This is a genomic window from Streptomyces sp. NPDC087420 (assembly GCF_044744165.1).
Classification (GTDB): Bacteria; Actinomycetota; Actinomycetes; order Streptomycetales; family Streptomycetaceae; genus Streptomyces.
Genome location: NZ_JBIUXU010000006.1, coordinates 55072 through 110996, shown reverse-complemented (window position 1 = coordinate 110996; position 55925 = coordinate 55072). Strand labels below are relative to the sequence as shown.

Genomic DNA, 55925 nt, shown 5'->3' with positions numbered 1-55925 from the left:
AGCCGCATGGTGGTCGATTTGCCCGCCCCGTTGGGGCCGAGGAAGCCGGTGACGCGGCCGGGCCGCACCTGGAAGGTGAGCCGGTCCACCGCGCGGGCCGTGCCGTACTCCTTGGTGAGTTCGTGGACATCGATGCTGGTCATGGCTCCACTCTGGCCGCCACGCGCGCGCCGGTCCTCCCCCGTGGGTGGAGAGCGTCTCCCCCGGACGGGGGAACTCCCGGTGCCGGTGCGCTGGCACGATGACCGCATGGTCCGATTCCTGCGTCCGCTGTCGCGGCCGGTGACGTACACCCGCTGGCTGCACCTGTTCGTACCGACAGGATTCTGGGCCGTCTGGCTGTTCGTCTTTCCCGAACATCCGGCCGTGCCCCTGCTGTTCCTCATCCCGATCGGGCTGGTTCCGGCGGTGCGGCTGGCCGAGGGGCTCCAGGCGCAGTGGCTGCTGCTTCCGCACGACGGGAGCGTGCCCCCCGGATCCGTCTCCCTCGCCTCGTCCGCCACGTGGGGCGAGCGGTGGCGGACGGTGTTGTGGCTGGAGGTCCGCGCGCTCCTGTCGGGGGCGATCACGATCACGACGGTCTGGGGCCCGGCCCTCACGATCGAGTTGATCCACGCCGGCGCGCAGGGCTCCTGGATGGGCCTGCCCTTCCTGTCGGCCGTCACGCCCCGGTGGTGGTTCGCGCTGCTCGCGCCGCTGCCCGCCGTCGGGCTGTTCGTGGGGGTCGTGAGACTCGGGAATCTGGGCGCGGCCGCCGCCCTCCGGCTGCTCGGCCCGTCCCCCGCCCAGCAGTTGGCCGCCCTGGAGGAACGTACGGAACGACTCCTGGAACGCACCCGTATCGCGCGCGAGTTGCACGACTCGATCGGGCACGCGCTCACCGTCGCCGTGGTCCAGGCGGGCGCGGCCAGGGCGGCGGGGGACCCGGAGTTCACCGACCGCGCGCTGGGGGTGATCGAGGAGACCGGCCGGGCCGCGCTGGAGGATCTGGAGCGGGTGCTGCTCGTCCTGCGGGAATCGGGCCGGCCGGCCTCGCAGCGGCCCACGCTGGTCGAGGCGGACCGGCTGCTGGAGTCGGCGCGGGCGTCGGGGGCGGTGGTGGAGGTCACGATGTCGGGGCCGCTGGAGCGGTTGCCCGGGCCGGTCTCCCGGGAGGGGTACCGCATCCTCCAGGAGGCGCTCACCAATGTGCTGCGGCACTCGGGCCCGGTGCCGGTGCGGATCCTGATCGATGTGAGGGACGACACGCTCGGTATCGAGGTCGCGAACCCTCTCGCCGAGGACGCCTCCGCGTCCTCCCCGGGCAACGGGCTGCGCGGGATACGGGAGAGGGCGGCGCTGCTGGGCGGGGAGGCCAGGACCGGGGCGTACGACGGGGAGTGGCAGGTGAGCGCCCGGCTTCCGCTGAGCGGTCCGGGGGCGGGGCCGGGGGCGGGGGCGGGGGCGGCCTGAGCGGATCGGGAAGGCGGGCTGCATGAAGCGCAGTTGGAGGCCGATAACCTGACCGGATGCCCATCACTGTCCTGTTGGTCGACGACGAGCCGCTGGTACGCGCGGGCCTGCGCGCCGTTCTGGAGGCGCAGCCCGACATCACCGTGGTGGGAGAGGCGGCCGACGGCGCTGCCGTCGTCCCGCTCGTACGGCAACTGCGGCCCGATGTGGTCGCGATGGACGTACGGATGCCGCTGCTCGACGGGATCGAGGCGACGCGGGCGGTGCTGCGTACGGTGCAGGACCCGCCCAAGATCCTCGTCGTCACGACCTTCGAGCAGGACGAGTACGTGTACCAGGCGCTCCGGGCGGGCGCCGACGGCTTCCTTCTGAAGCGGGCCCGTCCTGCGGAGATCGTGCACGCCGTCCGCCTGATCGCCGAGGGCGACTCACTGCTCTTCCCCGCCTCCGTACGGGCGCTCGCCGCCGAGTACGGCACCGCGACCGCACGCGGCACCCTGGAGAGGGCGCGGCTCACCGACCGGGAGGCGGAGGTGCTGCGGCAGATGGCGCGGGGGCTGACGAACGCGGAGATCGCCGCGGGGCTGGTGGTGGGGACGGAGACGGTGAAGTCCCATGTGAGCGCGGTGCTGGCGAAGCTGGGGGCGCGGGACAGGACGCAGGCGGTCATCGCGGCGTACGAGTCGGGGTTTGTCGCGCCGGGATGACGCCTCCCCCGGCCGACCGGTCCTCGTCGGCCGGTCGGCCTCCGCTTCCTCCGGTCTCGGCTTCCCCCCGGTCTCCGCTTCCCCCGGTCAGCCTTCGGTGCGGCGCAGCCGGATCACCGGTATGTCCCGTTCCGTCTTCTTCTGGTAGCCCTCGTAGGGCGGGAAGATCTCCACCAGGCCGGGCCACACCCGGGCCTTCTCCTCGGGTGTCAGCGTCTGCGCGTGCGCGCTGAAGCGCTCGGCGCCCACCCGCAGGCGTACCTCGGAGTCCGCCTGGAGGTTCAGGTACCAGAGTGGGTGCTCGGCCGCCCCGCCCTTGGACGCCACGATCAGGTAGTCGTCGCCGTCCTGTCCGTAGATGAGCACGGTCCGGCGCCACTGTCCGCTGCGACGGCCCCGGTAGTCGAGCAGGAGGCACGGGGCGCCCTGCAAGGTGGTTCCCCGGGCGCCGTCGGACTCCTCGTACTCCGCTGCCTGCTTCGCCACCCAGCCCGTGGGACTGATCACGATCTCGTCGTCCGCCGCCATGCCGACTCCTGGGGTCCGGGTCTGCCGCTCCGGATCCGCTGCTCCGGATCCGATGATGTGAACGCGTCCCACAGTAGAGCGCGCCACCCGGCGGGAGGCCGCCGCCCCTCGCCGTGCAAGCGACCAGCGAGTAGCATCCGGCAGACGACGCGCGAGCTGGGAGGACTTACCGTGGGGCGGCTGACCGGCGGAGACCCTTCGCTTCTGCGGCGGATCAACTCCGCGGTGGTACTGCATTCCCTGCGGGGTGCCGGATCCCTCACCCTCACCGACCTGACCCGGATCACCGGTCTGTCGCGGCCGACGGTCGAGGGGGTCGTGGAGGGCCTCATGGAGGCCGGTCTGGTGGTCGAGTCCGCTCCCGAGGAGGGCGAGACCCGTAAGCAGGGCCGGCCCGCCCGCAAGTTCCGCTTCCGCGCGGAGGCCGGGCACCTGCTGGGCATCGAGATCGGGCCGCACCGCGTGGCCGCGATCCTGTCCGGGCTGGACGGCCGGATCATCGGGGCCGGGTCGCGGGAGGTCTCGGAGACCGCCGACGCCGACGAACGCCTGGAGCGCGTGCGGCTGGTGGTGGCCGACGTGCTGCGACGCGCGGGGGTGGCGCGCAACTCACTGCGGGCGGTGGGCGTCGGCAGTCCCGGCATCGTGGAGGCCGACGGGACCGTACGGCTCGGAACGGCGCTGCCCGGGTGGACGGGGCTGGCCCTCGGGGAGCGGCTGGGCCGCTCGTTCCGCTGTCCCGTGCTGGTGGAGAACGACGCCAACGCGGCTGCCGTCGCCGAGCAGTGGAAGGGCGCGGCGACCGACTCCGACGACATCGTCTTTGTCCTGGCGGGGCTGAGTCCGGGGGCGGGTTCGCTGATCGGCGGGCGGCTGCACCGCGGTTTCGGCGGGGCGGCCGGGGAGATCGGCGCGCTGCACCTGCTGGGCCGTGACGTGACGCCGGAGAAGCTCCTGTCGACCACGGACGAGCCGCTGCACCCGCTCGACGAGCACGCGGTGGCGAAGGTGTTCGCCCTCGCCAAGGACGGCGACGTGGGGGCGCAGGAGGCCGTGGAGCGCTTCACGCGGCGGCTGGTGCACGACGTGGCGGCGCTGGTGCTGGCGCTCGATCCCGAGCTGGTGGTGATCGGCGGGTGGGCGGCCGGTCTCGACGGCGTACTGGACCCGCTGCGCGACGAACTGTCCCGCTTCTGTCTGCGGCCCCCGCGCGTGGCGCTCTCCCTGCTCGGCGAGGCGGCCGTGGCGACGGGGGCGCTGCGGCTGGCGCTCGACCATGTGGAGGAGCAGCTGTTCGCGGTGGAGGGAACGGTGACGGCCCGCCGCTGAGCGACGGGCCGTCGTGACGTGCTGTACGCGTGTGGCGTACGTGTCCCGTACGGACGTGCCGTACGACTCCGAAGGTGTACGCGTGCCGTACGCGTGTGCCGTGCCGCGTCCGTCAGGACGCGCGGCGCTCCTCCGGGTGCTCGCTGATCTCCAGGTCGCCGGAGTCCCCGAAGGTCAGCCGGCAGGTGTCCGCGCGGTACGTGGCCACCGAGACGGCCGCCGGGCGGCCCTCCACGATGTAACGCGTGGTGACGACCAGCACGGGCGCGCCGGGCAGCCGGTCCAGCTCCTTGGCGTCGTCGGCACGCGCCGAACCCAACTCCACCGCGCGGTCCTGGGAGTCGAGCGCCAGGCGCTGGAGCTCCCGCAGTACGGCCCGGGCACGGACGGGTCCCGACGCGCCGGCGATGGCCGACAGTTCGGGCACCGACGACGCCGGTACGTAGAGCAGTTCGGCCGCGACCGACTGGCCGTGCGTCACCCGGACGCGCCGGACGACGTGCACCTCGTCGTCCGTGGAACTCTCCAGCAGCCGGGCCACCGGCGCCGGCGCGGCGGCGACCGCGCAGTCCATGAGCTGCCAGGCGTCCTTCGTGGCGCCCGGCCATTCGTGCTGGGTCGTGGACACGTCCACGCCCACCCTCGGGGGTGCGACGGTCGTCCCGACGCCCCGGCGGCGCTGGAGCCTGCCTTCCAGCTCCAGCTGTTCGAGCGCCTGCCTCAGCGTCGCGCGCGCGACCCCGAACCGAGCGGCGAGATCACGCTCGTTGGGCAGGATCTCCCCCACCGCGAAGTCCGAGTCGAGCGCTTCGCCGAGCACAGTCTTCAGGTGCCAGTACTTAGGCTCCGGCACTGTTTCCAGCTGCGTGGTCCCCACCCTGATCCTCCGCAATCGCCGTGTCCCCGGCGGTTTTCCGTGCCCTTATTTATTAAAGGTTCCTGCACTAACTATTGACCATAGGACGACTCAATCGGTTGGTCAAGACCAATCCTGCGCCGTAACTCAGCGAAACCGAAATCTACCGCAGGGTGTTCACACGACGTTCGTGCGCTGGTGAGGCGCCCGCAGCACTCGGCCCCGCGTCCGTGACGGACGCGGGGCCGGTCGTCGCTTTGCCATCCGGAGGGGCAACCCGAACGCTCTCCAGGCTTATTCCTCGATCACCCCGGAGAGTTTGTCGGGGTTCCGCACGATGTAGACGCACGTGATCACGCCGTCGGCCACCTCCAACTGAAGGACGAGGTCCAGCTTTCCGCCGGTGCGGGCCAACAGCGCGGGCGCTCCGTTGACCTCCGCGATGCGGAATTCGTAGAGCCCGGCGTCCCCCGACACGGCGGACAGGAATCGGCCAACCTTGTCGGCGCCCGCCACGATCCGCAGCGGTGCCTTCGCCTTCCCGCCGCTGTCGCCGACCAGCCTGACGTCCGGGGCGAGCAGCCTGAGCAGGGCCTCCAGATCGCCCCCGCCGGCCGCCGCGAGGAACTGCTCGGTGAGGGCCCGGCGTTCCGCCTGGTCGACGTCGAACCGGGGCCTGCGCTCGTCCACATGGCGCCGCGCGCGCCCCGCGAGCTGGCGGACGGCCGCCTCGCCCCGGTCGAGGACGGCGGCGATCTCGGCGTACGGGAAGCCGAAGGCCTCCCTGAGGACGAACACCGCGCGCTCCAGCGGCGAGAGGGATTCGAGGACGACCAGCACGGCGAACGACACCGATTCGGCCAGCATCGCGCGCTCGGCGGAATCGGGGACGGCCGATCCGAGATCGGTGGTGACCGGCTCCGGCAACCAGGGGCCCACATAGGCCTCGCGGCGTACGTGCGCCTGTCGCAGCCGGTCGATCGCGAGGCGGGTGGTGATCCGTACGAGATAGGCGCGCGGCTCGCGGACCTCGGGGCGGTCCTCGGCGGTCCAGCGCAGCCAGGCGTCCTGCACGACGTCCTCGGCGTCGGCGATCCGGCCCAGCATGCGGTAGGCCACCCCCGTCAACAGGGAGCGGTGGGCTTCGAATTGGTCGGTGCTCGTCATGTCGGTTGCCACATTTCCCATCCCAGCCGACCGCCCGACACCTGTCCAGGCGGCTCTCCCGGGGAGGGGCGCGGGCGCGGGCCGGACTCGTACAAGGACGGGGACGGGGGGACGGGGACGGGGAGACGGAGACGGGCCGCCGGGTGCCTCACACCTTGCGTACGGTGACTCCCGCCTCGGCCAGAGCCTCGGTCTCGTCCTCGGGAGCGGCCCGGTCGGTCACCACCACGTGCAGCGCGGCGGCCGGGGTCACGAAGGCGAGTGCGGTACGGGAGAACTTGGCCGCCTCGGCCACCGCGACCACCCGGCGGGACGAGGCGATCGCCGCGCGCTTGACCGCCGCGTCGTCCAGGTCGTACGCGGTCAGGCCGTCGGCGGCGGTCAGGCCGCAGCAGCCGAGGACGGCGGTGTCGAAGCGCAGGGTGGCCAGGGACGCCAGGGTCAGCGGGCCGGTCAGCGCCAGTTCGCCGGGGCGCGGCCGGCCGCCGGGCAGCAGCAGGGTCAGCCGGGGCGCGTCCGCGAGCGCGTTGGCCGCGTGCAGGGACAGCGGCATGACGGTCAGCCTGCGGCCGTGCAGGGCGCGGGCCACTTCCAGGCAGGTGGTGCCGCTGTCGACGACCACCGACTCACCGTCCGCGATCAGCCCGGCGACCTCGGCGGCGATGCGCGCCTTGGCCTCCTGCCCGTCCTGCGCCCGCAGCACGAACGGAGGCTCCTCCCCGCGCAGCAGCAGGCTCCTCGCGCCGCCCCGGTAGCGCTCCAGAACGCCTTGCTCCGCCAGGACCTCCAGGTCGCGGCGGATGGTCATCTCCGAGGCGCCGGTGAGACCGGCCAGCTCGGCGACGCTCGACCGGCCGGTCTCCCGTACGGCATCGGTGATCTTTCTGAGTCGCTCCACACTCGTCACCCTTGAATCAAACACCGATCATGTTCGAAGAGCAAGTTTACGAACATGTGGGATGTTCTGTATGTTCGCCGCATGGAGAGATCACTGCGGGCCGGCCGGCTGGCCACTTTTGCGTACTTCGTCCTCGCCGGCTTCATCATGGGCATGTGGATCGTCCACATCCCGGCGATCGAGCACCGCACCGGTATCAGCCACGCCGTGCTCGGCTGGCTCCTGCTGCTGCTCGGCGCGGGCGCCTTCGGGGGCATGCAGCTCGCCGGGCCGCTGACCGACCGCTTCGGTGCCCGCACGGTCGTGCCCGCCAGTGCGGCGCTCTGCGCGGCCTCGCTGGTCCTGCCGGGCCTGGCCACCGATGTCTGGACCCTCGGCGGGGCCCTCCTCGTGCTCGGCGTCGGCAACGGGTGCCTGGACGTGAGCATGAACGCCCACGCCGTACAGGTCGAGCGCGGCTACGGACGGCCCATCATGTCCGCCTTCCACGCCTGGTTCTCCATCGGCGGCGTGCTCGCCGCGCTCATCGGCGCGTTCACGCTCGGACGGGGGTGGAGCGCGGCCGCCACCCTGGGGGGTACGGCGCTGTTCTGCCTCGCGGCCGCGGGGGTGGCCGCGAGGGCGCTGCTGCGCCCGGACCCTTCGGCCGCTGTTGAGGCATCCGCTCTTGACGCGTCCGCCGCCGAGGCCTCGAACGGCCCTGCCCGCAAGGCCGGGCGCGCGACCCCCTCGCGCATCTGGATCCTGGCGGTGCTCGCCTTCATGCTCATGCTCTGCGAGGGCGTGGCCAACGACTGGAGCGTGCTCCATGTGAAGGACGTCCTCGGAGCGCCCGCCTCCACCGCCGCACTCGCGTACGGCGCCTTCGCCACGGCCATGACCGCCGGGCGCCTGCTCACCGACCGGGTGGCCGCGCGCGTGGGCGCGGTCGCCGTCCTGCGGTACGGCTCGGCGGTCGGCGCGACCGGCCTGACGCTGGCCGCGCTCGCGCCCAACGTCCCCGTGGCGCTGCTCGGTTGGACCGTCGTCGGCGCCGGCCTGTCCGGCTGCGTCCCACAGCTCTTCAGCGCGGCGGGCCACGCCGATCCGGACGCGGCCGGGGCCAACGTCTCGCGTGTGGCGGGCCTCGGCTACCTGGGGATGCTCGCCGGGCCCGCCGTGATCGGCCCGCTGACCCACGCGATCCCGCTGAACCTCACCTTCTTCCTCCCCGCGGCCTTCTGTGTGGTCGCCGGCTTCACCGCCCAGATCCTGAAGCCCGGGCCCGCGCCGGAGGCCGAGCCCTCACCCGGGACACAACCCGCCGCGGACCGTGCGGAGAAGAAGACCCCCAGCTCCCAGCCCACGGCCGGCTGATCCCGGCCCGCACGGCCCGCACGGGCCGCCCGGCACTCGGCGACCACGGACGACAACACCGGGCGGTTGTTCATCCGGGGTTCGCGCGGCGGCTGCCACCAGGCGTTAGGCATGGCACGGCAATCGGCACCCGTCTGCCCAGGAGGCGCATCGATGTCGTACCACCCGAACTTGCCCGAGTCCGCGGCCTCGCCCGGCCGACGCGGCGTGCTGCGCGGCACACTCGCCGCGTCGGCCGCGCTGGCCCTGCCCACCGCCGGGCTGGTGGCGGGCGCGGCGCCCGCGCAGGCGCGGTCCGGGCGGCCCCGCGCCGCCTGGGGCGTACAGATGGGCGATGTCACGTCGTCGTCCGGACTGGCGTGGGTCCGGTCCGACCGGCCGGCCCGGATGATCGTGGAGACCTCCGCCACCGAGTCGTTCCGGCGGGCCCGCACCTGGCACGGCCCGCTGCTCGGCCCGGGCTCCGACTTCACCGGTACGGTCGCGCTGCGCGGCCTCCCGGCCGGTGAGCAGGTGCACTACCGGGTGACACTCGCCGACCCGGACGACTACCGCCGTACCGGCGAACCGGTGTACGGGACGTTCCGTACCGCGCCCGCGAAACGCCGGCAGGGCGTGCGCTTCCTCTGGTCGGGCGACATCGCCGGGCAGGGCTGGGGCATCAACCCGGACATCGGCGGCTACCGCGCGTACGACGAGATGCGGCGGCTCGACCCCGACTTCTTCCTGTGCAGCGGCGACACGATCTACGCCGACGGCCCGCTCGAACCACGGGTGACGCTGCCGGACGGCCGGATCTGGCGGAACGTCACCACGGAGGAGAAGTCGAAGGTCGCGCAGACCCTCGACGAGTACCGGGGCAACTTCCGCTACAACCTGCTGGACGACAACGTGCGGCGCTTCAATTCCCAGGTGCCGACGATCGTCCAGTGGGACGACCACGAGGTGCGCAACAACTGGTACCCCGGTCAGATCCTGGACGACGTCCGCTACACGGAGAAGAACGTGGATCTGCTGGCGGCCCGTTCGGCGCGCGCGTTCCGTGAGTACTTCCCGGTGTCGACCCTCCACGAACGCGGGGCCGACCGCCGTGTCCACCGGGTGATCAGCCACGGCCCGCTGCTGGACGTGTTCGTCCTGGACATGCGCTCGTTCCGCAACGCCAACTCCCCCGACCGGCAGGCCGACGACACCACCGGCATCCTCGGCGCGGAGCAGCTGGAGTGGCTCAAGCGGGAGTTGTCGCGCTCGCGTGCGGAGTGGAAGGTGATCGCCGCCGACATGCCGCTCGGACTGGTCGTCCCGGACGGCGCCGCCAACTTCGAGGCCGTCGCCCAGGGTGATCCGGGCGCTCCGCTCGGCCGTGAGCTCCAGATCGCGGAGCTGCTGCGGTACATCAAGCACCGGCGGATCACGGGCACGCTGTGGCTCACGGCGGACGTCCACTACACGTCCGCGCAGCACTATGCGCCGGAGCGCGCGGCCTTCAAGGACTTCGCGCCCTTCTGGGAGTTCGTCTCGGGGCCGCTGGCCGCGGGCGGATTCCAGGCCAACGCGCTGGACGGTACGTTCGGGCCCGACCGGGTCTTCGTGCGGGCGCCCGACCGGGCGAACGTGTCGCCGATGGAGTCCCCGCAGTACTTCGGCGAGGTCGACATCGACGGCGGCAGCGGCGAACTGACGGTCCGTCTGCGGGCGGAGGGCGGCACGGTCCTGTTCAGCAAGGTGCTCCAGCCGGGGAAGGTCGGGCAGGACCGGTAGGCGGTGCGGCCCCGGGCGGTCTGCGGGGGGCCGATTGTCAGTGGTGGGTCCTAACGTCGTTTCCATGACGCGATCCACGCAGGCGCTCGCCTACTCCCGTCCGTCCGCCCTGGCCACGGCCCCGGGCGGACGGCTGCTCGGCCTGGAGACCTCGGGCGGGGTGACGCCGCTCGGCGCCGAGGCGCATCCGAGTTTCTTCTCCGGGCTCCTCACCTCGCCCCGGGCGGCCGCGCGGGGGCTGCTGGCGGTGGCGGACGTGGCGGGGGCGCGCTACCACCAGCGTCTCGCCGGCTTGTCACTCGACCCGGTGGTGACGGGGAACGGGGACCGGCTGCGCTTTGAGTCGTTCTCCGGCTGCTGCGGGGTGTACGCCCGCCTGGACGTCCTGCGGGAGGGTCTCGACGGGGCGGACACCGGACACGGCACCACCAATGTGGATGTGAACAATCCGCTGCGGGAGGCCCTGTCGCGGATGACCGGCGACGATCCGCTCCATTTGCGGGTGGGGCCCGACGCGTTGACCGTCACCACGCTCGAAGGTCCGGTGGTGGAGAAGAAGGTGCCGCTGCCGGACCGCTGGCTGCGCGGCTTCGCCGAGGCCCAGGTGATCTCGGCGGGTTTCGACCTGCGGGCCGAGCTGCCGGCGGCGGAGGCGGTGCGTTTCCTGCGGACCCTGCCGCGCGGTTCCGGCACGGCCTCGCGCGGCGCGATGTGGGTGGTCCCGACGGGGAAGACGCTGCGGCCGACGACCCGGCCCGTGCGGGGCGCCGTGTGCCTGCCGGGGCCCGAGCGGCTGGTGGCCCTGCAACGGGTGCTGCGGGACGCGACGGCGCTGCGTGTCTACGGCCCCGCCGCCGACGGGGCGGCCGTGTCGAGCGCGTGGGAGGTGGTGCTGCCGGGGATGCGGCTGACGCTCACGCTGTCGCCGGACGCGGCGCGCGGGTTCTCCGGTGAGGGCGGGGTGCTGGAGGCGCTCGCCACCGAAGAGGCTGCCGGGGACGCCGAGTTGGTCTCCGTCCTGCTGGCGTGGGAGCCGCGGATCGACCCGGCGGAGCTGGCCGTGGAGGCGGGGCTGCCGGTCGGGCGGGTACGGGCGGCGCTGGTGCGCCTGGGCACGGCGGGGCGCGTCGGCTACGACGTCGCGGACGCGGCGTACTTCCACCGCGAGCTGCCGTACGACGCGTCCCGCGCCGAGCGGCACAACCCCCGGCTGGTCGCGGCCCGCGCCCTGCTCGACGCGGGCGCGGTGGTGCTGGCGGGCGATCTGGCGCGGGTGGCCTCCGGTGAACGGCAGTACCAGGTAAGGGAGTCGGGCGGGGCGCTGAGCTGCACCTGCCGCTGGTGGGCCGACCACCGGGGAGCACGCGGGCCGTGCAAGCACGCGCTGGCCGTGCGCATGGCGCGGCGCGACACGGTCCTGGCCACCCTGACCGGAGGCGGCCCCCGATGAGCGAGCTGCTGGAGGCCGTACGGGCCGGCCGGGTCGAGGACGTTCCCGGGCTGCTGAAGCCGCTGACGGCGCGCGAGCGCGCGGCGGAGCTGCGGGAGCTGAAGGTGCTGCGCGCCGAGGCGCGGGACCACCCGTGGACGGGCCGGCAGGAGCGGCGGCGTCTGCGCGACGCGCTGCTGGTGGCCGGGGCGGGGTGTCAGCGGGGAGCGGCGTCGGCGGTCACCTGGATGGGCGCGGCCGATCTGCGCGTGGCGGAGGCGCTGCCGGCCGGTCCGCTGGTCGAGGTCCTGTCGCACCAGGAGCCCGCCTGGCTCGCCGATGTCGCGCACCGGCTGGCGGGGCGGCCATCGACCGCGCAGGAGGACTATCCGCTGGTCGCCGCCCTGGTGCGGCTCGCGGGCTGTCCGATGCCGGTCACGGACGCGCTGACGCGGGGGTGGGCGGAGGCGGTCTCGTCGTCCGGCGGCACGCCCCTCGCCGGGAATCTGCGGGCGGATCCGCAGGCGCGGGCGATGGTGCTGGGCCTCTTCGAGGTCACCGAGCTGCCCTTTGTGATCGTGTGGCAGGCCGATCCCGACGTGGTGGGCGACTGGCCCGGCGTGCTGGCCGCCCTGGCCGGGGAAGGGGTGCTGGAGCGGGATCCGCTGGTGGCGGCCTGCCTCGCGCGGCTGCTGCGCGGCGGGCGCCCCCGGGACCTGCCCTTCTTCCTCAAGTTGCTGCGGCGGCTGGAGTTGACCGGGGAGGAGGAGCGCGCCCACACGGCCGACTGGATCGGGATGGTGTCCGACGGCGCGTCGACGGTGGCCGCTCTGGCCCAGGAGGTGCTGGCCCGTCTCGCCGTGTCCGGGTCCCTTCCGGTGGGCACCCTCGCGGACATGTCGGGTTCGGCGCTGTTCCGCCCGGAGAAGAAGCTGGTCAGGGCGCAGCTCGTGCTGCTGGGGAAGGTCCTGCGGAGTGACCCAGGCGCGGCGGGGGTGCTGCTGCCGGTGGTCGCCGAGGCGTTCGGGCACGAGGACACCGACGTGCAGGACCGGGCGTTGAAGCTGGTGGCACGTCACCTGTCCGCCGTGGAAGGGGAGGTGCGTGCCGGGCTGGCGTCGGCGGCCTCCCTGCTGAGTCCGGTGCACCGGTCGCGGGCGGCCGAGGTGTTCGGCGGGCGGACGGCGGTCGCCGACCCCGATCCGTACGAGGAGATCCTGCCGCCCGCGCCGCGACCGGCCCGTCTCGCGCCCGTGGCGGCGTCCCTCGCCGAACTGGTCGAGGAGGTGGCCGCGCTGACCGGCGGACGCGGTGAGTCGTCCGCGTACGAACCGCGGGGGATGGCCGCCTTCGAGCGGGCCCTGGACGGTCTCGTCCGGTACGCCCACGCGGATCGCGCGGCGCTGGCCGGCGCGCTCCGGGACACGCTGGCGGGCAGCTGGTGGCTGAAAGATGATCCGGCCGCCGGAAACGAGACCTGGATCGTCCGGCTGGCCGGTGTGGAGCGGGTGGCCGCGGCGGCGCTCGACCGGATCTCCGTACGGGCCCTGTGGTACGCGAACGCACACGGGCCACGGTCCACGTGCTGCGCGCACGCCGCCCTGGACAGCGTCGTCGAGGCCCGTCTGGCGGAGGTCGCCTACATGGTCAGGACCAAGTCGCTGCCGTTCCTGCTCGCCACTCCGACCTGGTCGACCGGGGCGGTGGATCCCGACGTCCTGGTGGAGCGGCTGCGTACGTACCAGCGCCTGTGCGCCGCTCCCTCCCCGGTGGACTTCGCCCAGGCGTTGGTACGAGTGCGGCGCGGCGGGGCACCCGAGACGGTCCGGGCGGCGGCGGCGCTCGGCACGCCGGAGGGTGACCGGCTCGCGGCGTGGCTGGTCGAGGAGATCCCGGCGCCCGGGCTGAAAGGGGCGGACGAGCCGGAGCGGGAACCGGAACGCGGGGCGCGGTCCGAGGGCGGGCACGGGTGGCTCGGGGCGAAGGGCAGAGCGGGGAGTCTGCTGGCCGGAACGCGGCAACGGCTGGTCGCACGGCGGGACTTCCCCACGGCCTTCCGCTGGCTGGGCCAGGCGGCCACCCCGTCCGGTGCCTGCTCCCACTGGAGCACGGGTATGACGCACTGGCCGGGGGTGCTGCCCGAGGACCGCGAGACCCTCGCCACCTGGCTGCTGCCGGACGTGGCGGCGTGCGCCGAGGCCGACCGGCGGGGCGGGGCCTGGTGGCTCCCCCTCGGCGCGGAGGCGGGCGGCCCCGCCGGGCCCGCGCTGCGCCTGGGGATCGCGTACGGGCTGGCCGCCCGGCACCCGGGCGACCGTCTGTCGGCCGTGGACGCGCTGCTCGTCCTGACGGCCCGGGGACAGTTGGACGGACCCCAACTGGGCAGGGACATCGCGATGCTGGCGATATCGGGTACGGTCAAGGTGAACCGTGTGGCCGACTCGGCGCGTACCGCCGCCGCCACCGGTGCGTACAGGACAGTGTGGTCCGTGCTCGGCGCGGCTCTGTCCGACCTGCTGGCCGACACCTCGCGACCCGGGCTCGGGGACCTGCTCTCCGTGGCCGCCGAGTGCGCGGAGCGCGGTGCCGTGACCGGCGCGGCGACCGGTGCCGGCACGGGAACGGATCCGGGGATACCGGCTCTGGCGGCGGTCGCCGCCCGGGGTGGATCGTCACGGCTGACGGCGCAGGCGGCGCGCCTGCTGACCGCTTTGCGTCAGTGAAGCGACCACTCCCGGCCAAAATTGCCTAAAGATAGTCCAAAAGGGAACAGATCCATCCTTAACCCATCAGTCACAAACCGTTCGTGATCACGCAACACCGTTCGGCCACAGTGAGGCCATGACCGATGTGACTTCCGCGAAGAGTGCCCGCCGCCCCCACCACTGGCGACGGGATCTGGTCGAGCTGGCCGCCCTGTTCACCGCGGTGGCGGTCGCCGACGCCGTGGCCAACACGATCGCGCACGGACCGGACGGCGCTTCCCTACTGATCGCCTCGGCGGTGGTCCTGCTCGCCACGGCCGCGTTCCACACGTGGTGGGCACGCAAGCACAGCCACGCACCCCCGGAGGGGGTCACCGGCGCCGAGGTGACCGCCCCGGTGGCGGACTTCGGCGTGCCGGCCGAGACGGTGCTCTGGCGGATGCGGACCACCGTCCGGGACGAGCCGGGCAGCCTGGCCGCCCTGTGCGTCGCTTTCGCGACGCGGCGCGTGGACATCCTCACCCTCCAGACCCACCCGCTCTCCGAGGGGACGGTGGACGAGTTCCTGCTGCGCGCCCCCGCCACGCTCCAGGCGAGGGACCTCACGCACGAGGTCGCGGCCGCGGGCGGCAGCGGCACCTGGATCGAGCGCGCGGACGCGCACGACCTCGTGGACACCCCGACCCGGGTGCTCGGCCTCGCCACCCGCACCGCCCTGGACTCGGCCGAACTGCCGCTGGCACTGCGCCAGTTGCTCGGCCGCTGCACGATCCACTCCCGGCCGGCCGAATCGGCAGGCGGACGGCGGACCGGGGAGGGCGCACCGGTCGAGGGCGCGCTCGACGAGACGTCCATGGTGCTGCGCGACCCGAGCGGCGGGTCCATCACGGTCGAGCGGCCGTATCTGCCGTTCACCCCGACCGAGTTCGCGCGGGCCCGCGCCCTGGTCGAGCTGGACGCCCGGCTCGGTCCGCGCATGCCCGTGGGCCACGACGTCCTCACGCTCCCCGAGGGCGAGGAGATCACGGTCCGGCGCGCCGACCAGGACGACCTCGAAGCCGCCCTGGCCATGCACGCCCGCTGCTCCGCCCGTACGCTCGGCCTGCGCTACCACGGCCCGGCGGCCGACGCGGACCGCTATCTGGACCACCTGCTCAGCCCGCGCTTCGGACGCACCCTCGCGGTCGAGACCTCGTCGGGGAACCTGGTCGCCCTCGGCCACCTGCTCTGGGACGGCGACGAGACGGAGGTCGCGCTGATCGTCGAGGACGCCTGGCAGCGGCGCGGCATCGGTGCCGAACTGCTGGCCCGGCTGGTCGAGTTGGCCACGGAGGCGCGCAGCGGGACCGTATACGCCGTCACTCAGTCGTCCAACACCGCGATGGTCGCGGCGATGCGGAGCCTCGGCCGGCCGCTCGACTACCAGATCGAGGCAGGCACGCTGGTCATCACGGCCCGGCTGGAGCCGAAGGCGGCCCGTCCGCTTCCGCCGCACGGGGACTCCGGCCTGTTCGAACCGGACCGCTCCGAGCGCCGGCCGTAGCGTCCCGCGCGGGCGCTCCTCCCGCGCGGCCCTCCTCCCGGGTGGGCCCTCTTCGGCCACGACGCGGTGGCTGATCCGTACAGCGGCCGTACCGCGGCCGTACCGCGACGACAAGGCGCGGGTTTGCGCTCGCGCGTACCGGCAGGACGGCGGTCGGGGCGGCCTTCCGGGGCGGGCGCCTGCCCCGGCCCGGTGGCCCGCCCGCGCAGATCCGCTGGCTCTCGTCCCCGCCACGATCCGGCCGAACCGGGCCGTGGGCCGGAGGCCCTGCTATCGGGGCTGTCGGGCCCGGTCGGGCCGCGCCGCACGGGGACGGCGGACCGCTGATGCCGCTCCCGTCGGCCCCGTGTCGGCCATCCGTCGGCCACCGTCGCGGAAGAACGGAAACCCTGACGTGACGGATGTGGCCGACTCGGGGAGGATGTCGGCATGTCAGACACAGCAGGCAGCGTGCTGCCGCGTCAGGTCGCCGACGCCTACGTCGACGAGCTCATCGCACTCGACCCGATCACCGGCACCTATCTCGGCGTCGCGGAGAGTTCCCGTCGTCTCCCCGACTTCTCCCCGGCCGGACAGCAGGCGCTCGCCGATCTGGCGCGCACGACCCTCGCCCGGCTCGACGTGGCCGAGCGGTCGCCGGGCGCGGACAGTGAGGCCGAGCGGCGCTGCGCGCGGCTGCTGCGCGAGCGCCTCACGGCCGAACTCGCCGTCCACGAGGCCCAGGAGGGGCTGCGGGCGGTCAGCAACATCCACTCGCCCGCGCACTCCGTCCGTGGCGTCTTCACCGTGACCCCGACCGCGACGGACGAGGACTGGGCGGCGGTCGCCGACCGGCTGCGCGCCGTGCCCGACGCGCTGGAGGGGTTCCGCGCCTCGCTGGCCCTCGGCCTGGAGCGCGGTCTGCCGGCCGGCCCGCGTGCCACCGCGACCTTCGTCGGCCAGCTCACGGAGTGGGCGGGCGGCGGGCGCGGCTGGTTCGACGAGTTCGCCGCCTCGGGCCCGGAGACCCTCCGCAAGGAGCTGGACGAGGCCGCCGCCCTGGCGACCGACGCGGTCGCGGGGCTGCGGGACTGGATGACCGAGGTGTACGCCCCCGCCGTGGTCGGCGCGCCCGACACCGTGGGCCGGGAGCGGTACGCCCGCTGGTCGCGCTACTTCAACGGGACGGACCTCGATCTCGACGAGGCGTACGCGTACGGCTGGTCCGAGTACCACCGGCTGCTCACCGAGATGCGGACCGAGGCCGGGAAGATCCTCCCCGGCGCGAGCCCGTGGGAGGCGCTCGCCCACCTCGACGAGCACGGCACGCACATCGAGGGGGTGGAGGAGGTCAGGGACTGGCTCCAGGGCGTGATGGACGAGGCGATCGAGGCGCTGGACGGCACCCACTTCGAACTCGCCGAGCGGGTACGGAAGGTGGAGTCCCGGATCGCCCCGCCGGGCGGCGCGGCCGCGCCGTACTACACGGGCCCCTCCGAGGACTTCTCCCGGCCGGGCATCACGTGGCTGCCGACGATGGGCGAGACGCGCTTCCCGGTCTACGACCTGGTCTCGACCTGGTACCACGAGGGGGTGCCCGGCCACCACCTCCAGATCGCGCAGGCGACCCACGTGGCGGACCAGCTCTCGCGCTACCAGGCGTCGGTCGGCATGGTCAGCGCCAACGCCGAGGGGTGGGCGCTGTACGCGGAACGCCTCATGGACGAGCTGGGCTTCCTGCCGGACGCGGAGCGCCGGCTGGGGTACCTGGACGCGCAGATGATGCGGGCCTGCCGGGTGATCGTGGACATCGGCATGCATCTGGAGCTGGAGATCCCGGCGGAGTCGCCGTTCCACCCGGGTGAGCGCTGGACGCCGGAGCTGGCGCAGGAGTTCTTCGGCAACCACAGCGGCCGTCCGGCCGACTTCGTGGAGAGCGAGCTGACCCGCTACCTGTCGATGCCGGGCCAGGCGATCGGCTACAAGCTGGGCGAGCGCGCCTGGCTGCTGGGCCGGGAGAACGCGCGCAAGCGGCACGGCGACGCCTTCGACGCGAAGGCGTGGCACATGGCCGCCCTGTCGCTGGGCCCTCTGGGCCTGGACGACCTGGTGGACGAGCTGTCGAAGCTCTGACCTGGCCACTGGGTGCGGAGGACGAAGACGGGGCCGTGCCCGATACCAGGCACGGCCCCGCCGCCGCCCCCGTACCCGCCCCCGTACCGAAGAACGAACGCACCGCTCGCGTGCGCGCATGGAGGAATGAAGGACACGATGACCGCCTCACTGCTCTACTGCGCGGATCCGCTGCGGGCGGGCCGGGCGGCCCGGGTCGATCCGGTGTTCGCGGAGGAGGCCGCGCAGGCCGGGGCGTACGGCGTGACGCGGGCCCTGCTCGACCATGACGCGCTGCTGGCCGGGGACACGAACCGCGCCCTGGCGCGGGTGGAGCGGGGCTCGGGGCCGTACTGGTACCGGGGCTGGATGATGCCGGCGACGGTGTACGCGACGCTGGAGCGGGCGCTGGCCGAGCGGGGGTGCGCCCTGCTGACCGGGGCCGCGGACTTCCGGCGCGGCCACGAACTGCCCGGATGGTACGGGGAGTTCGCGGCGCTCACTCCCGCCAGCCGGTGGTTGCCCCGACCCCCCGGCGCTCCACCGACCCAGGACGAACTGGCCACGCTCGCCGCTCCACTGGGGCCCGGCCCGGGCATCGTGAAGGACTACGTCAAATCCCGTAAGCACGAGTGGGACGAGGCGTGCTTCGTCCCCGAACTGACCGACACCGCACGGCTGTCGGCCGTGGTGGAGCGCTTCTTCGCCCTCCAGGAGGACACGCTCACCGGTGGCGTGGTGCTGCGCGCGTACGAGCCGTTCGTGCCGGGCGGCGAGGCGCGGGTGTGGTGGGTGGACGGCGCACCGGCCCTCACCACCGCCCATCCGGACACCCCGGACCGGTTCCCCGCACCGGAAACAGCCGCGGTGGCCGAGGCCGTACGGGCACTGGGCGCCCGGTTCGTCACGACGGACCTGGCGCTGCGGGAGGACGGTGAGTGGCGGGTGGTGGAGGTGGGCGACGGCCAGGTGAGCGGCCTCCCCCCGGGACCCGACGCGACGCCGCTGTTCGCGGCGCTGGCGAAGGCGGGTGGGGCGGCGCCCGGCCCAACGGGTGAGGTGGCTGCCCCCGGTCCGGCGACCGGGGCGTCGGCCCTGCGGCCCGGGGCACGAAGCGCCGGACTCCAGTCCGGCGAGTGAGACGCCGGCCCCCGGCCCGACAACCAAGGTGTCCCAGCCCGGCCCGCCGGGCGGGACGACGACACCCGCAGCCCGGCGGGCGAGACGCCGGACCGCCGATCCGGCGACCGGGGGATCCCAGACCGATCCGGCAAGTGAAGCGGCGACCCCACAGCCCTCCGGGTGAAGCACCGAAGCCCGGTTCGCCGAGCGAAACGGCGACGCCCACGGCCCGGCCGGTGAGACGCCGGACTGTGGACGGGCGAGTAAGGCGCCGGCCCCCGGCCCGGCGACCAAGGTCTCCCAGCCCGATCCGGCAGGTCAAGCGGCGACCCCGCGACCCGACGAGTGAAGTACCCAAGCCCCGCCCGGCGAGCGAGACGCCGAACTGCGGTCCGGCGAGTGAGACGCCGAAGTCCGGTCCGGCGACCGGGGGATCCCAGACCGATCCGGCAAGTGAAGCGACGGCCCCACGGCCCCGCGGGTGAAGCACCGAAGCCCGGTTCGCCGAGCGAAACGGCGACGCCCACGGCCCGGCCGGTGAGACGCCGGACTGTGGTCCGGCGAGTGAGACGCCGAAGCCCGGTCCGGCGACCGGGGGATCCCAGACCGATCCGGCAAGTGAAGCGGCGCCCCCACGGCCCTGCGGGTGAAGTGCCCAAGGCCGGCTCGCCGAGCGAAACGGCGGCACGCGCAGCCCGGCCGGTGGGGCGGCAGACTCCTGCCCGGGCGGGTCGGGCAGCGAAGCCGGGTCCGGCGACCGGGGTATCCCAGCCCGAGCTGGCAGGTGAAGCGGCGACCCGCGACCCGGCGGCTGAAGTAACCGGGCCTGGCCCGCCGGGCGAGACGGCGGTGCCCACGGCCCGGCCGGTTGGGCGCAGGACTCCGGGCCGGTGGGTCGAACCGCCGAGGACGGTCAGCGGCGGACGCCGCCCTCCGAGTTGATCACCTGGCCGGTGATCCAGCGCGCCTCGTCGGTGGCCAGCCAGGCGATCAGGCGGGCCGGGTCGTCGGGCATGCCCCATCGCCCGGCCGGGAACTGTGCGGCGATCGCGTCGTACGCCTCCCCCGTCAGGTAGCCGGTGTCGACCGGCCCGGGGTTGACGGCGTTCACCGTCACCGCGAGGTCCGCGAGGGACGTGGCGAGCGTGCGGGTCGCGGAGGCGAGGGCGCCCTTGGCGAGGCTGTAGGCGATCTCGTCCGGCATGCCGTCGGCAAGGTCCTGGCCCGAGGTCATGAAGACGATCCGGCCGCCCGGGGTCCGGGCGGGAAGCGCGGCGCGCAGCCGGGCGTACGCCTGGACCAGCAGGATCACCGACCGGGTGTTCACCGCCCAATAGGCGTCGAGCATGGCCGCGTCGACCGCTTCGAGGGGGCCGTCGGAGCCGCTGAGGGCGTGGTTGGCGACGAGGATGTCGAGCCGCCCGCCCAGCGCCCCGGCCGCTTCGGCGAGGAGCACGGCGGGCGCGTCCGGTGCGGACAGGTCGCCCGGTCCGTGCACCACCCGCGCGTCCGGATCACCGCACGCCTCCCGCACGGAGGCGGCCACGGCCGCGGGCCCCTCGGGATCGGCGCCCCAGGGCTGCGCGGCGTCGTGCGGCACGTGGTGGTGGAGGTAGACACCGGCCCCGTACGCGGCGAGCCGCCGGGCGACGGCATGACCGATCCCTCCCCGCCGACTGGCCCCGGTGACCAGAGCGGTACGCCCGCGCAACGGCAGCGGGTCGCGGCGGAGATCTTCGGCGGTGGGGGGTGCGAGTGGCGGCATGACACCCCATGCTGTCCGCCGACGGTCCACCCCGCCACCGGGTTTTCCAGGCGGGCCCCGCCACACCCGGGGCCGACCCTGCCGCGCCCCGGGCCGACCGAACAGGTCGCCGGTGGTGAGCGAGGAGTCCAGGCCGGCCCTCGGCCACCCCCGGCGCCGGACCCCACGCCGGGATCACCCCAGCCCCCACGTCGGCCCCGCCGCGCCCCCGGCCACACCCGGTGCCGATCCCGGCGCACCCCAAACTGGCCCCGGCCACCCCCAGCCCCGCCGCGCCCCCGGCCGGCGCCGGCCACACCCCGTGCCCATCCCGGCGCCGGCGCCGCCTCGCCCCACGACGGCCACCCGCACCCCCACACTCCGGCCCGTCTCGGCAGCCCCCGCGTCTGAGACTCCGTCGCCGGAAATCCCGTACCACCCCACCGGCGACATGGGAGACCCTGGCCGCCATGACCGGACGTACCCTCTTCCTCCCGCCCCGGACCACTCCCACGGGCACGGCTCTCGCCGCCGCCGCGGCCCGGCGCGGGATGCGGGTCCGTACCCTGCACGACCGTCGTGTTCCCGAGGAGCACCAAGGAGACCGCGGGGCGACTCTGCACGCCGGGCCCGGGTTCGCCGACCTCGTCGCCCCGGAACTGGGGCTCGGTCTGCTGGAGGCGGACGAGGGCCGGCTGGCGGCGCAGCCGTACCAACTGACCTGCCGACGCGTCGAGTTGATGCCCGTCGCCCGGGCCAGGCAGCTCCGCGTCCCGGCGTTCATGAAGCCGCCGAACGACAAGAGCTTCCCGGCCCGTGTGTACACCGACGGCAGTCGGCTGCCCGGCCCCGACGCCGTGGACGACGACGTACCCGTCCTGGTCAGCGACATCGTGACCTTCACCGCGGAATTCCGGCTGTTCATGCTGGACGGTGAGGTGGTGACGGGGAGCCGCTACGCGGTACGGGGCGTACGGGGCGTACAGGGCGTACAGGGCGTACGGGACGTCGTACCCCTGGAGTCGGATCCGCGAGGCGCCGACGTACGGGACTTCGCGGGCCGGCTCTTCGCCGCGGGCCTCCCCGCGCTGCCCAGCGCGGTGGTCGTGGACGTGGGAACGGTCGACGGACGGGACAACGAGGGCCCGCCCCAGGAGCGTTGGGCCGTGGTGGAGGCCAATGCCGCCTGGGCCGGCGGCCATGACGCCTGCGACGCCGACCGGGCGCTCGACGTCGTCCTGGGCGCGGCACGCGCGGTCACGGCGCCCGACGACGTACCGTTCCTGCGTCCGCGCCCGTCGGTGCGCCGCTCAACCCCCCGTACACACGGGAAAACGGGCCGGTGATCAGCAGCCGCAGTCCTCCGCCCCGACCGGCGCCGTCAGCGGGTCGGCGGCGCGCCGCTCGGTGCCCTCCCAGGTCTCGACCTCAAAGCCCTCCCTGATCCAGTACTCGATGCCGCCGAGCATCTCCTTCACCCGGTAGCCCAGCCCGGCCAGGGCCAGGGCGGCGCGCGTGCCGCCGTTGCAGCCGGGGCCCCAGCAGTACGTGACCACCGGGACCGCCTTGTCGAGCAGGCGTTCCGCGTCCTCGGCGATGCGGGCGGTCGGCAGATGGAGGGCGCCCGGGACGTGGCCCTGGTCCCAGGACGCGGTGGAGCGCGAGTCGAGCACGACAAAACCGGGGTCGCCGCCCGCCCCCAGCGCGGCCGCCACGTCGGAGGCGTCGGCGTGGAAGGCGAGGCTCGCGCCGAAGTACGCGGCGGCCTCGGCCGGGGACGCGGGCGGCACCCGCAGCACCGCGTTGGGAGCCGCCCCTCCGGACCGCGCGTCGTCAAAGATCGGGAAAGGGTGCGTGTGTGTGGTGGTCATGCCTCAGAAATTTACGGGCGTCCAACCCCCATTTGAAGGAGCTATTCCCGGCACTCCGCTTGAATCGCCGGTGTTTCCTCTGCTATTCCTGGGCCATGACCGCGTATTCCCCGGACAGCACCGACTGGCGCATTCTGGACGTCCTCCAGCGCGACGGCAGGGCCAGTTTCGCCGAGCTGGCGCGCGAAGTGTCGATGTCCCCGAGCGCCGTGACCGAGCGCGTGCGGCGGCTGGAGGAGGCCGGGGTGATCGCGGGCTACACCGCGGTCGTCGACCGCGAGCGCCTCGGGCTGCCGATCCTCGCCTACGTACGGCTGCGCTACCCGAACGGCAACTACAAGCCGTTCCACGATCTATTGGAGCGGACCTCCGAGATGCTGGAGGCCCACCACGTGACCGGCGACGACTGCTTCGTCCTCAAGGTCGCCGCCCGCTCGATGTCCCATCTCGAAGAGATCACCGGCCGGATCGGCACCCTCGGCTCCGTGACGACCAGCGTCGTCTACTCCTCCCCGCTGCCACGCCGCGCCCTCAGTCGCTGACCGCCCCCGCGTCCGCGCCCCGCTGCCGGACCGCCGACCCGTCCCGCTCCTTGACGATCTCCAGTTGGGTGGGGATGCGGCGCCGCAGGTCGGCGACATGGCTGACGATCCCGACACTCCGGTCCCGCTCGCGCAGCGAGTCCAGCACGTCCAGGACCTCGTCCAGCGTCTGGTCGTCCAGGCTGCCGAAGCCCTCGTCGATGAAGAGCGTGTCCAGGCGTACGCCCCCGGCCTCGTCCGTCACCACGTCCGCGAGGCCGAGCGCGAGCGCCAGCGACGCGAAGAACGTCTCGCCGCCCGAGAGCGTCGCCGTGTCCCGCGCGCTGCCGGTCCACGCGTCCACGACCTGGAGCCCCAGGCCGGAGCGCCGCTGGCCGCCGGCCCTGGCGTCGGTGTGGACGAGCGCGTAGCGCCCGCCCGACATGCGCCGGAGCCGTACGGTGGCGGCCGCCGCGACCTGTTCGAGGCGGGCGGCCAGGACGTACGACTCCAGGCGCATCCTGCGCTCGTTGTCGGTCGAGGTGCCCGCCGTGAGCGCCGCGAGGCGGGCCACCCGGCCGTATTCCTCGCGCACCGGTCCCAGCCCCCGGACCTCGGTCTCGGCCTGCCGGGAGAGCCGGCCCAGTTCCGAGCGGCGGTCCCTGGCGGTCGTACGGACGGACGACGCGGCGCGCAGGGCCCGCTCGGCCGTGTCGTGCGCGGCCTGGGCCGCGTCCGCCCGGGCGGGCGGCCGGTCGGCGGCGGCCCGGGCGTCCGGTTCCGCGAGCCGGTCGGCGACCGCCGCCGCCTCGGCCTGCCAGGTGTCGATACGGCGCTGGAGCGCGCGCCGGTCCGTCTCGGAGAGGAGCGCGTTCGCGGCGGCGCGCGGGGTGTCGAAGCCGGCCCGGAACGCCGCGTCGGCCAGCCGGTCGTCGGCCTCCTTGAGCTGGAGCGCCGTGGTGTCGACCGCCCGGACGGCGGCGGCGGCCTCGGCGAGCCAGCGGGCCCGGCTCTCCAGTTGGGCCACGCGGTCGGCGACGCTGTCGGCGTCTCCCCGCGCCTTCCTCAACTGGCCTTCCAGCAGCAGCTGTTCGCTTTCGAGGGTCTCGCGTCGCGACGTACGGGCGGCGACCCTGCTCCCGGCCTCGTGCCGCGCGGCGAGCCGGCCGTCGTACTCGCGCCCGGCCCGGTCGAGCGCCTCGCGGGCCGCGTGGGTACTCGCGGCGACGCGGTGCGCGTCTGCGTGTTCGCGGTCCAACCGCCCCACCAACGAGGCGAGTTCGGCGACGGTGGCGGAGCCGGCCGCCTCGCGGGCCGCCGCGCGCTCCTCCCGCAGCTCCGCGTACCGCCGTTCGGCCACCGCCCGTTCGGCGTCCGCGCGGTCGTACAACTCCCGGCGCGCGTCCTCGTCGGCCGGGTCGACCTGGTCGTCGGAGGCCCGTGCCGGGGCAGGGTGCCCGGCGGAGCCGCAGACGGCGCACGGCTCACCGTCGACCAGCCGGGCGGCCAGCTCCGCCGCGATGCCCTCCAGGCGGCGCTCCCGGATCCGCAGCCATGCCTCGTGGGCCGTGTTGGCCTCCTCGCGGGCGGAGTTCAGCCGCCGTTCCGCCGTGTCGGCGGCCTCTTCGAGGGTGTCGCGCCGCCGGGCCGCGGTGAGCCGCCGCCGGGCCGGTTCGAGTTGGCCCGCGAGCTGTTCGGCGCGGGTGGCCGCTTCCTGGGCGGCCTCGATACGGTCCTGGAGGGTGCGGCGTGTGGTGTCCCAGCCGGCCAGCCAGCTCTCCGCGTCCCGGAGGATCTCGTCGTCGGTCCGTGCCTCGCGCTCCAGGACCGACCGCTCGGCGGTGATCTCCGCGCTGCGCCGCTCGGCCTGCCGGGCCGCGTCCAGGGCGCCCAGTTCCTGGCGCATGGACCGTTCCAGGGCGGCCAGTTGCTCGGCGCCGGCCTCGGTGAGGTCGTCGGGGAGGCGTTCGCGCGTACGGTCGTACGCGTGGGACGCGGCGCGGTGCGCGCGGTCGGCGTCCTCCCGCAGGGCGAGGGCCGGCGCGACCCGCTCCGCCTTGAGGCCGCGCTCCAGCAGGGTCCCGGCCTCGTCGCGCTCGGGGCGGCCGGCCTCCAGCGCCTCGGCGCGCCGCCGCGTCTCCGCGAACCGCTCCTGGAGGCGGGCCAGTTCACGCTCACCGTCCAGCGCGCGCCGGGCCGCGGCCTGCCGGCTCTCCGCCGCCGCGAGGGCCGACTCGGCGATGTCGGCGCGCTCGTGGGCGGTGGAGCGGGCCACGGCCGCCCATTCCAGTACGGCCGGGGCGAGTTCGGGGTCGCCCGGCTGGTGTCCTGGCAGCGGGGGCACTCCGCCGCCCGCCGCCTGGGCGATGCGCTGCGCGATCCCGGTCAACCGTTCGTCGCCCGCGCGCACATGCTGTTCGGCGGCGCGGCGCAGCTCGGCGAGGCGTTCCTCGACGGCGGCGAAGCGCCGCGTGTCGAAGAGCCTCCCGAGCAGTTTGCCGCGCGCTTCTGCGTCGGCCCGCAGGAAGCGCGCGAAGTCCCCCTGGGGCAGGAGCACGACCTGGCAGAACTGCTCCCGGCTCATGCCGAGCAGCTGGCTGATCTCCTCGCCGATCTCCTGGTGGGAGCGGCTCAGCGCGCGCCAGTCGCCGCTTTCAGGGTCGTACTCGCGCAGCCAGCTCTGCGCCTTCTCGGTGGTGAACCCGGCGCCCCGCTTCTTGGGGCGGAGCTGCGCGGGCTGCCGGGTGATCTCCAACCGCCTGCCGCCGACGGTCAGTTCGAGCAGGATCTCGGTGTGCGTCCCGGCCGCGGCGTGGTCGCTGCGCAGCGAGGCCCCCGGGCTCTGGCGGGCGCCCGGCACGGCGCCGTACAGCGCGTAGCAGACCGCGTCGAGCACGGACGTCTTGCCGGCGCCGGTGGGCCCGTGCAGCAGGAAGATGCCGGCGGTGGAGAGCGCGTCGAAGTCGACGGACTGGGTGCCGGCGAACGGGCCGAAGGCGGTGAGGGTGAGGCGGTGCAGTCTCATGGGGTCACCTCGCGGACGGTCGCGTCGACCCGTACGTCGTCGAAGGCGTCGCGCAGCACGGTACGTTCCCGCGCGTCGGCCCCGGAACCGCCGCGGACGTGCGCCACGAAGTCCTCCGCGATCTGCTGGTCGGTACGGCCCGCGAGGCGCCGCGCGTAGGAGGCGAGCGGGTCGTCGTCGGTGCGCTCGGGGTCGAAGACCAGGCTGAGCGTGTGCGGGAAGCGGGCGGTGAGCCGGGCCATGGGCTCGGACGGGCGCACCGCGTCGGTCAGGGTCGCCTCGACCCAGGCGTCCTCGTGGGGCGTGAGGGTCTCGTCCGTCAGCAGGTCGTCGAGCCGGCCGCGGATTCTGGCCAGGGCGCGCGGTACGGGGCAGTCGATCCGCTCCGCCTCGATCTCGCCGCCGGGGCCGAGGTCCACCAGCCACATGGTCTTGCGGTGGGTGGCCTCCGAGAAGGAGTACGCGAGCGGCGAACCCGCGTACCGTACGCGCTCGGTGAGGCGCTGGGAGCCGTGCAGGTGGCCGAGGGCGACGTAGTCGACGCCGTCGAAGACCCCGGCGGGCACGACCGCGACACCGCCGACGGTGATGTCGCGTTCGCTCTCGCTGGGCGCGCCTCCGGCGACGAAGGCGTGGGCGAGGACGACGGACCGGGTGCCGGCGGGGCGTGCGGCGAGGTCGGCCCGTACCCGCTCCATGGCGGCGGTGAGCACGGTCTCGTGGTCGGCCCTGGGTGCTTTGAACTCGTCCCGTACCAGGGCCGGTTCGAGGTAGGGCAGACCGTAGAAGGCGACGTCGCCGTGCGCGTCGGTGAGCACGACGGGCGTGGCGCAGCGGGCCGGGTCGGTCCGCAGGTGGATCCCCGCGCGCCCGAGGAGCCCCGCGCCGACGCCGAGCCGGCGGGCCGAGTCGTGGTTCCCGGAGATCATCACGGTCGGTACGTCCGCGTCGGCCAGCCGGTGCAGGGCCCGGTCGAAGAGGTCCACGGCGCCCAGCGGCGGCACCGCGCGGTCGTAGACGTCGCCCGCGACCACGACCGCGTCGACCGCGTGGGTCCGTACCGTTGTCACCAGATGGTCGAGGAACGCGGCCTGCGCGTCGAGCAGCCCCACGCGGTGGAACGACCGTCCCAGATGCCAGTCCGACGTATGGAGAATCCTCAAGAGACGACTCCGGCCCGCATGTTTCCCTTTCCCCCGCCTCTCGTGGCGCCCGGTCCCGCGCACACGGCCCCGGGCCACGCCGCCCATCACGGACCACGGACCACGCCCGCGCCGCCCGCAACCCCTTTCCCAGCGGCCCCAGTCTCCCACCGGAGGTCCGCCCGTCGGGTCACCCCCGGTCATCTGCGTGAACCCCGCCGGAAACAACAGACACAATCGGTGACACTTCCGACAAATTCCGCCACCACCAATCAATCTCCGATCGGATCAGCACCAAGATCGAGCAGCCGGTGGCGCATGGGCGCCGTGACGGGGCCCGGCGGCGGACGCCGCACTACGCTGGCCGCGCTGATGAACCGCGTCCCGGCCCCCGGCGACCAGACCCAGAGGAGTTGGCCACGGATGGGTTCCCTCACCGATCCCCCCGACGCGTGCCAGGTGGTCAGGGCGACGGGAGAACTCGACCTGACGACCGTCCCCCGGTTCGCCCACGAGCTGCGGACCGTACGGGACCGGCCGCGACCGCCCCGCCTGGTGGTGGACCTGACCGCGGTGTCCTTCATGGACGGCAGCGCCCTCGACCCGCTCTGCGCGGCCTGGGACGACTGCCGGTACCGCGGCGGCTGGGCCAGGGTCGTCTACACGCGCCGCAGCGTCGGGATCGTGTTCCGCGCGGCCCGGCTGGCCGAGTTGTTCCCCCAGTACCTGAGCGTCCTGGACGCCCGGCGCGGCCATGTCGCGGACGCCCCGCCGCCCCAGGGACAGCACGCGCCGTCCGGCGGCAGCGCGTAAAGTTCACCGGAGTCGGCGGGCGCCGCCCAGGACACCGGCCACAGCGATCAGGACGGACACCGTGATCAGCGACGGCATGGCCGAAGTCCTGCGCGCCCTGGGCCTCGGCGGGGACAAGGACCTGGCGGTCGTCTGCGTAGAGGCCCTCGGGGTCGACGGGGTGGCCGTGTCCCTCCTCCTGGACGACGGCCCGCTCGTCGAGCCGTTGTGGTGCTTCCCGGGAAGCAGCGAACGGTTCGAGGAGCTCCAGTTCACCTTGGGGGAAGGCCCGGGACCCGAGGCGGTCCGTACGGGCGTGGTCGTCCTGGAGCCCGATCTGGCGCGCGTACGACCCGAGCGGTGGCCGGCGCTGCTGCCCGCCGCGCTGGCGACCCCGGTGCGGGGGGTCTTCTGCTTTCCCCTGGGCATCGGCGCCATCCGTCTGGGTGTCATGACCATCGTGCGCCACGACAACCGGGGGTTGTCGCGCCGGCAGATCTCCGACGCGCTGGCGCTCACGGCGGCGCTGACCACGGTTTTCCTCGACGACCAGGGCACACGGGTCACGGGCGACCGGAGAACCGTGTCCCCGCCGTCCGAGGTGCACCGCGCGGTGGTCCACCAGGCGACCGGCATGATCAGTGTGCAGCTGGGGGTGGAGCTGGCGGAGGCTCTCGTACGGCTGCGCGCCTTCGCGTACGGCAGTGAGCGGACGCTGAGTGAGGTCGCGGCGGACGTGGTAGCCAGAAAGCTTCGATTCGAGGACCATAAGAACGGGCCGTATTCGCCCGACGGTGGAAAGAGATGATCGGCATGGCCCGCGAACAACGCCTGGCGGAGATCTTCGTGGAGGTCGCCGACTCCCTGATCGACGACTTCGACGTGATCGATCTGCTCCAGCGGCTCTCCACCCGCTGCATCGAACTGCTCGAAGTCGACGCGGCGGGCATCATGCTCGCGGACGAGCACGGCGAGTTGCAGATCATGGCGGCGTCGGACGAGCACGCCCGGCTCCTCGAACTGCTCGCCGTGCAGCACGACCAGGGCCCGTGCGTGGAGTGCTACGCCACGGGCGAGGCCAGCCCCAACATCGACCTGACGGACGACGTGGCCGCCGAGAAGTGGCCCCGCTTCACCGCGCAGGCGCGCGCGACCGGGTATGTGACCACCCACGCGCTGCCCCTGCGGCTGCGGGATCGCGTGGTCGGCGCGCTGAACCTCTTCCAGAACGAGCCGCACCCGCTCGGCGAGGGGGAACTGGCCCTGGCGCAGGCGCTGGCGGACGTGGCGACGATCGCCATCCTCCAGCAGCGCACGCTGGAGCAGTCGCACGTGGAGACGAGCCAGCTCCAGGCCGCGCTGACCAGCAGGGTGCTGATCGAGCAGGTGAAGGGGATCCTCGCCGAGCGCTGGGGAGCGTCCGTGGACGAGTCGTTCGAGGCGTTCCGCGCCTACGCCCGCTCGCACCGGCTGCGGCTGGCGGACTTCGCGGCGGAGATCATTACCGGCGGTTTCGACACGTCACTGATCCCGGCGCCGACGCCGAGCCTCTGAGCCGCCGGGGTCGGCGGAGTCACCGGCCCGGGTCACCAGGCCGGGTCACCCGGCCTGAGCGCCCTCATCCGTCCCCGTACGCCTCTCCGCCCAGTTCCAGCACCGCCGTCCCCGCCGTGGCATCCGCGAGCCAGGCCCGGAACATGTCGACCTCCCCGTCCGGCAGCCCGATTCCGATCGTCACCGCCTCCGCGTACCGCACCTCGCGGACCGCGCGCCCGGTGGCCCGCAGATCGTTCTCCAGCTTGCCCGCGCGCTGGTGGTCGACGGTGACGGTGGCGAGCCGGAAGCGCCGCCGGGTCCGGACGCCGACCACGTCCAGCGCCTCGCCGACGGCTCCCCCGTACGCCCTGATCAGCCCGCCCGCGCCCAGCTTGACCCCGCCGTAGTAGCGGGTGACGACCGCGACGACGTACCGCATCTCACGGCGCAGCAGCATGTCGAGCATCGGCACCCCGGCCGTCCCGCCCGGCTCCCCGTCGTCACTCGCCTTCTGTACGGAGGCGTCGGCGCCGATCACGTACGCGAAGCAGTGGTGACTGGCCGCCGGGTGCTCCTTGCGGATCCCCGCCACGAACTCCTGCGCCTCGCGCTCATCGGCGACGGGCGCGAGGGCGCACAGAAAACGAGACCGGTTGACCTCGGTCTCGTGCGCGCCCGCACGGGCGACGGTCCGGTACTGCTCCTGCATCACCCCACCCTATGCGGGGCCGCCGCCCCGCGGACCCGCCGGAATACGCGGGAATGACGGGGCCCGGCCGCCCGTTGTCCCGGACATGTACGCAGACGAGAAGACCATCCGCCGGATCCTCACCTCCACCGGTGACACCTGGGCGGTCGTGGGCCTGTCCAACAACACCTCGCGGGCGGCCTACGGGGTCGCGGCCGTGCTCCAGCGCTTCGGGAAGCGGGTGGTGCCCGTGCATCCGAAGGCCGAGTCGGTCCACGGCGAGCAGGGGTACGCCTCGCTGGCCGACATCCCCTTCCCCGTCGACGTGGTGGACGTCTTCGTGAACAGCGAGCAGGCCGGCGCGGTCGCGGACGACGCCGTGGCCATCGGCGCGAAGGCGGTCTGGTTCCAGCTCGGGGTGATCGACGAGCAGGCGTACGACCGGACCCGCGACGCCGGTCTGGCGATGGTGATGGACCGCTGTCCCGCCATCGAGATCCCGCTCCTCGGCTGAGCCTCCCGCCGTACCGACGGGCCGCCCGCGCAGGCCCCCGGCCTCAGCTGCCCCCTGACCTCAGATACCCAGTGCCTCCAGCACCACCGCGCCCGGCAGGTCCGCGAAGGCCTTGCCGGGCACGATCAGTTTTCCCCGGCGGCGGCCGCTCCCGATGAGAACCCACTCCGTGTCGAGCACGGCGGAGTCCACGAAGAGCGGCCAGTCGGCGGGCAGTCCGACGGGGGTGATGCCGCCGTACTCCATGCCCGTCTCGCCGACGGCGGTGTCCATCGGGGCGAACGACGCCTTGCGCGCGCCCAGTTGTTTCCGTACAACACCGTTGACGTCCACCCGTGTGCGGGACAGGACGACGCAGGCGGCGAGAGTCGACCCGCCCGCGCGTTTGCCCGCCACCACGACGCAGTTGGCGGACTGGTCCAGCAGCTCGGCGCCGTGGTGCTCGACGAAGGCGGCCGTGTCCGCGATCGCCGGATCGGTGTCCACGAACACCAACTGGTCGGCGGGGACGGCGCCTTGCCAGGCGCGTACGGCCCGGGCGACCGGTTCGGTGAGCAGGTCGAGGCAGTCCGGGGCGGGTCGGGCGTCGGTGAAGTTTCCGATGGGTGCGCGCATGGATGTCACGCTAACGCACGGTGGGAGCCCCCACCGTCCCTCATCGCACCGCACTGCGAGGCACGCATGACCGCTCTGTTCGCCCTGACCACCAGCGTGCTGTGGGGGTTCTCCGACTTCGGCGGCGGCATGCTCGCCCGGCGCGTCCCCGCGCTCACGGTGGTGGTGGTGTCCCAGACGATCGCGGTGGTGGTCCTCGGGGTGATCGTGCTCGCCACCGGCGCCTGGAGCGAGGCGGGACCGCTGCTCTGGTACGCGGTCGCGGCCGGCGTCGTCGGCCCTGTCGCGATGCTGAGCTTCTACCGGGCGCTCGCGCTCGGCCCGATGGGCGTCGTCTCCCCCCTCGTCTCGCTCGCCGTCGTCGTACCGATCGGTGTGGCGCTCGCCGTCGGTGAGCGGCCCGGCCCGCTCCAAGTCGCCGGGATCGCGGTGGCGTTCGCCGGGATCGTCCTCGCGGGCGGACCCGAGCTGCGCGGGGCGCCGGTGCGGCGGCGGACGCTGGCGCTCACCCTGCTCGCCGCGTTCGGATTCGGCGGGGTGCTCGCGCTGATCTCCGAGGCCTCGACCACCGTCACCGGGCTGTTCCTCGCCCTCTTCGTCCAGCGCGTGGCGAACATCGCCGTCGGCGGGACCGCGCTGTACGTCTCCGCGCGGCGGGGCACTCCCGCGCTGCCCGACGGCGGCGGCCTGCCCGTCCTCCGGGGCGCCCTGCCCGCACTGGCCTTCGTCGGACTCGCCGACGTCGCCGCCAACGGCACGTACTCCCTCGCCGCCCACTCCGGCCCCGTCACCGTGGCCGCGGTGCTGGCGTCGCTCTACCCCGTGATCACGGCGCTCGCGGCACGCGGGGTGCTCAAGGAGCGGCTGCACGGCCTCCAGACGGTCGGCGCGGGACTCGCCCTGGTGGGAACGGTGCTGCTCGCGGCGGGCGGCTGACCCGCGGACCTCAGGCCTCCGGGTCCCATTCCGCGAGAGCCAGCAGCTGTTCGGGGGTGATCCCCTCCGGGATCGGTACCGGCGCCGGGGTGCGCAGCGGCGGCTGCCAGCCCCGCTCCGGGTCCCAGCTCCGTACGATCCGGGCCGGGGCCCCGGCCACCACCGCGTGGTCCGGCACCTCGCCCCGTACCACCGCCCCCGCGGCCACGACCACGTTCCTGCCGAGCCGCGCGCCCGGCAGGATGACCGCCCCCGTACCGAGCCAGCAACCGGACCCGATCTCCACGGGCTCGACCCTCGGCCACTGCTTGCCGACGGGCGTCCTCGGATCGTCGTAGCTGTGGTTGGTCGACGTGATGTAGACGTACGGGCCGCAGTACGTGTCGGAGCCGATGGTCACCGTGGTGTCGGCGATGACATGGCTGCCCCGACCGAGCACCACCCCGTCGCCCAGGGTCAGGACTGTCGCGGGCCCGAGGTCCAGGCCGGGCATCATTCCGGCGGTCAGCGTGACCTGTTCGCCTATGACGCAGTGGTCGCCCAGCTCGATCCACGCCTCGCCGAACACCGTGCCCTGCGGGAACGCCAGCCGGGTGCCGGTGCCGATCCTGGCGAAGCGCAGCCGCCCCGGATGCTCGGCGGTGACGGCGCCGCTCTCCTGGATCCAGCGCCACCCGCGCTGGACGGCGCGCGACGCGAGAGCGCGGCGCCAGGCGGCCAGCGAGGAGAGGACGGTTCCGTTCTTCGGCACGCACACACCGTAGTGGGGCGCGGAGGGGACGGGCCGGGCGCGGACCTGTGATCTTCCCCCCAGGCCCCTGGGGGCCGACCCTTCCCCTGTCACGGCACTCCCTCCCATATCACGGCGCCCCGCCCCTTCGGGGCACTTCCGCACAAACTCCCCCGTAGGGCTGGCACCGGCCTTTCGCGGGCCTCGCGACGCGACGCCGTGGCTAGCATGAGCGCCACTCTCTGTCTCCCCCCACACACTCCAAGTACCGAGGGACCGCGGAATGTCAGTGCCTGTCACCCCCAGCCCGCACCGCATACGCCCCGCACGATCGCTGTCGTTGACCGTCCCGCTGGCCGTGCTGGTGGTCGCCGGCGCGGCCGCGGCCACGGTGGCCGCGGCGGCTCCAGGACCGGCCCGCGCCTGGGTGACGGCCACCGCCGCCGGGGCCTGGGGCTGCGTGGCGGTCACCGTCGTCGCCGCCGCCGTGCTGGTCCGCCAGGGCCGCCGCGGCGCGGTCACGGCGGACGGCGAGGTCAGGACCGCGCAGACCCAACTGGCCCAGCTCGGCGGGGAATCGGCCCATCTGCTGAACGTCTCCCTGCCCTCGGTGGTCAAGCGCCTGCGGGACGGCGCGAGCGCCGAGGCCGCGATCGCCGCCACCACCGCGCCGTCGGACCCCCAACTGCGCCGACTGCTGGACGTGTTCGCCGCCGAGGTCGCCGCGTCGGAACAGCGCGCGGCCGACTCGCGCGCGGAGTGCGCGAAGGCCGTCGAGCAGCTCGCCCGCGCCGCGGACGACCTGGACCTCCTGATGACCAGGACGATCCCCGCGGCGCTCGGCGGGCTGCGCTCCGGCGGCTCGGCGGACACCGTGCTCGGCGGTCTCGAACCCCCCACGGACTCACGGCTGCGGATCCTGGTCGACGCGATCGTCCGCGAGTTCGCCATCAGTGAGCGGCGGGGCGCGGCGGCCCAGGCGGCCAGCGCCAAGGCGCTGAGCCGGGTGCAGGCCAAGGCCGTGAGCATGCTGGCCGATCTGCGCGAGATGCAGGACAAGTACGGCGAAGAGGTGTTCGGCGACCTGCTGAGGCTCGACCACAACACCTCCCAACTCGGGCTGCTCACCGACCGGCTCGCCCTGCTGATGGGCGGCCGCGCCAGCCGCGCCTGGAACAAGCCGATCCCGATGGAGTCCATCCTGCGCGGCGCGGTGGGCCGTATCGCCGCCTATCAGCGGGTACGGCTGCACTGCTCCAGCTCCGCCGCGATCGCCGGGTTCGCCGCCGAGGGCGTGATGCACCTCCTGGCCGAACTGATGGACAACGCGGCGAACTTCTCCCCGCCCATCGACGAGGTCCACGTCTACGTCGAGGAGCGCACGGCGGGGATCGTGGTGACCATCGAGGACAGCGGCCTGAAGATGGCCGACGCGGCGATGCGCCGGGCCGAGGAGTCCGTGTCGGGCCGGATGAACGACCTGGCGGCGCTCCAGGGGACCCGGCTCGGGCTCGCGGTCGTGGGGCGGCTGGCCGCCAAGTACCACCTGAGCGTCAACTACCGTCCTTCCTCACGCGGCGGTACGGGCGTGGTTGTCCTGTTCCCGCCGCAACTGCTCGCCCAGCAGCGGGCGGTGCTCCCGGAGCAGGCGGTACGGGCGGAGCGGGGCGCGTTCCCGGAGCAGACCGTACGACCGGAGCAGACCGTACGACCCGGGCTCGCCGACACCCCGGCGCCCGGGTCCGCCACGGCCGCCGCCCCGCACCCGCCCCTGCCCGCCCCCGCCCCGCCGGGGGACGGCCCCCGGGTGGCGACGCCCAACGGGCTGCCGGTACGGCCGCCGGGCCGCACGATGGCCGCCGCCGACCGGGGCCGCCCGGAGCCCGGACCGGAAAGCGACGCGCCCCGCACGGGCCGCGACGCGGGCTCCCAGTTCGGCGCGTTCCACCGCGCCCGTCACGGCCACCGCCCGCCGGACGACACGCCCTAGCAACCGCCCCCACGCACAAGCCCCCCAAGTCCCCCACCCGGAACGCGAGATCAGGATCATGCAGACCACTGACAACAGTCTGACCTGGCTCCTGGAGAGCCTGCTGGAACGCACCCCCGGCACCCGCCACGCCCTGGTCCTCTCCCGCGACGGACTCAAGCTCTGCTGGAGCCGGTTCCTCACCGTCGACCAGGCCGACCAGCTCGCCGCGATCTGCTCCGGCATCCAGGCGCTCGCCCAGGGCGCCTCGGTGGAGTTCGGCAACGGCAGCGGAGGCGTACGGCACTCGATGACCGAGTTCCACGGCGGGCTGCTGTTCATCGTGGAGGCCGGTGAGGGCGCCCACCTGGCGGTGGTCGCCGAGGACGGCGCCGACCCCGGTGTGGTGGGCCACCGGATGACCGAGCTGGTCGAGCAGATCGGTGAGCACCTGCGTGCCGAGCCGCGCACACTCGACCGGGAGAGTTCCCCGTCATGATCCGCAAGCCCGTCGACACCGGGGACCCCCACCGGCTGTACACCGTCACCGGTGGCCGCAGCCGGGTCGACGACGACACGTTCGACCTGGTCACCCTGATCGTCGCCGAGTGCGAACCAGCCCCCGGCATGCAGTCGGAACACGCCAGGATCCTCGGTCTGTGCCGTCATCCCACCGCGGTCGTGGAGATCTCCGCCGAGGTGAGGCTGCCCGTGACGGTGGTACGGATCCTGCTCGGCGATCTCCTCGCGACGGGCCGTATCACCGCCCGCCGCCCCCGCGCCGGGCGGTCGGTCACCTCACCGCCCGACTCCGCCTTTCTCAAGGAGGTGCTCCATGGACTCCATGCTCTCTGAACTGCCGGGCCGTACACCCCTGGCCGAAGGGGCGGAGACCGGTCTCAAGATCGTGGTCGTGGGCGGGTTCGGGGTCGGCAAGACCACGCTCGTGCGGTCGGTCAGCGAGATCCGTCCGCTCAACACCGAGGAGGTCATGACCCAGGCGGGTGTCGGTGTGGACGACCCGGCCGGGCTGACCACCAAGACGACCACCACCGTGGCCTTCGACTTCGGCCGGATCAGTCTCAACGACCGCATGGTGCTGTACCTGTTCGGGGCGCCGGGCCAGGAGCGGTTCTGGTTCCTCTGGGACCGGCTGTTCTCCGGCACCCTGGGCGCGGTGGTCCTGGTCGACACCCGGCGCATGAGCGAGTCGTGGTACGCCATCGACCGGCTCGAACACCACAAGACCCCGTTCGTGGTCGCGGTCAACCGGTTCGACGACGACGTCTCCGCGTTCTCCCTGGACGAGATCCGGCAGGCTCTGTCGCTGGCGGAGCACGTGCCGCTGATCGACTGCGACGCGCGGGTGCGCTCCTCCGGCAAGAACGTCCTGATCACCCTCGTGGACCACCTCTACGAACTGGCCATGGCCCGGGAGTTGACCCCATGACCGAACCCGCGACCGAACAACCGGTGCCCGAAGCCGGGCCCGCCGAGTCCCCCGGCCCCGGCGCCGCGCCTCCGCCGGGCTGTCCCGCGCACCCGGGCGCGGTGCGGTTGAGCGGTCTGGAGTACCAGCAGACCCCGTCCGAGCTGTACCGCGCCCTGCGCCGCGAGCACGGCACGATCGCGCCCGTCCTCCTCGACGGCGACATCCCCGCCTGGCTGGTGCTCGGTTACTCCGAGGTCTCGTACGTCACCGGCCACGACGAACTGTTCGCCCGCGACTCGCGCCGCTGGAACCAGTGGGACGCGATCCCCGCCGACTGGCCGCTGATGCCGTACGTCGGCCACCAGCCGTCGGTGCTCTTCACGGAGGGTACGGAGCACCAGCGCAGGGCCGGTGTGATCACCGAGGCGCTGGAGGCGATCGACCAGTTCGAACTCGCCCATCTGTGCCGGGAGATCGCCGAGGCGCTCATCGACGGGTTCGCCGGCGGCGGCCAGGCCGAGCTGATGACGTCGTACGCGCACGCGCTGCCGATGCGTGCCGTGGTCCGGCTGTGCGGGATGCCGGGCGGCGGCAGTGGCGACACCGACGATCTCGTACGGGATCTGCGGGTCTCCCTGGACGCGGCCGAGGACGACGACCCGGTGGCCGCGTACCTGCGGGTGCAGGCGCGGATCGAGCGGCTGGTCAAGGACAAGCGGAACAGCCCCGGTTCGGACATCACGTCCCGGATGCTGACCCACCCGGCGGGCCTCTCCGACGCCGAGATCGTCCAGGACCTGATCACGGTCATCGCCGCCGCGCAGCAGCCGACGGCCAACTGGATCTGCAACACCCTGCGTCTGCTGCTGACCGACGACCGGTTCGCGCTGAACGTGTCGGGCGGCCGGATCGGGGTGGGGCAGGCGCTGAACGAGGTCCTCTGGCTGGACACCCCGACGCAGAACTTCATCGGCCGATGGGCCGTGCGCGACACCCAGTTGGGCGGCCGGCGGATCAGGGCGGGCGACTGTCTGGTCCTGGGGCTGGCGGCGGCCAACACGGATCCGCTGATCTGGCCGGGCGGCGCGGTCGGCGCGGAGAATTCCGCCCACCTGTCGTTCAGCAACGGCGAGCACCGCTGCCCCTATCCGGCGCCGCTGCTGGCCGATGTCATCGCCAGGACCGCGATCGAGACGCTGCTGGAGCGGCTGCCCGACGTGGTGCTGTCGGTGGAACCGCACGAGCTGCGCTGGCGGCCCTCGATCTGGATGCGCGGTCTGATGTCGCTGCCGGTACGGTTCACCCCCGCGACGCGCTGAGACCGGCGGCCCGACCGCGCAGGGGGACAGGGCCGGGGCATCAGACCCCGTACACCCGGCCCGGGACGGCGGATCCCGGGCCGGTCGTACGGTCGGAGGCCACGCGGCGACCGTCCGGTGTCACGCGGCGACCGTCCGGTGTCACGCGAGGGCCGTCCGGTGTCACGCGGGGGCGGGGGTGAACACCACCGGCAGGGACCGGGGTCCCCGGGTGAACACGCCCTGCTCCACCGGGTCGAAGCCGTCGGCGAGACGGACGTCCGGCATGGCGTCCAGCAGTTGGCCGACCCCGGCCTCGATCTCCGCCTTGGCCAGCAGGGCGCCGACGCAGAAGTGCCTACCGAGCGCGAACGCCAGGTGGTCGGCGGCGGCGGAGAACGCGGTGGTCGTGGTCAGGTCGTCCCGGAAGATGTCGAAGGTGTCGGGCTCCGCGTAGCGGGAGCTGTCCCGGTTGGCCGCGCCGATCAGGCAGGTGACCGTGGCGCCCGACGGTATCGTGCCGCCGCTCACCTCGACGTCCACGGCGGTCTGCCGCATGATCATGTGGACCGGCGGGGTGAACCGGAGCGTCTCGGCGAAGGCCCGGGGGATCAGGCTCCTGTCCTCCCGCACGGCCGCGAGCTGTTCGGGGTGGAGCAGCAGGTTCGCGAAGAGCGAGGCGATCGCCTTGTCGGTGGTCTCGCCGCCGGCGGCGAGCAGCAGGCTGCAGAAGGACTTGATGTCCTCGTCGCTCATCCGTACGCCGTCGACCTCGGCCGCGCAGAGGGTGGAGAGGAGGTCGTCACCCAGGTTCTCCCGCCGGGCGTGGATGATCGGGATCATGTACTCGGCGAACTCGACCCGGGTCCGCTCCCCGTCCGCCATGACCTGCGGGTCGCCGGAGAGGTTGCCGAGGAAGGCGATGACGGCGGTGTACCAGGTGTGGAAACGTGCGTGGTCGGACTTGTCCAGGCCCAGCATGTCCACGATGACGTTGACGGGGAAGCGGGTGGCGAAGGCCTCGACCAGGTCGACGGTACCGGTGTGCCGGAAGGTGTCGATCAGCTCGCGGGCGTTGCGGTCGATGACCGGCAGGAACTTCCGCTGGAGGTCGCCGCCGCGGAAGGCGGGTGCGACGAGCGCCCGGCGTACGGCGTGCTCCCGCCCGCTGAGCTGGAGGATCGTCTTCCCGTGCACGGGCGCGATCTGCCAGTCGTAGTTCTCGGTGGTGAACACCGACTCACGGTCCTTGAAGGCCCGTTCCACGTCGTCGTACCGCGAGATGATCCAGCTGCGGGTGGCCTCGTGCCAGATGAGGGGCGCGTGCTCGCGCATGGCGCGGTAGGCCGGGTAGGGATCGGCGGCGAACTCGGCGGAGAGAATGTCGGGGATCTGCTGTGCGGTGGCCATGGAGCTCCCTCGGATCGACCCACACGATCGGAACATCCCTGCCCGCCCAGTTTATTGATGAGCCGTCAGAAGAGACACCCCGAGTGCGGAGCGACCTGGTGCCGGAGGGCCGGCGAGGGTCGCCTACGGTTCGTATGAATACCGGAGGAGAGACGGGGAGAGACGGCATGACGCACAGGGCACTGATCGCGGGGCTGGCCGGCAAGGACCCCCGGATCGACCCGGACGCCTTCCTCGCGCCGACCTGCGTGGTGGTGGGCGAGGTGACCGTGGCGGCGGGTGCCAGCGTCTGGTACCACACGGTGCTGCGGGCCGACTGCGGCCCGATCCTGCTCGGCGCGGACTGCAACATCCAGGACAACTGCACCCTGCACTCGGACCCGGGGTCGCCGCTGTCCGTCGGCGCGCGGGTGTCGGTGGGCCACAACGCGGTGCTGCACGGGTGTGTCGTCGAGGACGACGTACTGATCGGCATGGGCGCGACGGTGCTGAACGGCGCGCACATCGGCGCGGGCTCCCTGGTCGCGGCGCAGGCGCTCGTACCCCAGGGAATGCGCGTCCCGCCGGGCTCGATGGTCGCGGGGGTACCGGCGAAGGTGCGCCGACAGCTGACGGAGGAGGAAAAGGAGGGCATCAAGCTGAACGCGGCGGTCTACTCGGACCTGTCAAAAACCCACCGGGAGGCACTTTCAAGCCCGTCCGGCGATTGAGGACAACAGTGACCGCTCAGGTCACGGCCCGCACAGCCCCACCAGGGCACTTTCAAGCCCGTCCGGCGATTGAGGACAACGGTGACCGCAACGGTCACGTCCCGCACATGCCCACCGGGCACATCCAGCCCGTCCGGCGATTGAGGACACCCCGTCCCGGCGGACGGCCCCGCCTACTCCCCGGCCCGCACGGCCTCCGGCGCACCCGACTCCACCCCAGCCGCGCCAGACGCGGCAGCCGCGGACTTCTTCGCCCGATTCCGCAACACCAGCATCGACCCCACCCCGATCAACACCGCCAGCGCCAATCCCACCCAGGAGAACCGCTTGAGCCACGGCTCGGCCACCACACCCACCGTGTAGATGACCGCCGTCGTCCCCCCGGCCCACACGATCCCGCCGAAGACATTCGCGATCAAGAACTTCCAGTACGGCATGTGCAGCACCCCCGCCAGCGGCCCCGCGAAGATCCGCAGCAGCGCCACAAAACGGCCGAAGAAGACCGCCCACATGCCCCACTTCTCGAAGGACCGTTCCGCCATGGAGATCTGGGCCTCGCCGAAGTGCTTGGGGAACTTGCCGCCCAGCCAGGCGAGCAGCGGCCTGCCGCCCCTGCGCCCGATGGCGTAACCGATCGAGTCCCCGATGATCGCGCCGGCGCAGGCGCACGCACCGAGGATGTACGGGTTGATGTCACCGTGCTGGGACGCCAGCAGCGCCGCACTGACGAGGACGATCTCACCGGGCAGCGGGATGCCGAGGCTTTCGAGCCCGATCACCAGCCCCACCAGGAGATAGATACTGACCGCAGGCACGGTCTCGAGCCACTCCTGGACGTGCAACGCCGGTTCCTCCCGTATACCCGTAAACCTGCTGCGGCTGTACGGCGGGAAGCCTACCTGGTGACCGGGGACAGTCAGGCGTTCGGACGCAGCGTCCAGACGACGGTCATCTCGGCGGTCACCGCCCCGTCCGCGCGGGTGAGGTCGACGGTGACGGAAAACTCGGGGCGCTCCCCCGCGTCCAGCTGGGCGACGACGTCCGCCACCGGGCGCCCGAGCGACGCGGTCGCCGTGACGACCCCCATGGCGAGCTTCCGGTAGCTGATCGCCGCGTTCACGGCGAGCGGTACGGCGCGGTGGAGCTGGTCGCCGAACGCGGCGATCACGATCGCGCCGCTGGCGGACTCGGCCAGTGTGAACATCGCTCCGGCGTGCGGGCCGCCGACGTGGTTGTGATACTCGGGGCGGTCGGGCAGCCGGACCACGGCCCGCTCGGGAGTGGTCTCGACGAACTCCAGCTCCAGGGTCCTGGCCATGGGCACGGTGGCGGTGAGCAGTTCACCGACGGACATCTGATCAGCGCTCATACGACGATATGTTACTCATGAGTAGTACGGCTTGGCCATACCCTGACGGGGCAGCCGTGGCAGCCGGGGTACGGCCCCTCTATCGTTACTCGCCATGTGGCCAGGACAGCAGCCGCCCGGGGGCGAGCAGAACCCGCAGGACCAGAATCCCAACCCGTACCAGCAGCCGGGGTACCAGCAACCGGGATACCAGCAAGCAGGTCAACCGGGACAACCGGGATACGCACAGCCGAATCCGTATCAGCAGCCCGGCTACCAGCAGCAGCCCGGCTATCCGCCTCCACCCGGACACCCCCAGCAGCCCGGGTATCCGCAGCAGCCCGGCCAGCCGGCCGCCCCGAACCCGTACCAGCAGCCGACCGTGCCGCAGTACGCGGTGCCGGGGCAGCCGGGGCCGGGGCCGGAGCAGGCGGGACCGGGGCAGGCGGGACCGGGCGGCCCCGGTCCGTCGGGCGGCCGGAACAAGACGACGGTGGTCGCGATCCTCGCGGCCCTGGCCGTGGTCGTGGCGGCGGGCGTCACCGGATTCCTCGTGCTCGGCGGGAAGGACGACAGCGCCAAGGACACCAGGGCCGACGACAAGAAGCCCTCGGTGTCCGCGAAGCCGAGCACGTCCGGCCCCGCGGCCAATCCCCGCGACGGGGCCGCCGCGGCCAAGCCGCAGATCGCGGGCTGGAAGGTCGTCAGCAACCCCAAGTACGGGACCCAGTTCGACGTTCCGGCGGACTGGGAGGTGGAGAAGCCCACCATCGCCACGTTCTTCGAGGACGAGAAGAAGGGGGACGGCTCGCCCATCTTCTCCTTCTCCGCCCCCGCCTTCTACAAGTCCAAGTGGTGCTCGCAGGACACCGACAAGGACGGCGAGACCGAGGACAGCAGCCTGGTCGGGACGGGCACCAAGGGCGCGAGGGGCGCGAAGGACACGCCGTCTTCGGCGGAGATCCAGGCGAGTAACCTGGTCTGGGCCGCCTACGCCCAGAAGGAGCCGGAGGCGAAGCTCAAGACCATCCTGAAGACCAGCAAGGGCGCGCCGTTCACCACCACGTCCGGGCTGGAGGGCAGTTACTCGATCTCGACCACCACGGGCGTCACCAAGAAGGCCAAGTGCGAGACCGACGGCAAGGCGATCGCCTTCTCGTTCGTCAACTCCCAGGGTGAGTACGCGAGCTGGGTGGCGTTCGCCGCCAAGGGGGTGGCGGACGAGGTGCCGGACGAGACCCTGAAGAAGATCATGGGCACGGTACGGCTGGCGGGCACCTCCTGACCGGACAGCGGAAGCGCGGGGCGGCCGGATAGTCGGTTGGCACGGGGTCCGCCCGCGGGGATAGTCCTGGGGTGAGTGCATGCGCAGGCGCCCCGGGCCGCCGAACCCGCCCCCCGCGCCGCCCCGACTGGGCCGGCCGCAACTACACCCTGCTGACGACCGCCGCGTTCGTCACCAATCTGGGCAGCCAAGGGGCCCTGATCGCGTCGGCGTTCGCGGTGCTCCAGATGGGGGGCGACGGCGGGGACGTCGGGCTCGTGGCCGCGGCGCGCACCATACCGCTCGTGCTGTTCCTGCTCGTGGGCGGCGCCCTGGCGGACCGGCTGCCACGGCACCGGGTGATGGTCGCCGCCAACACCCTCAACTGCCTCTCGCAGGGGGCCTTCGCGCTGCTGGTGCTCGTGGGCGAACCGCGGCTGTGGCAGATGATGTTCCTGGCGGCCCTCGGCGGGACCGGGCACGCCTTCTTCTCCCCGGCGTCCGAGGGCATGCTGTTGTCCAGCGTCACGGGCGAACAGGCCGGCCGCGCCTTCGCGCTCTACCGGATGGCCGTGCACGGCGCCGGCATCGGCGGCGCGGCCCTGGGCGGGGCGCTGATCGCGGTGTTCGGCCCCGGCTGGGTCCTGGCCGTGGACGCGGCCGCGTTCCTGGTGGCCGCCTCGCTCCGGGCCTTTCTCGACGTCAGCCACGTCCCGGTGCGGAAGCCGGGCGGCGGCATGATCTCCGATCTGCGGGAAGGCTGGCGGGAGTTCTCGCAACGGTCCTGGCTCTGGTCGATCGTCGTGCAGTTCGCGGTGGTCAACGCCGTGGTGGTGGCGGCCGAGGGGGTGTACGGACCGCTGGTCGCCGAGGAGGAACTGGGCGGCGCGGGTCCATGGGGCCTGGCGCTCGCCGCCTTCGGCGCGGGCACCGTCACCGGCGCGCTGGTGATGATGCGCTGGCGCCCCCGACGGCTGCTGCTCGCGGGCACGCTCTGCGTCTTCCCGCTGGCCCTGCCGTCGGCGGCGCTGGCGGTGCCTCTGCCGGTCCTGCCCCTGGCGGCGGTGCTGTTCCTGACGGGCGCTTCCATCGAGGTGTTCGGCGTCTCGTGGATGACGGCGCTGCACCAGGAGATCCCGGAGGACAAGCTCTCCCGGGTCGCCGCCTACGACTGGCTGGGCTCGATCGGCATGGTGCCGGTGGCCACGGCGCTCACGGGCCCGGCGGAGGAGGCGTTCGGTCGGGACGCGGCGCTGTGGGGCTGCTCGGCGCTGGTGGTCCTGCTGACGGCGGCGGTGCTGACGGTCCCGGACGTACGCCGCCTGAGCCGCCGTACCACAAGGGTGACGGCGTCCCCCACACCCTCCTCCACGCCACTCGCCCCCTCATCCGATGCTGAAGGCACCGTCGGGCGGGCGGGGTGAGGGGACGGCGCCGGCGTCCCGTACCGCCATGGCGTCCCCGGTGAATCTCACCAGGGACGACCCGTGCTCGACGCGGGCGGGGAAGGCGTCGGAGGCGGTGCGCCGGGCGAGCGCCGCCGTGTCGATGGCGGAGTGCGAGGCGACGAGCACGGCGTTGCCGAACCGGCGCCCGCGCAGGACACCGGGCTCCGCGATCAGCGCCAGCTCCTCGAAGACCGCGGCGAAGGTGGCCAGTTGGGAGCGGAGGAAGTCGAAGGGCGCGCCGTCGGCGAGGTTGGCGAGGTAGATCCCGTCGGTACGGAGGACCCGCTCGGCCTCGCGGGCGTACTCGACGGAGGTGAGGTGCGCGGGGACCCGCGAGCCGCCGAAGACGTCGGCGACGACGACGTCCGCGGAGCGGCCCTCCGCCTGCCCGAGCCAGCGGCGGGCGTCCGCGTGGTGCACGGAGATGCCCACGCCGGCGGGTATCGGCAGCCGCTCGGCCACCAGCGCCAGCAGCCCGGCGTCGGCCTCCACGACGTGCTGGGGCGAGTCCGGCCGGGTGACGGCCACGTAGCGGGGCAGCGTGAGCCCGCCACCACCGAGATGCAGCACGGCGAGCGGCGCGCCGGGAGGCGCCACGGAGTCGACGACGTGGGCGAGACGGCGTGTGTACTCGAACTCCAGGTGGGTGGGCTCGTCGAGATCGACGTACGACTGGGGCGCCCCGTCAACGGTCAACAACCAGGCCCGCTCCCGATCGACGTCGGGCATCAACTTGGCGGTCCCATGATCCACAACCCGCACAACGGGAATCGACTCACTCACCCCCCTATTGTGCGCGCCCCACCCCACCCCGAGCCCTCCGAGCCCCCCACCCGTCCAGCCACATCCAGCCCGTCCGGCGCTTGAGGACACCTTTCAAGCCCGTCCGGCGCTTGAGGACACCCACCCCCAACCCGCACCCAACCCACCCCGCCCGGCCAAACCCAGCCCGTCCGGCGCTTGAGGACACCCTTCAAGCCCGTCCGGCGATTGAGGACAACCCGTCCAGCCAGCCAGACGCGCCCCGGTCAAGGAGACCGCTCCGCCCACACCGCCGACACCACCCCCGCAACCCCCACCGCCTGAGCCAACCCCGCCCGCGCAGCCCCACCCCGCCGCCCCGGATCCAACACGTTGTGCCCGATCGCCTTCTTCGCCGCCGCCCCCGGCGTGATGACCTCCACCCGCGCACCCCCCGCGACCAGCGCCGCCGCCTGGCTCTGCGGCCCCGCGATGACCCCGCTCCCGGACCCCACGGGCGCGATCACGACCACCCGGTCGTACCCGGCGGCCAGCTGCGCGTTGGCGGGCGAGTGCATCCCGCCGTCGATCCACTTGCGCCCCTCGATGGTCACCGGCGGCCACACCCCCGGCACCGCGCAGCTCGCGGCCACCGCGTCCACCACCGGCACCCCGCTCTCCCGGTCGAAGACCCGAAGCTCCCCGGTGAGCGCGTCCACGGCGGTGACGGCGAACGCCCGCTCCGGCCAGGTGTCGACGAGGATCCGCGAGGCGATCACGGCCCGGCGTTCCGCCTCGGGCTCCGTCGCGGCGGCCAGCGCGTACCGGCCGATCCTCTGCCCGTACGCCTCCGGGGTACGGGAGACGAGCATCGCGCGGGCGTAACGGAACAGGACCGCCGCGCCCAGCCGCGCCGGCCGCTCGTCCCCGGGCGGAGTCAGCTGCCGCTCGTACAGCGCCTCGACGTCATGCGTCCCGGCGGCGATCTGCGCGCCGACCACCGAGCCCGCCGACGTGCCGATGATCAGATCCGCCGTGGTCAGGTCCGTGCCGGCGACGCGGAGACCGTGCAGGACACCGATCGTCCAGGCGACACCGGTGACCCCGCCGCCGCCGAGGACCAGGGCCGTACGCGTCATGATTGCCGCCTCTCCCGCACCGGACCCACCACCGGGCCCAGAAGGAAGTGTCGCGCACGAAGGCGGAACACGGCTCCCGCCGTACGCCGGACCCGTATCCCGCCCCGTACGCCGGACCCGGCTTCCGCCGTACACCGGACCCGTATCCCGCCGTACGCCGGACCCGGCTCCCGTACGAACACAGGAGCCGGACCCAACGCCTCAACCAGGCAAAACGCGCCCGCGCACCCCCCCTAGAGCAGCGACGTCACCGTCCCCGCCCCGACCGTGCGGCCCCCCTCCCGGATCGCGAAGCCGAGCCCCGGCTCCAGCGGGATGTCACGGCCCAGCTCCACGGTCATGGTGACCGTGTCGCCGGGGCGCGCGACGCCGATGTCGCCCAGGTCCACGTCGCCGACCACGTCGGCCGTACGGATGTAGAACTGCGGCCGGTACCCGGTGGACACCGGAGTCGTACGGCCGCCCTCCCGCGCGGAGAGCACGTACACCCGCGCGGTGAAGCGCCGGCTCGGCGCCACCGTGTCCGGCGCCGCCACCACGTGCCCGCGGCGGATCGCGTCGCGTGGCATCCCGCGCAGGAGCAGCGCGACGTTGTCCCCGGCCTCGGCGGACTCCATCGGCTTGCCGAAGGTCTCCAGGCCGGTGACGGTACTGGCCTGCGGCCCCAGGTCGGCACCCAGGACCTCCACCTTGTCGCCCACGCGCACGGTGCCGCGCTCGATCGCGCCGGTCACGACCGTCCCGCGCCCGGTGATGGTGAGGACGTTCTCCACCGGGAGCAGGAACGGCGCGTCCGTGTACCTGACAGGAAGCGGCACATACGTGTCGACCGCGTCGAGCAGCGCCTCGATCGACCCCGTCCAGCGCGGGTCGCCCTCCAGCGCGCGCAGACCCGACACCCGGACGACGGGCGTCGTGTCCCCGCCGTACCCCTGCGAGGTGAGCAGCTCGCGCACCTCCAGCTCGACCAGGTCCGTGAGCTCGTCGTCGCCCGCGTCGGCCTTGTTGAGGGCGACGACGATGTGGTCGACGCCGACCTGGCGGGCGAGCAGGACGTGCTCGGCGGTCTGCGGCATGATCCCGTCGAGCGCGGAGACGACGAGGATCGCCCCGTCGAGCTGGGCGGCCCCGGTGACCATGTTCTTGATGTAGTCCGCGTGACCCGGCATGTCGACGTGCGCGTAGTGGCGGGTGTCGGTCTCGTACTCGACGTGCGCGATGTTGATGGTGATCCCCCGCGCCGCCTCCTCCGGCGCCCGGTCGATCCGGTCGAAGGGGACAAAAGTGCCGGTCCCGCGGTCGCTGAGGACTTTGGTGATGGCGGCGGTGAGGGTGGTCTTGCCGTGGTCGACGTGGCCCATGGTGCCGATGTTCAGATGCGGCTTGGTGCGTACGTATGCCGTCTTGGACATGATGGTCCGGTCCCTTCAAGGAACTCGAAGCGTGAGAGGGACCCCCTGGACTCGCCGACCCTCCCCCTGCGGGGTCCGCCGGACGATCCGGGAAGGGTCAGCTTCGGGCGCCGTCGACGGGCGCCGCGGCGGCGACAGCGGCTGCTGCCGCCGCGTCAGCCGCGAGGAACGCGGCAGCCTTCGGCGCGTCCGCGACTGCGGACGGCGCTGCGAGGAAGGCGTACCGGAACATGTCTCGATGGTCGTCCACGACTGCCGCGACGTCGAATGGTTTTACGCGCGGGCAGGGCGCCCGGCAGCGGCGGCAAGCGCGTCTGACTGCTCACATCGCACCCCTCGCCCGTCCCTGGTGCGGCGATCACACCTGTTCGTCGGCTAGTCTCCCGGGATGCTCGACACCGCCACCCGGCCTGCGCCGGGCATCGCTGTCCGCTGCTCCAGGGCGTTGCGCTCGCCCTGGTCGCGGTTCGCTCTCCTTGTGGCGGTGCTGGGCGCCGCCGGGTCGCTCGTGCTGGTGTACGAACCGCAGAGACTCCTGTCGGAGGGCTGGCCCGCCCGGCTCACCGGCGGCGCGGCGGTCGTGCTGTTCGCGCTGGCGTACGGCGTGTGCGCGGTGGCGTTTGTCCCACGCCCGCTGCTCAACCTCGCGGCGGGGGCACTGTTCGGTACGGCGCTCGGGCTGCCGGCGGCGCTCGCGGGGACGGTGCTGGGCGCGGGACTGGCGTTCGGTCTCGGCCGTTTTCTCGGCCAGGACGCATTGCGGCCGCTGCTGCGGGGGCGCTGGATGGAGGCGGCCGACGGCCAGTTGAGCCGGCACGGCTTCCGGTCGATGCTGGCGGTACGGCTCTTCCCGGGGGTGCCGTTCGCGGCGGCGAACTACTGCGCCGCGATCTCCCGTATGGGGTGGATCCCGTTCCTGCTGGCGACGGGCATCGGCTCGATCCCGAACACGGCGGCGTACGTGGTGGCGGGCAGCCGCGCCTCCTCACCGACGTCACCGATCTTCCTGGTGGCGATGGGCTTCATCGTGCTGACGGGCGCGGCGGCAACAATCGTGGCGTGGCGCAAACGCGACGCCCTGCGAGGCGGCGGCGCCTGACGACACGTCACATCCAGCCCGTCCGGCGCTTGAGGACATCTTTCAAGCCGTCCGGCGCTTGAGGACACCCACCCCCTCCCGAACCAATCCCACCCCGCTCAGCCATATCCAGCCCGTCCGGCGCTTGAGGACACCTTTCGAGCCGGTCCGGCGATTGAGGACACGTTCAAGCCCGCCCGGCGATTGAGGACAACGCGTGGCCCCCGGCCGCGCAACCCCGCAACGCCACCGCGTCACCGCGCCCCGCGATCCCCCCAGAGATCCCCACCCACCGGCACCTCCAAGAACCGCCCCACCTCCGCGTCCGTCACCCCGGACAACTCCCGGGGAGCCCACCGCGGAGCCCGATCCTTGTCGATGACCTGCGCCCGAATCCCCTCCACCAGATCCGCCGTGCCGAGCGCCGCGCACGACGCCCGGTACTCCCGCTCCAGCACCCGCTCCAGCGTCGGCAGCGCCCGCGCCGCCCGCAACGACGCCAGCGTCGCCTTGAGCGCGGTGGGCGACCGCGTCAGGATCGTCTCGGCCGCCTCCTTCGCCGCCGGATGCCCGTGCCCGTACAACCGGTCGACGATCTCCTCGACCGTGTCGGCCGCGTAACACCCGTCGATCCACACGCGATCGGCCGCGAGCCGCCCCTCGGGCGCGACCCCGGCGTACCGCGCCACCACGTCCTGGACCGCTTCCTCGCCCTCGCCCTCCCCCTCCGCGAGCGCGCCCGACAGCGCACCCCACCGCTCCGCCCGCACAAAATGGTCCGCGAGCCCGCACAGCAGCGCGTCCGCCGCCCCCACCACCGCCCCCGTGAGCGCCAGATGCGTACCGAGCTCCCCCGGCGCCCGCGACAGCAGATACGTCCCACCGACGTCCGGCACCAGGCCAATGCCCGTCTCCGGCATGGCGACGGCCGACCGCTCGGTGACGATCCGTACGCTGCCGTGCGCGGATATCCCGACCCCGCCGCCCATCACGATGCCGTCCATGAAGGCGACGTACGGCTTCGGATACCGGGCGATGTACGCGTTGAGCCGGTACTCGTCGCGCCAGAACTCCGCCGACGCGCCCCCGCCCGCCCGCGCGTCCTCGTAGATGGCCCGGATGTCACCGCCCGCGCAGAGCCCGCGCTCACCGGCCCCGGAGATGACCACCGCACGCACCCGGTCGTCCCGCTCCCACGCGGCAAGGGCGTCGGAGATCGCCGAAACCATCGCGTGCGTCAGCGCGTTGAGGGCCCGCGGCCGGTTGAGGGTCAACTGGCCGACGCTCTCCTGACGGGGAGTCAGGACATGCTGTTCGTCCACGTTCCGTACGCCTTCTTCTTGAGAGGTCACGCGTGGTGAGAGGTCACGCGTTCTTCCGGGGCGGTCACGCGCCGGCGCCCGGCCGCCCCAGCGCCTCGATGATCCGGTCGGCCGCCAGCGTCGGGGTCAACGTGCCTTCCCGTACCCGCTGTTCCAGTCCGGGCGCCAGCTCCCGCACCTCCGGGTGCTCACGCAACCGGTCCAGGAGGTGGTCACGGACCATCGACCAGGTCCAGTCGACCTGCTGGTCACGGCGCTTGCGCTCCAGCCGGCCGTCCGCCTCCAGGACCGCGCGGTGCTGTTCCAGCCGGTCCCAGACCACGTCGAGCCCCGTGCCCTCCCGGGCGCTGCAACTGAGCACCGGCGGCGTCCAGGCCGCGTCCACGGGATGCATCAGCCGCAGCGCGCCCGCGAGTTCACGCGCGGCCGAGCGCGCGTCGCGTTCGTGGGGACCGTCGGCCTTGTTGACGGTGATGACGTCCGCCAGTTCCAGGACGCCCTTCTTGATGCCCTGGAGCTGGTCGCCGGTGCGCGCGAGGGTGAGGAGCAGGAAGGAGTCGACCATGCGGGAGACCGTGGTCTCGGACTGGCCCACTCCGACGGTCTCCACCAGCACCACGTCGTACCCGGCCGCCTCCATCACCACGATCGTCTCGCGCGTCGCCTTCGCCACACCCCCCAGCGTGCCCGCGGTCGGCGAGGGCCTGACGAAGGCCGCGGGGTCGACCGCGAGGCGCTCCATCCGCGTCTTGTCGCCGAGAATGGACCCGCCGGTCCTGCTGGAGGACGGGTCCACGGCCAGCACCGCGACCCGGTGCCCGAGGCTGGTGAGCATCGTCCCCAGCGCGTCGATGAAGGTGGACTTGCCCACGCCGGGCACCCCGCTGATCCCGATCCGGCGCGCCTTGCCCGCGTACGGCAGCAACTCGGTCAACAGCCCCTGCGCGAGGGCCCGGTGGTCGGGGCGGGTGGACTCCACCAGCGTGATGGCCCGGGCGATGTACGCGCGCGAGCCGTCCAGGACACCCTTGGTGTAGCTGTCGAGGTCGATCCGTGGCGGCACGCGCTCACCCCTCGTGGCCCAGCGCCGCGGTGAGCGCCTTGAGCAGATCGAGCGCCGCGTCGGGGATCACGGTGCCGGGCGGGAAGACGGCGGCGGCCCCGGCGCGGTGCAGTTCCTCGATGTCCTGCGGCGGGATGACCCCGCCGACGACGATCATGATGTCCTCACGGCCCTCGGCGGCGAGCTGCTCGCGCAGCGCCGGTACGAGGGTGAGGTGCCCGGCGGCCAGCGACGAGACGCCGACGATGTGCACATCGGCCTCCACCGCCTGCCGCGCCACCTCACCGGGCGTCTGGAACAGCGGGCCGACGTCGACGTCGAAGCCCAGGTCGGCGAAGGCCGTGGCGATCACCTTCTGCCCCCGGTCATGCCCGTCCTGGCCCATCTTGGCGACCAGGATGCGCGGGCGGCGGCCTTCCGCGCGCTCGAAGTCCTCGACCGCGGCGCGGGTGCGCTCGACGGCCGGGGAGGTGCCTGCCTCGTTCCGGTACACACCGGAGATCGTACGGATCTGTCCGGCGTGCCGCCCGTAGACCTTCTCCAGGGCGTCGGAGATCTCGCCGACGGTCGCCATCGCGCGGGCCGCGTCCACGGCGAGGGCGAGGAGGTTTCCCTCAAGACCGGGGCCGGGGCCGGACTCGGCCGCCGCGGTGAGGGCGCGCAGCGCGTCCTGGCAGGCGCCGTCGTCGCGCTCCTCCCGCAGCCGGCGGAGCTTGTCGAGCTGCTGGGCCCGTACGGACGAGTTGTCGACCTTGAGGACGTCGATCTTCTCGTCGGTCTCGACCCGGTACTTGTTGACGCCGATGACGGGCTGGCGCCCGGAGTCGATCCGCGCCTGGGTACGGGCCGCCGCTTCCTCGACCCGCAGTTTGGGGATGCCCGCGTCGATCGCCTGAGCCATGCCGCCCGCCGCCTCGACCTCCTCGATGTGCTGCCAGGCGCGCCGCGCGAGGTCGTACGTCAGCTTCTCGACGTACGCGCTGCCGCCCCAGGGGTCGATGACCCGGCCGGTGCCCGACTCCTGCTGGAGGAGCAGCTGAGTGTTGCGGGCGATCCGCGCCGAGAAGTCGGTGGGCAGGGCGAGCGCCTCGTCGAGCGCGTTGGTGTGCAGGGACTGGGTGTGTCCCTGGGTGGCCGCCATCGCCTCCACGCAGGTGCGGGTGACGTTGTTGAAGACGTCCTGTGCGGTCAGGGACCAGCCGGAGGTCTGTGAATGGGTGCGCAGCGACAGTGACTTGGCGTTCTGCGGGTCGAACTTCTTCACCAGCCTGGCCCAGAGGAGCCTGGCCGCACGCAACTTGGCGATCTCCATGAAGAAGTTCATGCCGATGGCCCAAAAGAAGGAGAGCCTCGGTGCGAAGGCGTCGACGTCAAGTCCCGCGCCCAGCCCGGCCCGTAGGTACTCCACCCCGTCGGCCAGGGTGTACGCCAGCTCCAGGTCGGCTGTCGCGCCGGCTTCCTGGATGTGGTAGCCGGAGATGGAGATGGAGTTGTAGCGCGGCATCTTCCGCGAGGTGTACGCGAAGATGTCGGAGATGATCCGCATCGACGGCGTCGGCGGGTAGATGTAGGTGTTGCGGACCATGAACTCCTTGAGGATGTCGTTCTGGATGGTCCCCGCCAGCTTCTCGGGCGGTACGCCCTGCTCCTCGGCGGCCACGATGTACAGCGCGAGCACGGGCAGCACCGCGCCGTTCATCGTCATCGACACGCTCATCCGGTCCAGCGGGATGCCGTCGAAGAGCCGCCGCATGTCGTAGATCGAGTCGATGGCCACCCCCGCCATGCCGACGTCGCCGGTCACGCGCGGGTGGTCGCTGTCGTAGCCGCGGTGGGTCGGCAGGTCGAAGGCGACCGACAGGCCCTTCTGCCCAGCCGCGAGGTTGCGCCGGTAGAACGCGTTGGACTCCTCGGCGGTGGAGAACCCGGCGTACTGCCGGATGGTCCAGGGCTGATTGACGTACATCGTCGGGTACGGCCCGCGCAGGTACGGCGCGATGCCCGGGTACGTGGACAGGAAGTCGAGGCCCGCCGTGTCGCGCGCGGTGTAGAGCGGCTTGACGGCGATGCCCTCGGGGGTGTGCCAGACGAGTTCGGCGGCGGCCTTGCCGGTGTGTTCCTCCACCGCCCCGCGCCACTGGTCCTCGGAGCCTGTCGCGGCGCCGGGGCCGAGTTCGATCTCCGAGAAGTCGGGGATTCCCATCACGCCACTCCCATCCGGTCGAGTACGGAGCCGAGGACCGCGACGGCGTCGCCGCCCGCGACGACGAACTGGTCCACTCCGGCCTGTCGGTACGTCTCCTCCTGCTCACCGGGCCGCCCGGCGAGGAACACCCTGAGCGCACCGGCCGAGACGAAGGCCCGTGCGACAGGCGCCGCTCCCTCGGCGTACAGCGCGTCGCTGGAGCAGATGCAGGCGACGGCGGCCCCGCTGCGGGTGAACGCGCCGGCCGCTGTGTCCGCGTCCACGGACACCGGGTCGTGGACGGCTTCGATCCCGCCGGCCTGGAAGAGCCCGGCGGCGAACGAGGCCCGCGCGGTGTGGGCCGCGGCCGGGCCGAGCGCGGCCAGGAAAACACGCGGCCTGGCTCCGGTGGCCGCGAGGTGGGCGTCCGAGCGGGCGCGCAGGGCCTCGAACGCCTCGTCGCGGTGGACGACGGGAAGCCCCCCGGCCGCGCCGGGGGCGGTGGGCGCCGGCGCTTCCGGTGCGGGCTCGCGTACCACCGGGGCCTGGTCGAGCAGCGGGAACTCACTGACGCCGGTGATGGGTTCGCGCCGCCGGGCCAGCCGGCCGGAGCGTTCCTCCCAGGTGGCCGCGAGCCGTTCGCCGATCAGTCCGCCGTGCAGGGCCGCGCGCAGTCCGCCGGCCCGCTCGATCTCCTGGAACCACGCCCAGGCGGCCCGCGCGAGGTCGTCGGTGAGCCGCTCGACGTACCAGGACCCGCCCGCCGGGTCGGTCACGCGTCCCAGATGCGACTCCTCCAGCAGGATCGTGGACGTGTTGCGGGCGACCCTGCGGGCGAACGCGTCGGGCAGTCCGAGCGTGTGGTCGAAGGGCAGGACGGTCACGGCGTCGGCGCCGCCGAGCCCGGCCGCCAGCGAGGCGACGGTGGTACGCAGCATGTTCACCCAGGGGTCCCTCCGGGTCATCATCACGGGTGAGGTCACGGCGTGCTGGCGCTGCGCCCGCGCGGCGGGTCCGGCACCGCCGACCTCGGCCACCCGGGCCCAGAGCCGGCGTGCGGCACGGAGTTTGGCGATGGTCAGGAACTGGTCGGCGGTGGCCGCGTACCTGAATTCGAGCTGTCCGCAGGCGTCTTCGACGGAGAGTCCGGCCGCGGTGAGGTCCCGCAGCCAGGCCACGCCGGTGGCGAGCGAACAGCCCAGCTCCTGGGCGTCGGACCCGCCGGCCTGGTGGTAGGGCAGCGCGTCCACGGACACGGCGCGCAGCCCGGGGTACTCCCGCGCGCAGAGCACGGCGAGTTCGGCCGCCTGCCCGACCCCGTCGGCCGACTCCGCTCCCGTACGGGCGAGTTGACCGTACGGATCGGCGCCGAGCGTGCCCTTCGCCTGATGCGGCGCCACCTCGCGCTCCCGGTGGAGCCGCAGCAACTCCTGGGCGGCGGGGGCGAATTCGTCCCCGGCGTCAAGGGCGACCGGCGCCAGGTCGAGGTAGACGCCGTCGAGCGCGGTGCCGAGCGCGGACACCGGCACCCCGGCGGATCCCACGGACAGCCAGAGCGAGGTGACCCCGTTCTCCAGATCGGCCAGCACCGCTTCGTTCGTCAGGGCCGGATCGGTACGGGCGTGCCGCTGGCGTACGTCCCAGCCGGCGACGGCGGCCCCCTCGGCCCGGCTGCCCCGGGTGAACGGCGCGAACCCCGGATACCCCTCGGCCACCGGAGCGTCGTCGGCGGTATAGAGGGGGGAGGTCGACAGGCCGTCCTGGAGCCGTGTGGACAGCGCTTCCTCGGCCGCCGCACCCGACGTCTCCCGGCCCGATTTGCGCAGGACGCCCGCTACCAGGCTCTGCCACTCCTCGCGGGTCGCGTCGGGAAACTCGGCGGCGAGGGAAAGCCCGTCATCAGGCAGAACCGTCATGCTCAGATGCTATGACAGCCCGCTGAACGAGCAGCAGAGCGCACCGCTGTGACGTTGCACTCCCTTGTCCGCCCCGGAGTGCACAGCCGCTCCTCCTCGCGTTTCCCACTCCTCACTCCCTTCGCTCCCCCCGCGCACGGGCACTTAGCACGCGGACGCTAGGCTGCACCGGAACCGACACGTGATCGCCGCCACTTGTTTCGGATCGGCGTCACCGATGCAGGTCACCGTCGCGGGTCCCCGACCCCCGACAACGCCGTGTTTCGCCGTGTCCGTCCCGTCAGCCCTGTCCACCCTGTCAACGAAGAGTCAGCGTGACCAGGACCGCCCGCCCGTCCATATGATCCAATCCTCGTACCGCCCGTCAGCTCCCGCTCCGCCACTGCGCCGTGGTTCAGCCGGCCAGTGCACGATGATTCCTTGGATGGCGTAGTACCTCATGTCTTGGTTCGAATCTTTCATCCTTGGACTCGTCCAGGGGCTGACCGAGTTCCTGCCCATCTCCTCCAGCGCGCACCTGCGGCTCACCGCGGCGTTCGCCGGCTGGCACGACCCGGGCGCGGCCTTCACGGCCATCACGCAGATCGGCACGGAAGCGGCCGTGCTGATCTACTTCCGCAAGGACATCGCGAGGATCATCTCGGCATGGTCCCGGTCGCTGACGAACAAGGCGCTGCGCTCCGATCATGACGCGCAGATGGGGTGGCTGGTCATCGTGGGCTCGATCCCCATCGGTGTCCTGGGCATCACGTTCAAGGACCAGATCGAGGGCCCCTTCCGCGATCTGCGGCTGATCGCCACGACACTGATCGTGATGGGCATCATCCTCGGCATCGCCGACCGGCTGGCGGCCCGCGACGAGGCCGGCGGCAAGCACCGCGCCGTCAAGGTCCGCAAGTCCCTCCAGGACCTGGGAGTCAGGGACGGCCTGATCTTCGGCATCTGCCAGGCACTGGCGCTGGTTCCGGGCGTCTCCCGCTCGGGCGCCACGATCAGCGGTGGCCTCCTGATGGGCTACACCCGCGAGGCGGCGGCCCGTTACTCCTTCCTGCTCGCGATCCCCGCGGTGCTGGCGTCCGGCGTGTTCGAACTCAAGGACGCGACCGAGGGCCACGTCTCCTGGGGCCCCACC

At 73.0% G+C, this 55925-nt stretch carries 50 protein-coding genes (2 of these 50 only partly in view); 27 read left to right on the top strand and 23 right to left on the bottom strand.

The features are described 5' to 3' along the window. Window positions 1–143 carry the beginning of an ABC transporter ATP-binding protein gene (locus ACIO1C_RS13850; protein ID WP_401862430.1) on the bottom strand. Its footprint begins 799 nt before the window's first position, so only the first 143 of its 942 coding nucleotides appear in the window; it begins with the start codon at window positions 141–143; its stop codon lies off the left edge, out of view. A gap of 106 nt (window positions 144–249) precedes the next feature. Between ACIO1C_RS13850 and ACIO1C_RS13845 the strand changes: the two genes are divergently transcribed. Further along, window positions 250–1452 carry a sensor histidine kinase gene (locus ACIO1C_RS13845; RefSeq protein WP_401862427.1) on the top strand — a complete coding sequence of 401 codons (1203 nt, stop codon included), beginning with the start codon at window positions 250–252 and terminating at the stop codon, window positions 1450–1452. Between the two features lie 56 nt (window positions 1453–1508). Beyond that, a complete protein-coding gene (locus ACIO1C_RS13840) occupies window positions 1509–2159 on the top strand; it encodes a response regulator (protein ID WP_401862424.1) in 651 nt (216 codons plus the stop codon). 87 nt (window positions 2160–2246) lie between these two features. On the opposite strand, the gene ACIO1C_RS13835 is transcribed toward ACIO1C_RS13840, so the two are convergent. Then, window positions 2247–2687: a nitroreductase family deazaflavin-dependent oxidoreductase gene (locus ACIO1C_RS13835; RefSeq protein ID WP_401862422.1), complete on the bottom strand. Its 441-nt coding sequence runs from the start codon at window positions 2685–2687 to the stop codon at window positions 2247–2249. 171 nt (window positions 2688–2858) lie between these two features. Here ACIO1C_RS13835 and ACIO1C_RS13830 point away from each other — a divergent pair, with 171 nt between their 5' ends. Further along, window positions 2859–4016: an ROK family transcriptional regulator gene (locus ACIO1C_RS13830; RefSeq protein ID WP_327237705.1), complete on the top strand. Its 1158-nt coding sequence runs from the start codon at window positions 2859–2861 to the stop codon at window positions 4014–4016. Between the two features lie 112 nt (window positions 4017–4128). Here ACIO1C_RS13830 and ACIO1C_RS13825 read toward each other — a convergent pair whose 3' ends face one another. From ACIO1C_RS13825 to ACIO1C_RS13815, 3 genes are all read right to left on the bottom strand, one after another. Next, a complete protein-coding gene (locus ACIO1C_RS13825; RefSeq protein ID WP_401862418.1) occupies window positions 4129–4893 on the bottom strand; it encodes a GntR family transcriptional regulator in 765 nt (254 codons plus the stop codon). 273 nt (window positions 4894–5166) lie between these two features. Next, window positions 5167–6039, bottom strand: a complete 873-nt coding sequence (gene sigJ / locus ACIO1C_RS13820) for an RNA polymerase sigma factor SigJ (protein WP_401862416.1) — start codon at window positions 6037–6039, stop codon at window positions 5167–5169. 148 nt (window positions 6040–6187) lie between these two features. Continuing rightward, entirely contained in the window at window positions 6188–6946 is a 759-nt protein-coding gene (locus ACIO1C_RS13815; protein WP_401862414.1) for a DeoR/GlpR family DNA-binding transcription regulator, read from the bottom strand. Window positions 6947–7018: 72 nt separating this feature from the next. On the opposite strand from ACIO1C_RS13815, the gene ACIO1C_RS13810 reads away from it, so the two are divergent. The 7 genes from ACIO1C_RS13810 to ACIO1C_RS13780 all read left to right on the top strand — a co-directional run bounded on the left by ACIO1C_RS13810 (window position 7019) and on the right by ACIO1C_RS13780 (window position 18962). After that, window positions 7019–8293 carry an MFS transporter gene (locus ACIO1C_RS13810; protein ID WP_401862412.1) on the top strand — a complete coding sequence of 425 codons (1275 nt, stop codon included), beginning with the start codon at window positions 7019–7021 and terminating at the stop codon, window positions 8291–8293. Window positions 8294–8446: 153 nt separating this feature from the next. Further along, window positions 8447–10054 (top strand): alkaline phosphatase D family protein, encoded by a 1608-nt coding sequence (locus ACIO1C_RS13805; protein ID WP_401862409.1) that lies wholly within the window; start codon window positions 8447–8449, stop codon window positions 10052–10054. A gap of 64 nt (window positions 10055–10118) precedes the next feature. Beyond that, a complete protein-coding gene (locus ACIO1C_RS13800) occupies window positions 10119–11504 on the top strand; it encodes an SWIM zinc finger family protein (protein WP_401862406.1) in 1386 nt (461 codons plus the stop codon). After that, window positions 11501–14206, top strand: a complete 2706-nt coding sequence (locus ACIO1C_RS13795) for a DUF6493 family protein (RefSeq protein WP_401862403.1) — start codon at window positions 11501–11503, stop codon at window positions 14204–14206. The genes ACIO1C_RS13800 and ACIO1C_RS13795 overlap by 4 nt, the downstream gene beginning before the upstream one ends. A gap of 118 nt (window positions 14207–14324) precedes the next feature. Further along, window positions 14325–15731, top strand: a complete 1407-nt coding sequence (locus ACIO1C_RS13790; RefSeq protein ID WP_401862401.1) for a GNAT family N-acetyltransferase — start codon at window positions 14325–14327, stop codon at window positions 15729–15731. A 429-nt stretch (window positions 15732–16160) separates the two neighbouring features. Then, on the top strand, window positions 16161–17843 hold the full coding sequence (locus ACIO1C_RS13785; protein WP_401862399.1) for a DUF885 domain-containing protein: 1683 nt from the start codon (window positions 16161–16163) through the stop codon (window positions 17841–17843). Between the two features lie 126 nt (window positions 17844–17969). Next, a complete protein-coding gene (locus tag ACIO1C_RS13780; protein ID WP_401862397.1) occupies window positions 17970–18962 on the top strand; it encodes an ATP-grasp domain-containing protein in 993 nt (330 codons plus the stop codon). A gap of 895 nt (window positions 18963–19857) precedes the next feature. Here the strand turns inward: ACIO1C_RS13780 and ACIO1C_RS13775 are convergent. Next, window positions 19858–20709: an SDR family oxidoreductase gene (locus ACIO1C_RS13775; protein WP_401862395.1), complete on the bottom strand. Its 852-nt coding sequence runs from the start codon at window positions 20707–20709 to the stop codon at window positions 19858–19860. Window positions 20710–21158: 449 nt separating this feature from the next. Between ACIO1C_RS13775 and ACIO1C_RS13770 the strand changes: the two genes are divergently transcribed. Beyond that, window positions 21159–22034, top strand: a complete 876-nt coding sequence (locus ACIO1C_RS13770) for an ATP-grasp domain-containing protein (RefSeq protein ID WP_401862393.1) — start codon at window positions 21159–21161, stop codon at window positions 22032–22034. On the opposite strand, the gene ACIO1C_RS13765 is transcribed toward ACIO1C_RS13770, so the two are convergent. Continuing rightward, entirely contained in the window at window positions 22035–22559 is a 525-nt protein-coding gene (locus ACIO1C_RS13765; RefSeq protein WP_401862390.1) for a rhodanese-like domain-containing protein, read from the bottom strand. It abuts the gene before it with no gap. Window positions 22560–22654: 95 nt separating this feature from the next. Here ACIO1C_RS13765 and ACIO1C_RS13760 point away from each other — a divergent pair, with 95 nt between their 5' ends. Then, window positions 22655–23101 carry an Lrp/AsnC family transcriptional regulator gene (locus ACIO1C_RS13760; RefSeq protein ID WP_401862387.1) on the top strand — a complete coding sequence of 149 codons (447 nt, stop codon included), beginning with the start codon at window positions 22655–22657 and terminating at the stop codon, window positions 23099–23101. Here the strand turns inward: ACIO1C_RS13760 and ACIO1C_RS13755 are convergent. Further along, the gene (locus tag ACIO1C_RS13755; RefSeq protein ID WP_401862384.1) at window positions 23091–26105 is read right to left on the bottom strand and encodes an AAA family ATPase; all 3015 of its coding nucleotides are present in this window, start codon (window positions 26103–26105) and stop codon (window positions 23091–23093) included. The genes ACIO1C_RS13760 and ACIO1C_RS13755 overlap by 11 nt on opposite strands. Beyond that, window positions 26102–27268 carry an exonuclease SbcCD subunit D gene (locus ACIO1C_RS13750; protein WP_401862381.1) on the bottom strand — a complete coding sequence of 389 codons (1167 nt, stop codon included), beginning with the start codon at window positions 27266–27268 and terminating at the stop codon, window positions 26102–26104. Before ACIO1C_RS13750 ends, ACIO1C_RS13755 begins: the two co-directional genes overlap by 4 nt. Before the next feature lie 402 nt (window positions 27269–27670). On the opposite strand from ACIO1C_RS13750, the gene ACIO1C_RS13745 reads away from it, so the two are divergent. The 3 genes from ACIO1C_RS13745 to ACIO1C_RS13735 all read left to right on the top strand — a co-directional run bounded on the left by ACIO1C_RS13745 (window position 27671) and on the right by ACIO1C_RS13735 (window position 29593). Beyond that, the gene (locus ACIO1C_RS13745) at window positions 27671–28060 is read left to right on the top strand and encodes an anti-sigma factor antagonist (protein WP_401862379.1); all 390 of its coding nucleotides are present in this window, start codon (window positions 27671–27673) and stop codon (window positions 28058–28060) included. Between the two features lie 61 nt (window positions 28061–28121). Continuing rightward, window positions 28122–28847 carry a GAF and ANTAR domain-containing protein gene (locus ACIO1C_RS13740; protein ID WP_401862376.1) on the top strand — a complete coding sequence of 242 codons (726 nt, stop codon included), beginning with the start codon at window positions 28122–28124 and terminating at the stop codon, window positions 28845–28847. After that, window positions 28844–29593, top strand: a complete 750-nt coding sequence (locus ACIO1C_RS13735) for a GAF domain-containing protein (RefSeq protein ID WP_401862374.1) — start codon at window positions 28844–28846, stop codon at window positions 29591–29593. Before ACIO1C_RS13740 ends, ACIO1C_RS13735 begins: the two co-directional genes overlap by 4 nt. A 64-nt stretch (window positions 29594–29657) precedes the next feature. On the opposite strand, the gene ACIO1C_RS13730 is transcribed toward ACIO1C_RS13735, so the two are convergent. Further along, a complete protein-coding gene (locus tag ACIO1C_RS13730) occupies window positions 29658–30284 on the bottom strand; it encodes a YigZ family protein (RefSeq protein ID WP_401862371.1) in 627 nt (208 codons plus the stop codon). Between the two features lie 85 nt (window positions 30285–30369). Here ACIO1C_RS13730 and ACIO1C_RS13725 point away from each other — a divergent pair, with 85 nt between their 5' ends. Further along, on the top strand, window positions 30370–30777 hold the full coding sequence (locus tag ACIO1C_RS13725; protein ID WP_401862369.1) for a CoA-binding protein: 408 nt from the start codon (window positions 30370–30372) through the stop codon (window positions 30775–30777). A 60-nt stretch (window positions 30778–30837) separates the two neighbouring features. Here the strand turns inward: ACIO1C_RS13725 and ACIO1C_RS13720 are convergent, their stop codons facing one another. Next, the gene (locus ACIO1C_RS13720) at window positions 30838–31392 is read right to left on the bottom strand and encodes a YbaK/EbsC family protein (protein ID WP_401862367.1); all 555 of its coding nucleotides are present in this window, start codon (window positions 31390–31392) and stop codon (window positions 30838–30840) included. A 66-nt stretch (window positions 31393–31458) separates the two neighbouring features. Here ACIO1C_RS13720 and ACIO1C_RS13715 point away from each other — a divergent pair, with 66 nt between their 5' ends. After that, window positions 31459–32328 carry an EamA family transporter gene (locus ACIO1C_RS13715; protein ID WP_401862364.1) on the top strand — a complete coding sequence of 290 codons (870 nt, stop codon included), beginning with the start codon at window positions 31459–31461 and terminating at the stop codon, window positions 32326–32328. Between the two features lie 10 nt (window positions 32329–32338). Here the strand turns inward: ACIO1C_RS13715 and ACIO1C_RS13710 are convergent, their stop codons facing one another. Then, on the bottom strand, window positions 32339–33079 hold the full coding sequence (locus ACIO1C_RS13710) for an acyltransferase (protein ID WP_401862361.1): 741 nt from the start codon (window positions 33077–33079) through the stop codon (window positions 32339–32341). 262 nt (window positions 33080–33341) lie between these two features. On the opposite strand from ACIO1C_RS13710, the gene ACIO1C_RS13705 reads away from it, so the two are divergent. The 5 genes from ACIO1C_RS13705 to ACIO1C_RS13685 are packed head-to-tail and all read left to right on the top strand — an operon-like array spanning window position 33342 to window position 37778. After that, complete coding sequence (locus tag ACIO1C_RS13705; protein WP_401862358.1) at window positions 33342–35048, top strand: sensor histidine kinase; 1707 nt, start codon at window positions 33342–33344, stop codon at window positions 35046–35048. 58 nt (window positions 35049–35106) lie between these two features. After that, window positions 35107–35526 (top strand): roadblock/LC7 domain-containing protein, encoded by a 420-nt coding sequence (locus ACIO1C_RS13700; RefSeq protein WP_401862356.1) that lies wholly within the window; start codon window positions 35107–35109, stop codon window positions 35524–35526. After that, complete coding sequence (locus ACIO1C_RS13695; RefSeq protein WP_401862354.1) at window positions 35523–35882, top strand: DUF742 domain-containing protein; 360 nt, start codon at window positions 35523–35525, stop codon at window positions 35880–35882. Before ACIO1C_RS13700 ends, ACIO1C_RS13695 begins: the two co-directional genes overlap by 4 nt. Continuing rightward, entirely contained in the window at window positions 35863–36477 is a 615-nt protein-coding gene (locus tag ACIO1C_RS13690; RefSeq protein ID WP_401862351.1) for a GTP-binding protein, read from the top strand. Before ACIO1C_RS13695 ends, ACIO1C_RS13690 begins: the two co-directional genes overlap by 20 nt. After that, window positions 36474–37778, top strand: a complete 1305-nt coding sequence (locus ACIO1C_RS13685) for a cytochrome P450 (protein ID WP_401862348.1) — start codon at window positions 36474–36476, stop codon at window positions 37776–37778. The genes ACIO1C_RS13690 and ACIO1C_RS13685 overlap by 4 nt, the downstream gene beginning before the upstream one ends. Before the next feature lie 162 nt (window positions 37779–37940). Here the strand turns inward: ACIO1C_RS13685 and ACIO1C_RS13680 are convergent, their stop codons facing one another. Then, window positions 37941–39167, bottom strand: a complete 1227-nt coding sequence (locus tag ACIO1C_RS13680) for a cytochrome P450 (protein ID WP_401862345.1) — start codon at window positions 39165–39167, stop codon at window positions 37941–37943. A 167-nt stretch (window positions 39168–39334) separates the two neighbouring features. Between ACIO1C_RS13680 and ACIO1C_RS13675 the strand changes: the two genes are divergently transcribed. Continuing rightward, window positions 39335–39877 (top strand): gamma carbonic anhydrase family protein, encoded by a 543-nt coding sequence (locus ACIO1C_RS13675; protein ID WP_401862343.1) that lies wholly within the window; start codon window positions 39335–39337, stop codon window positions 39875–39877. Between the two features lie 173 nt (window positions 39878–40050). On the opposite strand, the gene ACIO1C_RS13670 is transcribed toward ACIO1C_RS13675, so the two are convergent. Both ACIO1C_RS13670 and ACIO1C_RS13665 read right to left on the bottom strand, forming a co-directional pair. Then, complete coding sequence (locus ACIO1C_RS13670) at window positions 40051–40719, bottom strand: DedA family protein (protein ID WP_401862340.1); 669 nt, start codon at window positions 40717–40719, stop codon at window positions 40051–40053. Between the two features lie 74 nt (window positions 40720–40793). Then, a complete protein-coding gene (locus ACIO1C_RS13665; protein ID WP_401862337.1) occupies window positions 40794–41246 on the bottom strand; it encodes a DUF4442 domain-containing protein in 453 nt (150 codons plus the stop codon). 94 nt (window positions 41247–41340) lie between these two features. Here ACIO1C_RS13665 and ACIO1C_RS13660 point away from each other — a divergent pair, with 94 nt between their 5' ends. Then, on the top strand, window positions 41341–42510 hold the full coding sequence (locus tag ACIO1C_RS13660; RefSeq protein WP_401862334.1) for a hypothetical protein: 1170 nt from the start codon (window positions 41341–41343) through the stop codon (window positions 42508–42510). 71 nt (window positions 42511–42581) lie between these two features. Further along, window positions 42582–43913, top strand: a complete 1332-nt coding sequence (locus ACIO1C_RS13655) for an MFS transporter (RefSeq protein WP_401862332.1) — start codon at window positions 42582–42584, stop codon at window positions 43911–43913. Here the strand turns inward: ACIO1C_RS13655 and ACIO1C_RS13650 are convergent. The 4 genes from ACIO1C_RS13650 to ACIO1C_RS13635 form a co-directional block, all read right to left on the bottom strand. Then, the gene (locus ACIO1C_RS13650; RefSeq protein ID WP_401862329.1) at window positions 43875–44720 is read right to left on the bottom strand and encodes a spermidine synthase; all 846 of its coding nucleotides are present in this window, start codon (window positions 44718–44720) and stop codon (window positions 43875–43877) included. The two genes, ACIO1C_RS13655 and ACIO1C_RS13650, sit on opposite strands and share 39 nt — an antisense overlap. 245 nt (window positions 44721–44965) lie before the next feature. Continuing rightward, window positions 44966–45817, bottom strand: coding sequence for a patatin-like phospholipase family protein (locus ACIO1C_RS13645; protein ID WP_401862326.1), 852 nt, complete (start codon window positions 45815–45817; stop codon window positions 44966–44968). A 233-nt stretch (window positions 45818–46050) separates the two neighbouring features. After that, window positions 46051–47229: an elongation factor Tu gene (gene tuf / locus ACIO1C_RS13640; RefSeq protein ID WP_401862323.1), complete on the bottom strand. Its 1179-nt coding sequence runs from the start codon at window positions 47227–47229 to the stop codon at window positions 46051–46053. A gap of 97 nt (window positions 47230–47326) precedes the next feature. After that, complete coding sequence (locus ACIO1C_RS13635; RefSeq protein ID WP_272925702.1) at window positions 47327–47461, bottom strand: hypothetical protein; 135 nt, start codon at window positions 47459–47461, stop codon at window positions 47327–47329. A gap of 156 nt (window positions 47462–47617) precedes the next feature. Between ACIO1C_RS13635 and ACIO1C_RS13630 the strand changes: the two genes are divergently transcribed. Next, the gene (locus tag ACIO1C_RS13630) at window positions 47618–48328 is read left to right on the top strand and encodes a TVP38/TMEM64 family protein (RefSeq protein WP_401862320.1); all 711 of its coding nucleotides are present in this window, start codon (window positions 47618–47620) and stop codon (window positions 48326–48328) included. Between the two features lie 233 nt (window positions 48329–48561). Here the strand turns inward: ACIO1C_RS13630 and ACIO1C_RS13625 are convergent, their stop codons facing one another. The 4 genes from ACIO1C_RS13625 to ACIO1C_RS13610 form a co-directional block, all read right to left on the bottom strand. Continuing rightward, window positions 48562–49629 (bottom strand): enoyl-CoA hydratase/isomerase family protein, encoded by a 1068-nt coding sequence (locus ACIO1C_RS13625; protein WP_401862317.1) that lies wholly within the window; start codon window positions 49627–49629, stop codon window positions 48562–48564. Window positions 49630–49693: 64 nt separating this feature from the next. Then, the gene (gene meaB / locus ACIO1C_RS13620) at window positions 49694–50692 is read right to left on the bottom strand and encodes a methylmalonyl Co-A mutase-associated GTPase MeaB (RefSeq protein ID WP_401862314.1); all 999 of its coding nucleotides are present in this window, start codon (window positions 50690–50692) and stop codon (window positions 49694–49696) included. Window positions 50693–50696: 4 nt separating this feature from the next. Beyond that, a complete protein-coding gene (gene scpA, locus ACIO1C_RS13615; protein ID WP_401862311.1) occupies window positions 50697–52895 on the bottom strand; it encodes a methylmalonyl-CoA mutase in 2199 nt (732 codons plus the stop codon). Continuing rightward, the gene (locus tag ACIO1C_RS13610; protein WP_401862308.1) at window positions 52895–54793 is read right to left on the bottom strand and encodes a methylmalonyl-CoA mutase family protein; all 1899 of its coding nucleotides are present in this window, start codon (window positions 54791–54793) and stop codon (window positions 52895–52897) included. The genes scpA and ACIO1C_RS13610 overlap by 1 nt, the downstream gene beginning before the upstream one ends. Window positions 54794–55232: 439 nt before the next feature. Between ACIO1C_RS13610 and ACIO1C_RS13605 the strand changes: the two genes are divergently transcribed. Then, window positions 55233–55925 carry the 5' portion of an undecaprenyl-diphosphate phosphatase gene (locus tag ACIO1C_RS13605; RefSeq protein WP_401862306.1) on the top strand. The gene runs 180 nt beyond the window's last position, so 693 of the gene's 873 nt are visible here — the first part of the coding sequence; its start codon is at window positions 55233–55235; its stop codon lies beyond the right edge, outside the window.

Coding starts and splice junctions, on each gene's coding strand:
- ACIO1C_RS13770 (WP_401862393.1), top strand. CDS start 21,159: ATGACCGGACGTACCCTCTTCCTCCCGCCCCGGACCACTCCCACGGGC.
- ACIO1C_RS13785 (WP_401862399.1), top strand. CDS start 16,161: ATGTCAGACACAGCAGGCAGCGTGCTGCCGCGTCAGGTCGCCGACGCC.
- ACIO1C_RS13760 (WP_401862387.1), top strand. CDS start 22,655: ATGACCGCGTATTCCCCGGACAGCACCGACTGGCGCATTCTGGACGTC.
- ACIO1C_RS13675 (WP_401862343.1), top strand. CDS start 39,335: ATGACGCACAGGGCACTGATCGCGGGGCTGGCCGGCAAGGACCCCCGG.
- ACIO1C_RS13810 (WP_401862412.1), top strand. CDS start 7,019: ATGGAGAGATCACTGCGGGCCGGCCGGCTGGCCACTTTTGCGTACTTC.
- tuf (WP_401862323.1), bottom strand. CDS start 47,229: ATGTCCAAGACGGCATACGTACGCACCAAGCCGCATCTGAACATCGGC.
- ACIO1C_RS13835 (WP_401862422.1), bottom strand. CDS start 2,687: ATGGCGGCGGACGACGAGATCGTGATCAGTCCCACGGGCTGGGTGGCG.
- ACIO1C_RS13790 (WP_401862401.1), top strand. CDS start 14,325: ATGACCGATGTGACTTCCGCGAAGAGTGCCCGCCGCCCCCACCACTGG.
- ACIO1C_RS13690 (WP_401862351.1), top strand. CDS start 35,863: ATGGACTCCATGCTCTCTGAACTGCCGGGCCGTACACCCCTGGCCGAA.
- ACIO1C_RS13645 (WP_401862326.1), bottom strand. CDS start 45,817: ATGACGCGTACGGCCCTGGTCCTCGGCGGCGGCGGGGTCACCGGTGTC.
- ACIO1C_RS13695 (WP_401862354.1), top strand. CDS start 35,523: ATGATCCGCAAGCCCGTCGACACCGGGGACCCCCACCGGCTGTACACC.
- ACIO1C_RS13725 (WP_401862369.1), top strand. CDS start 30,370: ATGTACGCAGACGAGAAGACCATCCGCCGGATCCTCACCTCCACCGGT.
- ACIO1C_RS13635 (WP_272925702.1), bottom strand. CDS start 47,461: ATGTTCCGGTACGCCTTCCTCGCAGCGCCGTCCGCAGTCGCGGACGCG.
- ACIO1C_RS13780 (WP_401862397.1), top strand. CDS start 17,970: ATGAAGGACACGATGACCGCCTCACTGCTCTACTGCGCGGATCCGCTG.
- ACIO1C_RS13730 (WP_401862371.1), bottom strand. CDS start 30,284: ATGCAGGAGCAGTACCGGACCGTCGCCCGTGCGGGCGCGCACGAGACC.
- ACIO1C_RS13705 (WP_401862358.1), top strand. CDS start 33,342: ATGTCAGTGCCTGTCACCCCCAGCCCGCACCGCATACGCCCCGCACGA.
- ACIO1C_RS13660 (WP_401862334.1), top strand. CDS start 41,341: ATGTGGCCAGGACAGCAGCCGCCCGGGGGCGAGCAGAACCCGCAGGAC.
- ACIO1C_RS13610 (WP_401862308.1), bottom strand. CDS start 54,793: ATGACGGTTCTGCCTGATGACGGGCTTTCCCTCGCCGCCGAGTTTCCC.
- scpA (WP_401862311.1), bottom strand. CDS start 52,895: ATGGGAATCCCCGACTTCTCGGAGATCGAACTCGGCCCCGGCGCCGCG.
- ACIO1C_RS13700 (WP_401862356.1), top strand. CDS start 35,107: ATGCAGACCACTGACAACAGTCTGACCTGGCTCCTGGAGAGCCTGCTG.
- ACIO1C_RS13775 (WP_401862395.1), bottom strand. CDS start 20,709: ATGCCGCCACTCGCACCCCCCACCGCCGAAGATCTCCGCCGCGACCCG.
- sigJ (WP_401862416.1), bottom strand. CDS start 6,039: ATGACGAGCACCGACCAATTCGAAGCCCACCGCTCCCTGTTGACGGGG.
- ACIO1C_RS13755 (WP_401862384.1), bottom strand. CDS start 26,105: ATGAGACTGCACCGCCTCACCCTCACCGCCTTCGGCCCGTTCGCCGGC.
- ACIO1C_RS13840 (WP_401862424.1), top strand. CDS start 1,509: ATGCCCATCACTGTCCTGTTGGTCGACGACGAGCCGCTGGTACGCGCG.
- ACIO1C_RS13685 (WP_401862348.1), top strand. CDS start 36,474: ATGACCGAACCCGCGACCGAACAACCGGTGCCCGAAGCCGGGCCCGCC.
- ACIO1C_RS13845 (WP_401862427.1), top strand. CDS start 250: ATGGTCCGATTCCTGCGTCCGCTGTCGCGGCCGGTGACGTACACCCGC.
- ACIO1C_RS13805 (WP_401862409.1), top strand. CDS start 8,447: ATGTCGTACCACCCGAACTTGCCCGAGTCCGCGGCCTCGCCCGGCCGA.
- ACIO1C_RS13715 (WP_401862364.1), top strand. CDS start 31,459: ATGACCGCTCTGTTCGCCCTGACCACCAGCGTGCTGTGGGGGTTCTCC.
- ACIO1C_RS13720 (WP_401862367.1), bottom strand. CDS start 31,392: ATGCGCGCACCCATCGGAAACTTCACCGACGCCCGACCCGCCCCGGAC.
- ACIO1C_RS13630 (WP_401862320.1), top strand. CDS start 47,618: ATGCTCGACACCGCCACCCGGCCTGCGCCGGGCATCGCTGTCCGCTGC.
- ACIO1C_RS13680 (WP_401862345.1), bottom strand. CDS start 39,167: ATGGCCACCGCACAGCAGATCCCCGACATTCTCTCCGCCGAGTTCGCC.
- ACIO1C_RS13795 (WP_401862403.1), top strand. CDS start 11,501: ATGAGCGAGCTGCTGGAGGCCGTACGGGCCGGCCGGGTCGAGGACGTT.
- ACIO1C_RS13745 (WP_401862379.1), top strand. CDS start 27,671: ATGGGTTCCCTCACCGATCCCCCCGACGCGTGCCAGGTGGTCAGGGCG.
- ACIO1C_RS13735 (WP_401862374.1), top strand. CDS start 28,844: ATGATCGGCATGGCCCGCGAACAACGCCTGGCGGAGATCTTCGTGGAG.
- ACIO1C_RS13800 (WP_401862406.1), top strand. CDS start 10,119: ATGACGCGATCCACGCAGGCGCTCGCCTACTCCCGTCCGTCCGCCCTG.
- ACIO1C_RS13765 (WP_401862390.1), bottom strand. CDS start 22,559: ATGACCACCACACACACGCACCCTTTCCCGATCTTTGACGACGCGCGG.
- ACIO1C_RS13665 (WP_401862337.1), bottom strand. CDS start 41,246: ATGAGCGCTGATCAGATGTCCGTCGGTGAACTGCTCACCGCCACCGTG.